This window comes from Shewanella japonica (genome assembly GCF_002075795.1).
Lineage (GTDB): Bacteria > Pseudomonadota > Gammaproteobacteria > Enterobacterales > Shewanellaceae > Shewanella > Shewanella japonica.
Window position 1 is genome coordinate 1,717,471 of the sequence record NZ_CP020472.1, and the last position, 57,671, is coordinate 1,775,141.

At 41.0% G+C, this 57,671-nt stretch carries 43 protein-coding genes and 2 pseudogenes (1 of these 45 running past the window's edge); 30 read left to right on the forward strand and 15 right to left on the reverse strand.

All coding sequences use genetic code 11. The features are described from left to right. From SJ2017_RS07370 to SJ2017_RS07415, 10 genes are all read right to left on the reverse strand, one after another. Window positions 1–284, reverse strand: the 5' end (the start) of a protein-coding gene (locus tag SJ2017_RS07370) for a glycoside hydrolase family 3 C-terminal domain-containing protein (protein ID WP_080915349.1). The gene continues 2,347 nt to the left of window position 1, outside the view; 284 of the gene's 2,631 nt are visible here — the first part of the coding sequence; the start codon lies at window positions 282–284; its stop codon lies beyond the left edge, outside the window. 97 nt (window positions 285–381) lie between these two features. Further along, the gene (locus SJ2017_RS07375) at window positions 382–1,137 is read right to left on the reverse strand and encodes a DUF6445 family protein (protein WP_244899784.1); all 756 of its coding nucleotides are present in this window, start codon (window positions 1,135–1,137) and stop codon (window positions 382–384) included. Between the two features lie 65 nt (window positions 1,138–1,202). After that, on the reverse strand, window positions 1,203–2,720 hold the full coding sequence (locus SJ2017_RS07380; protein WP_080915350.1) for a tryptophan halogenase family protein: 1,518 nt from the start codon (window positions 2,718–2,720) through the stop codon (window positions 1,203–1,205). A 119-nt stretch (window positions 2,721–2,839) separates the two neighbouring features. Further along, complete coding sequence (locus SJ2017_RS07385) at window positions 2,840–3,853, reverse strand: cupin-like domain-containing protein (protein WP_080915351.1); 1,014 nt, start codon at window positions 3,851–3,853, stop codon at window positions 2,840–2,842. Between the two features lie 41 nt (window positions 3,854–3,894). After that, window positions 3,895–4,614, reverse strand: a complete 720-nt coding sequence (locus SJ2017_RS07390; RefSeq protein ID WP_080915352.1) for a SapC family protein — start codon at window positions 4,612–4,614, stop codon at window positions 3,895–3,897. A 79-nt stretch (window positions 4,615–4,693) separates the two neighbouring features. Further along, window positions 4,694–6,283 (reverse strand): tryptophan halogenase family protein, encoded by a 1,590-nt coding sequence (locus SJ2017_RS07395; RefSeq protein WP_080915353.1) that lies wholly within the window; start codon window positions 6,281–6,283, stop codon window positions 4,694–4,696. A gap of 267 nt (window positions 6,284–6,550) precedes the next feature. Beyond that, window positions 6,551–9,550 (reverse strand): TonB-dependent receptor, encoded by a 3,000-nt coding sequence (locus SJ2017_RS07400; RefSeq protein ID WP_065109172.1) that lies wholly within the window; start codon window positions 9,548–9,550, stop codon window positions 6,551–6,553. Window positions 9,551–10,563: 1,013 nt separating this feature from the next. Then, window positions 10,564–11,568: a LacI family DNA-binding transcriptional regulator gene (locus tag SJ2017_RS07405; RefSeq protein ID WP_080915354.1), complete on the reverse strand. Its 1,005-nt coding sequence runs from the start codon at window positions 11,566–11,568 to the stop codon at window positions 10,564–10,566. 240 nt (window positions 11,569–11,808) lie between these two features. After that, a complete protein-coding gene (locus SJ2017_RS07410) occupies window positions 11,809–13,128 on the reverse strand; it encodes a glycoside-pentoside-hexuronide (GPH):cation symporter (RefSeq protein WP_080915355.1) in 1,320 nt (439 codons plus the stop codon). Between the two features lie 56 nt (window positions 13,129–13,184). Continuing rightward, window positions 13,185–14,519: a GH1 family beta-glucosidase gene (locus SJ2017_RS07415; RefSeq protein WP_080915356.1), complete on the reverse strand. Its 1,335-nt coding sequence runs from the start codon at window positions 14,517–14,519 to the stop codon at window positions 13,185–13,187. Between the two features lie 298 nt (window positions 14,520–14,817). Here SJ2017_RS07415 and SJ2017_RS07420 point away from each other — a divergent pair. The 7 genes and pseudogenes from SJ2017_RS07420 to SJ2017_RS07450 all read left to right on the forward strand — a co-directional run bounded on the left by SJ2017_RS07420 (window position 14,818) and on the right by SJ2017_RS07450 (window position 24,933). Further along, window positions 14,818–16,113: pseudogene (locus SJ2017_RS07420) on the forward strand (sugar MFS transporter). A 62-nt stretch (window positions 16,114–16,175) separates the two neighbouring features. After that, window positions 16,176–18,816, forward strand: a pseudogene (locus tag SJ2017_RS21865) (glycoside hydrolase family 3 protein). Window positions 18,817–18,950: 134 nt separating this feature from the next. Beyond that, on the forward strand, window positions 18,951–21,017 hold the full coding sequence (locus tag SJ2017_RS07430) for a glycoside hydrolase family 16 protein (RefSeq protein ID WP_080915357.1): 2,067 nt from the start codon (window positions 18,951–18,953) through the stop codon (window positions 21,015–21,017). Window positions 21,018–21,342: 325 nt separating this feature from the next. Then, window positions 21,343–22,164 (forward strand): 3'(2'),5'-bisphosphate nucleotidase CysQ, encoded by an 822-nt coding sequence (cysQ, locus tag SJ2017_RS07435; RefSeq protein WP_244899785.1) that lies wholly within the window; start codon window positions 21,343–21,345, stop codon window positions 22,162–22,164. Between the two features lie 95 nt (window positions 22,165–22,259). Next, entirely contained in the window at window positions 22,260–23,165 is a 906-nt protein-coding gene (gene mak / locus SJ2017_RS07440) for a fructokinase (RefSeq protein ID WP_055023036.1), read from the forward strand. Window positions 23,166–23,482: 317 nt separating this feature from the next. Then, window positions 23,483–24,208 (forward strand): YdcF family protein, encoded by a 726-nt coding sequence (locus SJ2017_RS07445; protein WP_338057691.1) that lies wholly within the window; start codon window positions 23,483–23,485, stop codon window positions 24,206–24,208. A gap of 35 nt (window positions 24,209–24,243) precedes the next feature. Then, window positions 24,244–24,933, forward strand: coding sequence for a DUF2982 domain-containing protein (locus SJ2017_RS07450; RefSeq protein WP_080915360.1), 690 nt, complete (start codon window positions 24,244–24,246; stop codon window positions 24,931–24,933). Between the two features lie 92 nt (window positions 24,934–25,025). On the opposite strand, the gene SJ2017_RS07455 is transcribed toward SJ2017_RS07450, so the two are convergent. The 3 genes from SJ2017_RS07455 to galE all read right to left on the reverse strand — a co-directional run bounded on the left by SJ2017_RS07455 (window position 25,026) and on the right by galE (window position 27,178). Then, window positions 25,026–25,460 carry a bactofilin family protein gene (locus tag SJ2017_RS07455; protein WP_055023033.1) on the reverse strand — a complete coding sequence of 145 codons (435 nt, stop codon included), beginning with the start codon at window positions 25,458–25,460 and terminating at the stop codon, window positions 25,026–25,028. A 170-nt stretch (window positions 25,461–25,630) separates the two neighbouring features. Next, window positions 25,631–26,128: a ferredoxin-type protein NapF gene (gene napF / locus SJ2017_RS07460; protein ID WP_080915361.1), complete on the reverse strand. Its 498-nt coding sequence runs from the start codon at window positions 26,126–26,128 to the stop codon at window positions 25,631–25,633. 36 nt (window positions 26,129–26,164) lie between these two features. After that, window positions 26,165–27,178: a UDP-glucose 4-epimerase GalE gene (gene galE / locus SJ2017_RS07465; RefSeq protein ID WP_080915362.1), complete on the reverse strand. Its 1,014-nt coding sequence runs from the start codon at window positions 27,176–27,178 to the stop codon at window positions 26,165–26,167. Between the two features lie 357 nt (window positions 27,179–27,535). Between galE and phhA the strand changes: the two genes are divergently transcribed. The 6 genes from phhA to SJ2017_RS07495 all read left to right on the forward strand — a co-directional run bounded on the left by phhA (window position 27,536) and on the right by SJ2017_RS07495 (window position 33,523). After that, window positions 27,536–28,333, forward strand: a complete 798-nt coding sequence (gene phhA / locus SJ2017_RS07470) for a phenylalanine 4-monooxygenase (RefSeq protein ID WP_080915363.1) — start codon at window positions 27,536–27,538, stop codon at window positions 28,331–28,333. A 34-nt stretch (window positions 28,334–28,367) separates the two neighbouring features. Next, entirely contained in the window at window positions 28,368–28,706 is a 339-nt protein-coding gene (locus tag SJ2017_RS07475; RefSeq protein ID WP_080915364.1) for a 4a-hydroxytetrahydrobiopterin dehydratase, read from the forward strand. A 220-nt stretch (window positions 28,707–28,926) separates the two neighbouring features. Continuing rightward, a complete protein-coding gene (tyrR, locus tag SJ2017_RS07480) occupies window positions 28,927–30,465 on the forward strand; it encodes a transcriptional regulator TyrR (RefSeq protein ID WP_080915365.1) in 1,539 nt (512 codons plus the stop codon). Window positions 30,466–30,809: 344 nt separating this feature from the next. Next, window positions 30,810–31,796, forward strand: coding sequence for a fumarylacetoacetate hydrolase family protein (locus SJ2017_RS07485; protein ID WP_065109183.1), 987 nt, complete (start codon window positions 30,810–30,812; stop codon window positions 31,794–31,796). A gap of 95 nt (window positions 31,797–31,891) precedes the next feature. After that, window positions 31,892–32,542 (forward strand): maleylacetoacetate isomerase, encoded by a 651-nt coding sequence (gene maiA, locus SJ2017_RS07490; protein WP_080915366.1) that lies wholly within the window; start codon window positions 31,892–31,894, stop codon window positions 32,540–32,542. 429 nt (window positions 32,543–32,971) lie between these two features. Then, entirely contained in the window at window positions 32,972–33,523 is a 552-nt protein-coding gene (locus SJ2017_RS07495; RefSeq protein ID WP_080915367.1) for a nucleotidyltransferase family protein, read from the forward strand. A 23-nt stretch (window positions 33,524–33,546) separates the two neighbouring features. Here the strand turns inward: SJ2017_RS07495 and SJ2017_RS07500 are convergent, their stop codons facing one another. After that, window positions 33,547–34,584: a hypothetical protein gene (locus SJ2017_RS07500; protein ID WP_244899786.1), complete on the reverse strand. Its 1,038-nt coding sequence runs from the start codon at window positions 34,582–34,584 to the stop codon at window positions 33,547–33,549. 445 nt (window positions 34,585–35,029) lie between these two features. On the opposite strand from SJ2017_RS07500, the gene ompW reads away from it, so the two are divergent. After that, window positions 35,030–35,677, forward strand: coding sequence for an outer membrane protein OmpW (gene ompW, locus SJ2017_RS07505; RefSeq protein WP_080915368.1), 648 nt, complete (start codon window positions 35,030–35,032; stop codon window positions 35,675–35,677). Window positions 35,678–35,783: 106 nt separating this feature from the next. Here ompW and SJ2017_RS07510 read toward each other — a convergent pair whose 3' ends face one another. Next, complete coding sequence (locus SJ2017_RS07510; protein WP_080917430.1) at window positions 35,784–36,524, reverse strand: SDR family NAD(P)-dependent oxidoreductase; 741 nt, start codon at window positions 36,522–36,524, stop codon at window positions 35,784–35,786. A gap of 125 nt (window positions 36,525–36,649) precedes the next feature. On the opposite strand from SJ2017_RS07510, the gene SJ2017_RS07515 reads away from it, so the two are divergent. The 16 genes from SJ2017_RS07515 to SJ2017_RS07590 all read left to right on the forward strand — a co-directional run bounded on the left by SJ2017_RS07515 (window position 36,650) and on the right by SJ2017_RS07590 (window position 57,401). Then, window positions 36,650–37,066, forward strand: coding sequence for a YbaY family lipoprotein (locus tag SJ2017_RS07515; protein ID WP_156003190.1), 417 nt, complete (start codon window positions 36,650–36,652; stop codon window positions 37,064–37,066). Between the two features lie 79 nt (window positions 37,067–37,145). After that, complete coding sequence (gene metA / locus SJ2017_RS07520) at window positions 37,146–38,090, forward strand: homoserine O-acetyltransferase MetA (RefSeq protein WP_080915369.1); 945 nt, start codon at window positions 37,146–37,148, stop codon at window positions 38,088–38,090. Between the two features lie 261 nt (window positions 38,091–38,351). Further along, window positions 38,352–40,679 (forward strand): immune inhibitor A domain-containing protein, encoded by a 2,328-nt coding sequence (locus SJ2017_RS07525; RefSeq protein WP_080915370.1) that lies wholly within the window; start codon window positions 38,352–38,354, stop codon window positions 40,677–40,679. Window positions 40,680–41,113: 434 nt separating this feature from the next. After that, window positions 41,114–43,117, forward strand: coding sequence for a tetratricopeptide repeat-containing diguanylate cyclase (locus tag SJ2017_RS07530; protein ID WP_167692899.1), 2,004 nt, complete (start codon window positions 41,114–41,116; stop codon window positions 43,115–43,117). A 422-nt stretch (window positions 43,118–43,539) separates the two neighbouring features. Further along, on the forward strand, window positions 43,540–44,733 hold the full coding sequence (locus SJ2017_RS07535) for a thiolase family protein (RefSeq protein ID WP_080915372.1): 1,194 nt from the start codon (window positions 43,540–43,542) through the stop codon (window positions 44,731–44,733). 185 nt (window positions 44,734–44,918) lie between these two features. Beyond that, a complete protein-coding gene (locus SJ2017_RS07540) occupies window positions 44,919–46,412 on the forward strand; it encodes a CoA-acylating methylmalonate-semialdehyde dehydrogenase (protein ID WP_080915373.1) in 1,494 nt (497 codons plus the stop codon). Window positions 46,413–46,651: 239 nt separating this feature from the next. Then, entirely contained in the window at window positions 46,652–47,809 is a 1,158-nt protein-coding gene (locus SJ2017_RS07545) for an acyl-CoA dehydrogenase family protein (protein ID WP_080915374.1), read from the forward strand. A gap of 68 nt (window positions 47,810–47,877) precedes the next feature. Beyond that, window positions 47,878–48,675 carry an enoyl-CoA hydratase gene (locus SJ2017_RS07550; RefSeq protein ID WP_080915375.1) on the forward strand — a complete coding sequence of 266 codons (798 nt, stop codon included), beginning with the start codon at window positions 47,878–47,880 and terminating at the stop codon, window positions 48,673–48,675. Then, entirely contained in the window at window positions 48,675–49,790 is a 1,116-nt protein-coding gene (locus SJ2017_RS07555; protein WP_080915376.1) for an enoyl-CoA hydratase/isomerase family protein, read from the forward strand. Before SJ2017_RS07550 ends, SJ2017_RS07555 begins: the two co-directional genes overlap by 1 nt. Window positions 49,791–49,802: 12 nt before the next feature. After that, window positions 49,803–50,711 (forward strand): 3-hydroxyisobutyrate dehydrogenase, encoded by a 909-nt coding sequence (gene mmsB / locus SJ2017_RS07560; protein WP_080915377.1) that lies wholly within the window; start codon window positions 49,803–49,805, stop codon window positions 50,709–50,711. Between the two features lie 36 nt (window positions 50,712–50,747). Next, window positions 50,748–51,506 carry an SDR family oxidoreductase gene (locus SJ2017_RS07565; protein WP_055023012.1) on the forward strand — a complete coding sequence of 253 codons (759 nt, stop codon included), beginning with the start codon at window positions 50,748–50,750 and terminating at the stop codon, window positions 51,504–51,506. Window positions 51,507–51,643: 137 nt separating this feature from the next. Continuing rightward, entirely contained in the window at window positions 51,644–51,874 is a 231-nt protein-coding gene (locus tag SJ2017_RS07570) for a hypothetical protein (protein WP_055023011.1), read from the forward strand. Window positions 51,875–52,187: 313 nt separating this feature from the next. Next, window positions 52,188–53,783, forward strand: coding sequence for an ABC-F family ATPase (locus SJ2017_RS07575; protein WP_080915378.1), 1,596 nt, complete (start codon window positions 52,188–52,190; stop codon window positions 53,781–53,783). A gap of 185 nt (window positions 53,784–53,968) precedes the next feature. After that, on the forward strand, window positions 53,969–55,960 hold the full coding sequence (locus SJ2017_RS07580; protein ID WP_080915379.1) for a methyl-accepting chemotaxis protein: 1,992 nt from the start codon (window positions 53,969–53,971) through the stop codon (window positions 55,958–55,960). 271 nt (window positions 55,961–56,231) lie between these two features. Continuing rightward, window positions 56,232–57,002, forward strand: a complete 771-nt coding sequence (locus SJ2017_RS07585) for a class I SAM-dependent methyltransferase (RefSeq protein ID WP_080915380.1) — start codon at window positions 56,232–56,234, stop codon at window positions 57,000–57,002. Then, window positions 57,003–57,401 (forward strand): hypothetical protein, encoded by a 399-nt coding sequence (locus tag SJ2017_RS07590; protein ID WP_055023008.1) that lies wholly within the window; start codon window positions 57,003–57,005, stop codon window positions 57,399–57,401. It abuts the gene before it with no gap. The last annotated feature ends 270 nt before the right edge of the window (window positions 57,402–57,671 follow it).

A 57,671-nucleotide genomic window follows, 5' to 3' on the forward strand; every position in this document is an offset into this window, starting at 1 on the left:
TGAAATTTACCCCCTGCATGCACTAAGGAGACTTTTTCTTCTAAAGTCAGTTGCGGCAGTAATCTTTCAATTTCAGCTTCTACTTTCGATAGTCGTGTCTGTAAACGCTGCTGCTCAGATTGGCTTAATACAGAAAGCGCATGGATCTGATTAGTGTTCATCCCATCTGATTGAGCGAAACTGCTGGAAGTACTGATAAGCATTGATGCCGAAAGGGAGACAACAAGGGCGTGTTTAATTCCTTTTGTAAGCGCTTTCATTTTGTGGCGATGTTTCATTGTCATGTCAGAGTCCTTGCTGATTATTTTTATTTAATTTGGTTATTTACTGCAGTTGGTTTCGAATTAGTGGATTCGAATAACGAGATAATTTGCTCAACGCTTATGTCACATTGATAAATATATTGGCGGTTAAGCGCCCCGAACTTGGATTACTATCTATATCCGTTTGTTGATCAACTAAGGTTGAGTGCAATAAGTTTCCAGGGTAAATGACTAATCGATGTTGTTTGTAATCGACTTGATGGTATTGCTGGTAGTATTCATTACTGTCAACGAAGTATTTCGCAGGAAAGGGCGCTAACGCCTGTAAATAGGGCTCTGCAGCGCGAAAATAATTATCCATATTCGCTTGTGTTATTCGCTCATAACCTGTTGGTTGATGCTTAAAAAAAGCCGTGGCGCCGTGTGTACTGTCATTAAGATATTGTAACAATGCAAAATAATATGGTGCTGGGGTGTCAAAATGAGGAATACGCTGCAAAGTCGTTAAACTTTCCGGTGGTCGGTTTATCAATGAAAAGTAGGTCGCTTGCGGCTTGATACGCAAGTTTTTAGGGATTTTATAGACATCGTAAATCAGCTGAAATACCTGATTTAGCACTTCAATGACGTAGTCTCTAGGGAGCTTGGCTCTAACACCTGGATAGTAAGAGCCTTTATCGAGATTAAAGTCGATTTGGTTAGCATAATTCTGTAACGCTGATAAATCGGTTGTAAAGTCATCGATAACAATCACAGGCGTTTGCAGCTCACCGATATAATGGATCTCAGGGTTCAAAGGCTTGTTGATTAACACCAATGAATCGAGATTTTTCATATCTTGCGCCCGCTGACGCTGTGATTGAGAACTTGTCATACTCTACCTTTACACTTCAATTAGTGACTTAATAACGTTCCTAGCTTACTCATTGCATTGCAGACTTACAGCATTTTTGACTTGCAGTAATGCTGCACGAAATCATAATGATCAGGCAAGTTTGCCACTTTTTGTTTTGCTTTTGCCTTTATCGATGCAAGGAAGTTTTCTAGCTCATCATCTTCCATCATGTCAACAATTGGGTGGTATTGTTTTGGAGCAAGGCCCTGTCCCATCATGACTTGAATCCAAGAGCTCTCACCAAATAACTCATTACCATGTTTATATACTTTGCCAGATGCATCAAACATATCGATTCGGTGTTGAAGTGATGCAGGTACGCTCATGTTTTTACAATAACGCCAGAATCGGCTATCAGTTCGGTCAGTGACTTTGTAATGCAAAACAATAAAGTCGCGAATATTTTCAGTTTCGGTGCGAGTTTGTTCATTAAACTCATTAATGTCTTCTTCAACGAGCCCTTGAGAAGGAAACATTTGCAATAAGCGCACAATGCCACGTTGAATTAAATGAATGCTGGTGGACTCTAGGGGTTCTAAGAACCCGGAAGATAGACCTATAGCAACACAGTTCTTATGCCAGGTTTTACGGCGGCTACCTGTGCGGAATTTGATGACACGAGGGTCTGTTAATGGTTCACCTTCGATATTGTCCATCAAGGTGGCTTTAGCTTCTTCATCGCTCATGTACTTACTGCAAAATACTAAGCCATTGCCTGTCCGACTTTGCAGTGGGATGCGCCATTGCCAGCCTGACTCTCGCGCAATTGAGCGAGTATAAGGAATCGGTTTTTCAGTGGTTTTAGTTTGCACCGCAATGGCGCTGTCGCAAGGTAACCAGTGACTCCAGTCATCAAAGCCGGTATTGAGAGTCTGCTCAATTAACAGCGCTCTAAATCCAGTGCAATCAAGGAACAAATCACCCTCGATAACGTCTCCTGATTCAAGGGTTAATCCGCGAATATTACCAGTATCATCATGCTGGAGGACTTCTTTAATTTTGCCCTCAATTCGGGTGATGCCATGTTGCTCAGCAATAGCCCTTAAGAACTTGGCGTACAAAGTGGCATCCATATGGTAGGCATGGTTGTAATCTTGATTAGGTAATACGGCAAAACGCCCCTCACGAGCCGCTAAATGCTCGGTGCAGTAATCACCAATTTGGCTGACGATACCGCGTTGTTGACCTTTGAGCCAAAAATGTTGAAATCCACATGCCCAACAGTCTTTGCCTAAAAAACCAAAGGAGTGAATATAATCTTTACCTACGTCATGCCAGTTTTCAAAAGCAATTCCGAGCTTGAAGGTCGCATTGGTCGCAGCCATGACATCTTGTTCTTTAATGCCAAGTAAACGGTGAAAGATGTGTAGCGTTGGAATCGTGGCTTCACCAACTCCAACGGTGCCTATTTGGTCTGACTCAACCAGCACCACTTCTAGGTGTTTTCCCAGTAACTTTGTTAATGCAGCTGCAGCCATCCAACCCGCAGTGCCACCACCGGCAATCACGACTTTTTTAATCGGTTTGTTTGAACTTGTTGTATTTGAAGCTTGCTTTTGCATAACAAAATGTCCTTTGAATCAACTTATACCCGAGGTAATTTTATTTTCGTTGTTGATTTTGTTCGTTAAGTTGCTGTTTGTGTAAATCAAATGGCCGCACATTAGTATCACAGAGGCGATTACCGCTTGAGCTTGTTTATTAAGTCTGCTCTTAACTTACGTGCGTTTAATTCATCCAGTGGCTTAGTTTGCATGCCCTGAGCTGACTCTGGTATGTGCGAAACGTCATCGTCATCATGGTCAAAAATATAATGATTAAAATGCGCCTTCCAAGCTTGTCGTTGCGCTTTAGGTAAAGAGCGTAAGCTGAGCATTGCCAGTGCTAGGGCGTTATTGGGTCTTCCTAGGTAAGCGGGTGTATCTCGCCACCAATGGGTAATGAGTACATTAAATGCTTCGATACCACTGACTTGATGCCACCACATGCTTGGAACATACAGTACATCGCCAGGCTCTAGCTCGGCAGTTTGAGCAGCGTTGAGGGCATGTTGGTATTTGGGGAATTTTTCAAAGTCAGGATTATCAAAATCCACCATACTGATTTCTTGGCCGCCGGGTGCAAATTCCATTGGGCCAGTATATAAATTGCCTACTTGCTCAGGAGGAAATAAGGTAAATGTTCGCTTTCCCACAACGTTACAGGCTAGATTCTGAGGAAAATCAAAATGCGCCGCAATACGAGATTGATTGCCTAACCACACACTTGTCAGAGGATGAATCTTGTCAAATGTTAGACTGTTTTCAGCAGCAAGCCCTGGCAGAAACTGATTAATTTCTGTTGATCCCATATAAATACTGGGTGGAAAGGCATCGTCTTTATGGGTAAATAGCTTATCAATGACTTGGCGTAAGTTTAGCTGCGCTGCTTGATAGTTAAAACCATTGACTTGCTCGTTATAAAAAACACGCCCTTTATGCTCTGGGGAAACATAATAGGCGGTAACTGGTGCTTCTTGATAAAATGTCAGTAAGTATTGTGCTGCGGCTTCTGCACTTTGTTGCCCTGCTTGCACAATAGGCCAATGAGCACATGCGCCTTTAAAAATCACAGGCTCATCTGTGTTATCAATCACTTCTAAAATATGACTGATTTCAGTGTTATCAATGACCCTGACTGCCTGCTTTTTTTCCATTGACTACAACCTTTTAAATAATCCTAACGAGACATTGCTATCTATTGTGCATTTTTAAAGTTGAGTAATTGTCTGATATTGGATTGTGATGCCAACGTCATATAAATTGCGTTCAAATAGCCATTTTGATGCAGCTCACCTAAAGTTTCGGCAGGTAAGCTTGCTAAGGTTTCTTCATTGATGGTGTAAAACCCTATCATTTGGTGTTTGGCGCCATTATCAAGTTCAATATCTAAAGTGAATGATTCAAGCAGTTCTAGCTTGATGAGCGTTTCAATGAACTGTTTACTGTCAATTAACCCATGGTGGATTACTTCGAGCATTTCACCGACTTCATCTAAATACGGTGTATTACCGCCGTATGGAAAAAATAGCGGCTCACCTTCAATTTCATTAATACGAGGATGATTAGGGTCAAGGTGAATCACACGTTGTACTTGCTCTACACCGTCTTCTTGAATAGTTTGTTGGCCGATTAAAAATGGCTGACGACGAACGGTAAGCGGGATATAAGATGCTTGCCATTTGCCATCTTGTAAAAACAAATTCTCTTTATGTTGAAAACCAAACATGGCAACAGAGTAAAACTGACCTGTATTACTGTCTTTTTGAAAAAAGATGGGATAGTGCGCTTGAACACTTCTGAATTCAGCTGGAAAAGTCACTGTATACCATAGGTTATCACCGTACTTTTCTGAGCGTTCGGTAATAATTTTAATATCTTTATGATCGACACTGTTGAGTAATACTGGTTTGTTCATGCTGACATCCTAATCAAATATTATTGGTTTTTGCTGTTTTTCAATTGTTCAAAAGAAAACAGTTATTGTTATTTTGTTGCTAAATATGGGGCAAGCCATATTGACGAATTTTATTGAGCAGCTCGCGATTGGTTGGCAGGATTTGCTTTAATCCCTGGGTTCGCTTGATATTTTCAGTAAACAACTGCTGAGCACGCTGTTGAAGCGTTGGTTTTAGGTGAGTTGGCACATGGGTCTCAAACGCCATTCCGTATAATACAAACTGAAAACTTGCAGCGGGAAATAACACGTCAGTGTGCTGAATATCATGCTTATTGGGCGTTTGGGTTCGCCATAGAGCTATCTGCTGTTGCAATGATTCTGGTATGGTCGATGACTCTCGATGATCATGCCAATAATCACTATCGCTGCGCTGACTTAATACATAATGTAACTTTAAAAATTCAATAATTTGTTGCCAATGCTGAGAAAATCGTTGATTGACTCTAGTGGCAACAATATCCATAACTTGTCTATTGGCAGGTAGTTGCTGCGCTAAGGTATTGGCGCTCCATTCAACTAATGCTAATGCAGAGGCTTCTAGCGGCTCAATAAAGCCCGATGCCATACCAATTGCCATACAATTGTTTTTCCAGCAAATTTTTCGGTGACCTGGTGCTATTGATAGTTTTCTAATATCAAGGTTATCGAGGTCAACATTGACACTGGGTCTTAAGTAGTCAATCAATTGCTGTTCAGCTTGCGCTTGGTCAGCATGGCTAGACGAATACACATGGCCCACACCACGTCTTGTCGGCAAGCCAATATCCCATATCCAACCATTGGTTTGCGCGGTTGAATGAGTGCATGAAGCAATCTCAGTATCATCAGTTGGGTAAGGGACTTGAATCGCTAACGCTGAATCGTTAAATAACACTGATTTTTGACATACAAACGGTACGTGCATTTGCTCACCGAGTAACAAAGATTTTACCCCTGTACAGTCAACAAAGAAGTCTGCTGTCTGCTCGCCTGAATGTTGAGTGACTAATGAACGAATATCGCCATTCTCAGCTTTTTGAATATCGCTGACATGGTCTTGAATATGAGTCACACCGAGCTTTTCGGTACAGTGTTGTTGCAGCAACTGACTAAATTTACCCGCATTGAGATGGTAACCGTAGTTGTTTTGAAACTGGTATTCACCGGTAGTAATTTGTTTAGGTGCCAAGCCCTGCATACTCAGTTGATTTTGTTGTCCAACAGCGTCAGCAAAACTGACTTGTTGACGGTGAGGCAGCCAAAAAGGGCATAAATCAATTTCGTTAGTGCCAATTGGCAAACTGAATGGATGAAGGTAATGATCTCGGGGTTGCTTGGTTAGATCAGCGTCTGGGCTATGGGTCCAATTGATAAAACGAGAGCCTTGTTTAAAGCTTGCATCGCAGCTGATTAAGAACTCAGTTTCACTGATACCGATTTTTTTCAGCGTCGTGCGCATTGAAGGCCAAGTGCCTTCACCAACACCAATAGTGGCAACATCTGGTGATTCAATTAACGTAATGTTGAGCTTAGGGGAGGGCGATAATTTGCCATTGTCAGCGTTATGTTCAGCAGCCAAAATGCCAGCGGTAATCCATCCCGCAGTGCCGCCGCCAACAATAATGATGTCTCTTATCGCGTGTTCCATAATCTGCCTATTATTGTTTTGTTTTATCGTTAAGGCTGTATTGAAATGTTTGTTACTAAGATTAATGTGATTTTGAGTTTATTTAGCATTGAATATTTTTCAATCACTTACAAGGGGTATAGCGTAATAATTTGTATTAATAAAAATCAAAATGAAATTTAAAAAAGGTGCAACGTCCTTGTTGCTAACGGATGTAGCTTAAAAAAGAGGTGACCATAATAGTCACCTCAAACGACCTTAGTTTACATTTTGCAAAAGGTGCACACGTTAGAATGTATAACGAGCGCCAAGACTGTATCGAGCTCCTGTTTGTGTGTAGTTAAGTACTTGAGTACTTGAACGACCATGAGTTCGAGTATTCTCTTCAGTAATGTTTAACCCTTCGAAGAATACTGTTAAGCCTTCAACTGCGGCGATGTCGTAACCAATATTGAAGTCAACTTGCGAGTATTCTTCAGTGTAAGATGGGTTAGCACCTGTACCGTCACCAGTTGAGTTCAAGAACTCATCACGCCAGTTCCAAGCAAGACGAGCTGAGAAACCGTAGTTTTCATAGATAGCAACAACGTTAGCTGTATCACTGATGTTAGTTAATACGTTTTGCGGCTCATCACCTGGACGGTTTAAGTTGAAGTTGTCATAAGAATCACCCGCGTTCACTAACGTGTAGTTAGCTTGCATACCGAAACCAGACTCTCCAAAGAAGTGCTGTACCGCAAACTCCCAACCATCAATAACTGAGCTGTCGCTGCTGTTAGACGGTGTGGTAATCACGAAGTTTAAATCAGGGTCACCAGGGTTACCTGTAATTTCGATATTACCGTTATCAGGGTTTAACGTAACGTTTGGATCTGTTGCGCCGTAGTTATCATAAATCCACTGGCGTTGCTCAATTGCGGTTGTTGCACCTGCAGCAATGGCTTCTTGAACGTAAACACCATTTGATGGATCCGGAATGTTGTAGATATTTGAATTAACAGGGTTACTGTCAATGAAGTTTGTTACGTCTTTACGGAAGTAACCAACAGAAACATAACTGCCTTCAGCGTAATACCACTCACCAGAGAAATCATAGTTAGTTGATTCAAGCGGTAATAAACTTGGGTTACCACTTTCACCACTACCACCACCACGGTTAGCGAGTGTGCCTACAGACGTACCACCTTGAATAGAGGTATAATCTGGACGACCAATGGTTTCACTGTAAGCTGCACGTAAATAGATATCTTCTACCACTTCAATGTTGAAGTTAAAGCTTGGTAGTAAGTAATCGTATGAACCTGTTTGAGTACCAAATACGCGGTTATCAGCCGTTGTACTTTCTAGAGCAATCTCAGTTTCCGCAATCCAAGTAGCTTGATCGTACGATGATACTGCAGACTTAGATTCAACATCGGTTTTCTCGTAACGCAAACCTAAGTGAACATCGAATGGCATATCACCAAGCTCGCCTTCGTAGTTATATTGTACGTAAGCAGATTGAGATTCTTCTTGAGTGAAACGGTCAGTATCGCTAGCGTAATCAGTCGATGGGCAGAAACCATTACCACAATCACCAATCGCTGTTGAGCCGTATAATTCAGCTGCACGTGCTCTTACTGCTTCAAAGTCCCATAAGAAGATAACGTCTTGTGGGTCAATAGAGGCAGAACCTTGATAATCAGAGAAGTCACCTTGTGAACCATCAAATTTATCTTGAACACTATCTGCAGGGAACCATGAAGGGTCAAAGTCGCCTTCAGCACCTACACCACCCCAGTCATTACGTTGAACGTTAACTGATTGAGAGTGGTTATTGACGTCAGTTGCAGCGATACCGAAATCAATACTACCCGCTTCTTCAAATACGTAAGTACCATTAATTTGTAATTGTTCAATTTCAGATTTATTGCGTGCATTACCAAATACTGAACCGGTCACGCGCATATCTTCAGGACGAACAGCATTACCGCCACCCACAGCTAGAACGGGTACATCACCAGTAAAGTCAGTCGCTGCACTTGTACGAATAAATGCTGCTGTACTTAAGTTACTGTTACTACCATTTTTGTTGTTTGGTGAGCGTTCAGCTTCTGAAGTATGGTAATCCAATGATAAGAATAAATTATCAGTAGCATCCCACTCTAAGTTAAAGCCTAATGAGCCACTTTCATCTCGGGTACCGTAATCACCAGCTGCCATTGATAAATCGGCGCCGCCATCAGGGTAAGTTTCAGAGTAAACAAGTGGAGAAGATACTGGGCCGTCAGACCAAGTACTTTCTTGTGTTGGTACGAAGTTAAACCATGCGGAAACATCATGAGATTGGGTATCAATATCATTTTGCATGTAGGTGTAATCTAAAGTTGCACGTAATGAATCAATTGGCTCATATTGCAGTACTAATTGACCATTTGTACGGGTACGTTGTTGCTCTTCAAAACGGTAAACCGTGGTTTGAGGAACTGCATATACGTCATCTTCGCCTGGGCGGTTGATTTGGTTATCATCTTTTGGAACACCACCCCATTCAGCGTTATCGCCGCCCCAATCTTGGTCAACAATACCAGGGAAACTACGCCAGCCTGTACCTACTTGAGCTTGCTGATTACCACTTTCACGTTCTTGGTAGCTTGCAGAAATAGAGATACCAAATTTGCCATCAGCAAAGGTATTTGAATATAAACCTGATAATTCAGGTGTTACAGAGCCTTCATCTGTTGATGTGTCATCAACGGCTTTAACACCAAATGTGGCTTTAAGACCTGGAGAGCTTAAAGGGCGATGAGTTAGAACATTAATGGTTGCACCGATACCACCCGTTGAGTTTTTCGCTTGGCTGGTTTTTTCAACTTCAACAGCGCTAATTGCTTCAGAAGCAATATTGGCGAAGTCGAATGAGCGCGAACCTGTGGTTACTGGCATTTGACGATTGTTCAGCATAACCAAGTTTTGGTCTGCACCGAAACCACGAACAGACACTCGGCTACCTTCACCATTTTGTCTGTCGATAGATACACCAGTAATACGTTGCAGAGATTCTGCTAAGTTACTATCCGGGAATTTACCAATATCTTCCGCGTTAATCGCATCAACGATACCGTCAGAGCTTCTTTTTAAATCCATTGATTTAATTAAGCTTCCACGAATACCAGTGACCTGAAGCACCTCGATGTTTTCATCTGCAGCGACTTCGTCTGCTGCAAATGCAGGCATCATGGTGCTTGCACTCAGTACTACCGACAAACTAGTGGCAATTCTGGTCTTTTTGAATGTTCTAGATTTCATCTAAGTCTCCCCTCGACTAGATCTCAGGCTACTACTCTCTGATTTTTTTATTCGGATTACGCATTCACGTAATGTGTTTTATTCATCATTTGTAAACGCTTTTAAAAGCCTTTATGTAAAAGTTAATGTAAGCGCTTACATAAAACTAGATTAATTTGTTAACAGCGTCAACAATAATTACGACAAAAAGTCACAACTTGTTAACCTTGTTTTTATAAATGGATAAAGTGATATTTTTTAGTTTATTGTTTTAATTGGTTTAATTTTGTTTTTTGTGCTTTTTTTTGTAGAAATAAAAAAGAAATATTTTTGTGATAGCGCTTACATTTTTATTGTGAATTTTAAGGTAGGGAGTTTGGTTTGTTGCAAATTTAAAATCATCATTTTTAAATCAAGACAATATACTGATTTAACTGGTTCCGATTTAAGGTTTCTTTGCCCGTTATTTGGTGCGATTACTCATGTTTCAGCTGGCTACTTAGGCACCTAAAAAGAGACGTTAGCCTCTAGGCAACGCTGAAGCACTTTTGAGCTTCAATTAATCAGTCAGTTCGTTCTTGAGTACTAAGCCTGATAAGTGAATAACCGAAATTAACACGATTGAAAAACAAAAGTGCCAGGGCATATTACTTGAACAGAGTACCTAGACAGAGCACCTAGATAGAGTAATCTGTGCAGGGTGCAGAGTGCAGAGTGCAGAGTGCAGAGTGCAGAGTGCAGAGTGCAGAGTGCAGAGTGTATAACGGTAAAGCGAGTAGAAGGTTATCGGGAATAAAGCGGTAGCGAGTAAACGATAAAGGAGGGTGATATTAACACCTTGTGGATATCATGATAGGCGATATGCAAGTTTTGCTTGTACTCATTACTACGGAAACTCTAACTGTTTAAAGGAATAGGCAGAGAGGATATTGGCATAGTATTAAGGTTATCGGGGCAATATAAAGCGTATAGATAAACAGTATATGAGGGAATAGCGAGTTAGACTACTCCCTTAACGTCTTCAATTTCGAAGGTTACTTGTGTGGTGATGTCGCAGAGTCTCTCACTATCAGTTGCGGGATGAAGGTGTTTTCGACTATCGCTTTAGGGTCATTATATACATGCTTAAGCACCCAAAAAGCAGCCATTTTACCCATTTCATGGATGGGGTTGTTCACTGTGGTGAGCTTTGGTGAAATATATTGTGGAAAAGGAATATTATCGTAGCCAACAAAAGAGAGTTCTTCAGGGATTTTCATGCCTTTTTCTAAGCAAACTGCAATCGCTCCTGAAGCCATCTGATCACTGGCACATACCACTGCTGTGAAAGGCTTATCGATGGTGAATAAATGATTCATCGCATCACTGCCGCCAAATTCACGGAAGTTACCTTCATAAAATAATGTCTTATCAAAGTCGACATTGAACTCTTTTAACGCTCGTTTATGTCCGAGTAAACGGTCTTGAGCATCTAGCTTATATAACGGGCCTGAAACGTAAGCAAGATCAGTATGACCTTGACTCAAAATATGCTTGGTTGCTAAATATCCGCCCAGTTCATTATCTAAATAAACACAACAATCACTGATTTCTTCAATATAGCGGTTAATGAGAACAATGGGAGTGTTGCCTTTATGTAGATTTATCAAGTATTCATCATCGACAGCTTCAACGTCTAGAATCAACGCATCACAGCCACGGCTCATTAAAAACTCGACACCGTCTTTTTCCTGTGATTCAACACTATGGTCAGCGGCAATAATAACGTGCTTATTGCCAGCTCGAAGCGCGGTTTCAATCTCGGTCATCATAGGGCCATAGTATGGACCATCAAGTTGAGAGACTAAGACTCCAACACTGTTTGAGCGACTAGACGCTAGTGATTGAGCGATGGTATTAGGTCGATAACCTAACTGATCCATTGCGCTTAATACTTTCTGGCGTGTTTTTTCACTGACCTTAGTATTGTTATTCATCACTCTTGATACCGTTGCCAGCGAAACACCTGCTAACACTGATACATCATATATAGTCGCCATATATCCCTATTTAATACTTGTTTTGCTAGTCAAAATCGAAAAACGCCGATAAGACTAGCATGAACCTTTTAGCATAATCATCAAAAAAACAGATAAATTGACGAATGTAACTCAATCATCAGGCCAATTTGACAGCATTTTCTTTTGATAGTGTAAATTGTATCAAGGCTGTTTGTTGTTAACTATATACAATTCTGAGTAAATTTATACTAACAGCTTTATCTATTAACCCATTGATAGTTATTCTGTAATCGCAGCATGAACCTGGCTTACGGCTTTGTTATCTAAGGTATACCATTTCATTACGATGGCTACGATGATAGAGCCGACAGCAGGGTAAAGGGTAAATGACATCAAAATACCGTGTTGTGTCGCTTCTGTTTGCTCTACATCTGCTTGATAGCCATAAAAAGCCAGTAACCAACCAGCAGCTGCGCCACCAATTGCAACACCAAGCTTAATAAAGAAAATGATTGAAGAATAAATCATGCCAGTAATTCTAACGCCTGTTTTGTATTGGCCGTAATCGACAACATCCGCCATTTTAGCCCATAGCAATGGGGTGCCCATATTGAAGGTGAAGCCCCAAATAATGAACAGCGCAAATGCCATTTCCACTTGTTCACCCGATACAAAGTAGGCTGCTATACATAACGCAGCAGCAATAATTTGAATGGTAATATAAGCTTTTACTTTACAGACTCGTTTGGCTAAAGGCTCAGCTAAGATACAGCCAAAAATATTACCTATCATTCCAAGCGTGATAAATAAGGTAATGGAGTCAGGCATATTCAAATAATACTTAACGTAATAAATCGCTAAACTGGTTTTTAATACCATTCCTGATAATAACCAAATCGCAGCGATTGAAAGAATGCGCCACTGATCGTTTTGCCAGAGTAATTTAAAGTCTTTTTTGAAGCTGAGGTTTTGATCTTTAGGAGGATGTAAGCGCTCTTTGGTTCCTAAGAAGCACAAGATAAACATCACTACGCCCAAGGCACTCATTGCCGCAATCGTAAGCTGATAACCTTTAGCTTGATCACCTTGTCCGAAATATTCAACTAAAGGTAAGGTTAATGCCGACACCATTAATCCACCAATCATGGCAAACACAAAGCGATAAGACTGGACGGAAACACGTTCTTTTGGATCTGCGGTTAATACGCCACCTAATGCACAATAAGGAATATTAATGGCGGTATAAACCATCATCAGGGCGGTGTAGGTAACAAAGGCATAGATCATCTTGCCTTCTTCCGCTAAATCTGGCGTGGTGAAGGCCATAACACTGATAATACCGAAGGGCAGAGCAAACCAAATAAGGTAGGGGCGGAACTTACCCCATTTTGTTTCGGTTCTATCGGTTAATGCGCCCATTAGCGGATCGGTTATTGCGTCGATAAATCGTACTGCAAGGAACATGGTGCCGACAAATGCCGGCGAAATTCCAAAAATATCAGTATAAAAAAAGGTTAAAAATAACATCACGGTTTGAAACACGATGTTACTGGCGGTATCACCTAATCCATAGGCTATTTTCTCTTTAACGCTAATCATTGAAAACCTCTTTCGGGTTATTATTCTTTTTAAGTAGGGTTTTGAGTATTTATCGATTAATCAATGCGTTGATTAATAAAGTCACGGTAAGCTAAGCCACTGCGCTTTATGGTGCGTTTTTGTATTTGGTAATCAACATACACTATTCCGAAGCGTTTTAAATAGCCTTCCGCCCATTCAAAGTTGTCCATTAAGCTCCAAGCAAAATAGCCATCAACTTTCACGCCTTGCTCTATAGCATTATTTACAGCGTTTAAATGGGCTTGATAATATTCCAGGCGGTCAATATCGTTAACGGCGTTATCTTCAATGTGATCGTCAATTGCCGCGCCATTTTCAGTGATATAAATAGGAGGTAATGAGTAGGTATTATTGAGACTGGTTAATAAGTCAGTGAAGGCTTCTGGATAAATTTCCCACCCAATATCTGTTTTAGGGGCATCCTTCATATCTATTTGGACAAATTGATTGTCGCTACATGCTTGATAAACGGCGCGGGTATAAAAGTTAATGCCTAAAAAGTCGATTGGCTGACTAATGATTGCCATATCGCCTGGTTCAATGTCGGGTTTATCACCAGTATCAAAATCGTTAATGATTGCTGGATACTCACCATCCATAATGGGTTTGATATACCACTGGTTAAAGTAGTCATCTGCAATCTGTGTCGCTTTTTTATCTTCTGCGCTTTGGGTCAGTGGATAGCAAGGCGTAAAGTTAAGCACAATACCATTAAGAGATTGGGGACTATTTTTTTGAATCACTTGCATAGCCAATCCATGTGCAAGTAATAAATGGTGCGCAGATTTACGGCCAAAAGCTTTGGTAGCAAGCCCTGGTGCATGAATACCAATTTCATAACCTAGATATGAACTACAAAAAGGTTCATTTAAGGTGGCGTAGGAATACACTCTATCACCTAAGGCTTTAGTAATTTTGTCCGCGTAGTCTTGAAAAAGGTATGCCGTATTTCGATTAAGCCAGCCACCTTCATCTTCAATATGTTGAGGTAGATCCCAGTGATATAGGGTGACGTACACTTTAATATTACGACGGTTTAATTCATCCATTAAGTTGATATAAAAGTTAACCCCATCTTGATTTAAGCTGCCATCTTGGTTAATCACTCTTCCCCACGAAAGTGATAAACGATAAGCATCGACACCTAAAGATTCGATTAAATTGACATCTTCTTTCCAAAGCGCAACGTGCTCGCAGGCTTGCTTACCGTCTGAACCATCTCGAATTTTATCTGGAGTCGCACAAAAGGTATCCCAAATACAAGGCAAGCGAGAATCTGCTGCTCCTTCAATTTGGAAAGAGGCAGTTGCCACTCCAAACGTAAATGATTTTGAGTGCATTTTAGAATTTTCGGGTAGAGAAATTTTCATATTTATTATTCACTTAATATGTTTCAGGCGTATTTGTGTCAACGAAACTACAGCGTCTTTTACTCAGGGTAATACCTAAGTGTTTTTACAATGATTACTTACAAAAAGCGTTGACTTTCGTTATCGATATGTTAAAAATGAAAGCGCTTACATCGAGATTAGTGATTAATTAACAAAAGGTCAATAATTGATTTAGATAAATCTTGAAACAGCCTATCTGCGTACTACTAAAGGTGTACAGCTACAGTGCTTAGATAGTCATCGACCATAAATAGATAATAATTAAAGAGGGAATGACATGGCCAGTGCACCATTAAATGCAGAGTCTGCAGAAATGGGAAGTGTTCATCAAAGCGGTAACTTTAAGTTTGCGTTGATGGCATTAACCTCATTATTTTTTATGTGGGGATTTTTGACCTGCTTAAATGACATCTTAATTCCATATTTAAAAAGTATGTTTGAATTAAGTTACACCCAAGCCATGTTAGTGCAGTTTTGCTTCTTCGGTGCTTACTTTATTGTTTCCGTACCTGCTGGGGCTTTAGTTGGCAAAATAGGCTATCAAAAAGGCATTGTGACAGGGCTTGCGATTGCCTGCGTTGGCTGCTTGATGTTTTATCCATCAGCTAGCTATGCCTCTTATTGGATGTTTTTAAGCGCGTTTTTTGTATTGGCTGCTGGTATTACAATTTTACAAGTTGCAGCGAACCCTTATGTCAGTGCGTTAGGCCCAGCTGAAACCGCTTCTTCTAGACTGACGATGACCCAAGCATTCAATGCGCTTGGTACCACTGTCGCGCCATTTTTTGGCAGTTACCTCATTCTTAGCAATATGAGTCACAGTGATGATTCAGCTGCTGTTGAAAGTGCAACCATTGAAGCCGTTCATCAAGCAAGTACTGTGCAAGTTCCTTATTTAATGTTAGCTGGTGCATTGTGTGTGCTGGCGATAATTTTCTTTGTTTTAAAGCTACCTGTACTTGGTATCAGTGAACAAAACACCCAACAGTCTTCTTCTGATACTGGCAGCGCTTGGAAGTTTCCACACCTTGTTTTAGGTGCAGTAGGTATTTTTGTTTATGTGGGCGCTGAAGTGGGTATTGGTAGCTTTCTGATTAACTTTTTAACTCAACCTGATATTGGTGGCTTTACTGAAGCGTAAGCGGCTAAATACATTGCGTATTACTTTGGTGGTGCCATGGTCGGACGCTTCATTGGCGCATTAGTCATGCAAAAAATTGCGGCGGGTAAAGTACTGGCCTTTAATGCAATTTGCGCCGTGCTATTAGTGGCCGTTGCGATGCTTGCTGAGGGCACGACCGCGATGTGGGCTCTGCTGTTGGTTGGATTATGTAATTCAATCATGTTCCCGACGATTTTCAGTTTAGCACTGACCGATTTAAAGCAACACACCAGTCAAGGCTCAGGCGTACTGTGTTTAGCCATTGTGGGTGGGGCTATTGTGCCGCTACTACAAGGCATGCTAGCTGACTCATTTGGTATTCAAATGGCGTTTATTTTACCGTTAGTTTGTTATGCCTTTATTGCCCATTATGGCCTTATTGGCAGTAAAGCAAAGCGTCCACAAGCGTAATACCACAAGTTTTTTATTAATTAATTTTCTGCGAAGGCAGATTGGATAGAAAAGGCAATATTATGGATAAGGCAACTAACGTATTCGCAAATAAGCAAATAACCTTGCCAGTCACTCTGCTAGCTGTCGTGATGGGTTTATCGGCATGTGGCGAAGATGAAACAAAGAAATCAGTACCAAAGGTAAGTGATGATAAACCTGCACCTGTAGCTGAAACGTCACAAACTGCGTCCAATAAGATTGTTTCTGGGACTATTTCAGGCGACATTTCTATTTGGCCAGAGTTAGCGATTCCATTCACAAAAGACGCTGCGCTTGAGAAGCGAATTTCTGATTTGATGGCGACAATGACACTTGAGCAGAAAGTTGCGCAGATGATCCAACCTGAGATCCGTGATATTACCGTTGAAGATATGCGTACTTATGGATTTGGCTCTTACCTTAATGGTGGTGGCGCCTATCCTAATAATGATAAACATGCCACGCCTGCAGATTGGATTAAACTCGCCGAAGATATGTACCAAGCATCTATAGATGACAGTATTGATGGCAATGCAATTCCAACTATGTGGGGCACAGATGCCGTTCACGGTCATAATAACGTTATTGGCGCTACGCTTTTTCCTCATAACATTGGTTTAGGTGCGGCGAATAATCCAGACTTAATTCGTGAAATAGCCGCCATTACCGCTAAAGAGGTTATGGTAACAGGTATTGATTGGGTATTTGCCCCCACGGTTGCTGTTGTACGTGATGATCGCTGGGGACGTACATACGAAGGCTATTCTGAAGATCCACAAATAGTTAAAGCCTACTCTCATGCTATCGTCGAAGGTCTTCAAGGCAAGGTCGGAGATGACTTTTTATCTGATCAACATGTTATTTCCACAGTGAAGCATTTCTTAGGAGATGGTGGGACTGAAAAAGGGATAGACCAAGGACAAAACCTAGATTCTGAGCAAGTGCTATTTGATATTCATGCTCAAGGTTATGTGGGCGGATTGACTGCTGGCGCTCAAACCGTCATGGCGTCGTTTAATAGCTGGCAAGGCAAGAAAATTCATGGCGAAAAATACCTACTGAATGATGTACTTAAAGACAAAATGGGCTTTGATGGCTTTGTTGTAGGGGGATTGGAATGGTCATGGACAAGTCGATGGCTGTACTAATGAGTCATGTGCGCAAGCGGCAAATGCTGGGTTAGATGTGTACATGGTACCTACAAGTGCATGGAAACCATTATATGAGAATACGATTGCCCAAGTGAGAAATGGTGAAATCCCTCAAGCAAGAATAGATGATGCAGTTAGCCGTATACTCAGAGTGAAAATTCGTGCTGGCTTGTTCGAAAAACCCAGTCCTGCTAACCGTGAAATTTCAGGTAAAACTGAACTTATTGGTGCTAAGGCACATCGTGATGTCGCCAGACAAGCAGTACGCGAATCGTTAGTTTTACTGAAAAACAATAATAATGTGTTACCACTTTCTCCCAAAATGAACGTTTTAGTCGCTGGTGATGGCGCAGATAATATTGGTAAGCAATCTGGCGGGTGGAGTATCACTTGGCAAGGCACCGATAATCTAAATGAAGACTTTCCGGGTGCAACCTCTATTTATGCTGGTATTGCTAAAGATGTGACAGCGGCTGGTGGCCAAGTAACACTTAATGTTGATGGTCAGTTTGAAGCAAACAATAAACCAGATGTTGCTATTGTCGTATTCGGTGAAGAACCTTATGCAGAAGGTAATGGTGACATTGATAACCTTGAATATCAACGTGGTGATAAACGTGATTTAGCATTACTTCGTTCACTTAAGTCTCAAGGTATTCCTGTTGTGTCTATCTTTATCAGTGGTCGTCCTATGTGGGTGAATCCTGAGCTAAATGCATCGGATGCATTTGTTGCAGCTTGGCTTCCAGGTACTGAAGGTGATGGTATTTCACAAGTGCTATTTCGTGATAAAGACGGCAAAGTAAATCATGACTTTACCGGTAAACTTTCATTTTCGTGGCCAACTCGACCTCAGCAAACAGAAGTTAATGTCCATGATGAAAATTATCAGCCTTTATTCGCTTATGGCTATGGCCTGAAGTATGGCGAGAAGAGTGACGTGTCTAATGCGCTTTCAGAAGATAATTTTGCAGCAGAGGAGAAGTTAACTTCATTAGCATTGTTTGAACGTGCAGTAAAAGCGCCTTGGCGATTAATGATTGGTACTGAATCATCGTCCGATACTGTCAGTAGCAGCATTCAAAGTAATGATGTTGTGACGATCAGAACTTTTGATAAAGTTGTTCAAGAAGATGCTCGTTTAGTTAGTTTTAATGGTACAGGCCTTGGGTTTGTTGGATTAATCAGTAACTTCCCTCGTGACTTACGAGCATACTCAAACACCGATTCAGCGCTGTCAGTGTTAATTAAAACCACCAATAAAGTTGAGCAGCCTGTGATGTTAGGGGTTGCATGTGACCGTGATTGCCGCGCAGATGTGGATATTGCTAATGCTTTAAATACAGCTGTAGGTGAGTGGCAAACCATCAGTGTTGATTTGAAGTGCTTTGCAAATAAAGGCGTCAATTTCGGTAACATCAATACACCTTTCTATTTGGCAACCAATGGGAGCGCTGAGATTAACTTTAGCGACTTATTGATTGTGCCTAATGCGGCAGAAACAGCCACAATAACCTGCCCAGACGCCTAATATAATTTTTGTTTTGCCGGCTAGCATAATGCTAGCTGGCAAGTTATTCCTGCACTGTTGTGAACTTGCAATTAATTTTGTAGGGGATTTTGCTGGATTTTTTTCGTGTTTTTTGAGTATTCCTTGGGGGGAAAATGAAAAAAAGAGCATCAGTTTTAACTATCACAAGTGTGAGTCTCGCTGCAGCTATGTTATTAGGATGCGGCTCTGACAGTGCCACAGATGTTGTTGAAGACATGGCACCTGTCGATAACAGCGAAGAACAAGAAAACCTATGGAATTTGGTATGGAGCGATGAGTTTGATGGTACCACTATCGATTTAGACAAGTGGAACCTCGCATATAATTGTTATGGCGGAGGCAATGAGGAGCGGCAATGTTATACCCAGCGTCCCGAAAATAGCCAAGTTGCTGATGGAAAGTTAGTGATTACTGCACAGCGAGAAGATTTTAGTGGTCCTGCTGTTGCATTGGGCGATCCTAATTATGATGAAAACGATACGTCAAAACAGCAAGCGTACACATCAGCACGATTAGATTCGACGAACAAAGGTGACTGGAAATATGGCCGTTTTGAAATCCGTGCCAAAATGCCGCAAGGGCAAGGTACATGGCCAGCGATTTGGATGTTGCCAACAGATTGGGTTTATGGCCCATGGGCTGGTTCCGGCGAAATCGATATTATGGAAGCGGTTAACCTTAAAGTGGTGACTGAAGGCTCTGATCCCGAAGCTAAAATTCATGGCACCTTGCATTACGGTAAAGCCTGGCCTGGCAATGTGTACTCTGGCGCTGAATATAGCTTACCTGATGGGGCTAACCCAGCTGACGATTTTCATGTTTATGCCATTGAGTGGGAGAAGGATGAAATTCGTTGGTATGTTGATGACGTCCACTTTGCAACTCAACGTTCAACAGGTTGGTACAGTCAATACGTCGATAGTGATGGTAATCTCGCTAATGCAGCGGAAGATGCTCCTTATAATCAACCATTTCATATGATTTTAAATCTAGCAGTTGGTGGAACTTGGGCGGGTAATGTCAATAACACTGGGGTTGATGAAAGTGTTTTCCCGCAAGTATTAGAAGTGGACTACGTTAGAGTTTATGAGTGCAGTGTGTCACCCGAAACTGGGGCTGGTTGTGCCAGCGTAGGTGACAATGCTGAGATTGTTGAAGGGCATGTTGCCCCTGAAATCACTGTGCCATCAACAGATATAGGTGCGGGGCCAGAATTCATACTATATGACGAAGGACTCGCTGAGGGGTTAAGTCTTGATAGCTACAATCCTGATAATGCGGTGACATTACAAACGCTAACTGTTGAGGGAAAGGGGGAAGTGCTTCAGCTAGATAAAGTTGGCGCGACAGGTAATGCTTATTTTAGTTATCCACCTACTGCTGATTTGTCACATTGGTCAGCAAACGGCACTTTAGTTTTTGACTTAAATCTATTAAGCACAGACAACGACGTTGAGTTATTGGTCAAAATTGATAGTGGTTGGCCGAATGTTAGTGATGTGAGTGTTAGCTTACCTGAATTGAATACTTGGACAGAAATCCGTATACCTATTGCGGAACTTGTTGCCAGTGGTAATCGGTTTTCTCCAGGAAGTTTCGTTGATTTAGCATCAGTATCAAATCCCTTTGTCATTGAACCATTAGGCAATATGAGCTTACAAATCGATAATGTCCGTTATGAATATCAAGTATCAACGGCTAATGAGCTTATTATTTATGATGATGAAGTAAAAGCTCCTTTTACTATTGGTCATTATGCGGCATCAGGCAGCGTTGCAATTGAGCAACTAGACGTCGGTGCTGACCATGGCATTGTCAACCAGTTTAGTTTCAATACCGATGAGGCTGTGGTGTATTTTCAAAGTACAGGCTTGCAGCAAGATGTCAGTAGCTTTGCTGCGGTCGAATTTGATCTTAACGTCATAACAGACCCTCGCGAAGTACGCGATTTTAATATTAAAGTCGATTGTGGCCATCCATGTAGTTCAGGAGATTTTGCCATCCCAGCGCCTGAAGTTGGCGCATGGACACATTACCGTATTGCGTTAGCTGATCTCGTCGCCAATACAGGTTCAAGCTTGGTATTAACGCAAGTGGATGCGCCGTTAGTTATTTTCCCTGCATGGGGCAATCAAAATGGTGTTGTAATGCAGGTGGATAACGTGCAGCTGGTTAAATAAATGGGACAATACTTTTAAGATAACAAGTGTTAGTTACAGTAGCGTCACTGGATAACTCCAGCCTTTTAGCCACCATTTTGTGGCTAAAAGGATAATAACATTCAGGTTTGAATACGAATGCAGCCGAGGGTTAGAGGCTTTCAAGCTTATCCGACTTGGCTTACTATCAAACCTGTTATTACAAATGAGTAACAATAGCGGTATTAGCAAGGCTAATGATTAATGTCTAAGACAAGCTAAATAGTTATAAATATTTAGCTTGTTCAATGGCATAATGTGTTGATTATTTACGACTTAATCGTCGATATTTTCCAAGGAGTTACCTTTGAGTAGCCAGAGAATAGATCAACCTTTTGATATAACAGAAAATCAGTTACAGCAAGTTATCAGCATCGCTATAGACGCTGGTAATGCCATTATGCAGGTGTATTCATCTTCAGACTTGCAAGTCGTCACTAAACAGGATGACAGCCCAGTCACGGCTGCTGATATTGCAAGTCATAATGTCATTGTCGCTGGACTTGAAAGTCAGTTTGCAGGTATTCCAATCATGAGTGAGGAAGCTGCAGATATTCCGTGGGAAGAACGTCAATTATGGAACACCTATTGGCTCATAGATCCACTGGATGGAACGAAAGAATTTATAAAACGAAATGGTGAATTTACTGTCAATATTGCGCTAATACATCATGGTAAAGCCATCGCTGGAGTGGTGTACGCGCCAGTCCTAGAAACTTGTTATTCAGGTATTTGCCATCAAGGTGCTTGGCTAGAACAAGGTGATAAGCGAGTTAAGCTCGATATCAGCCAACGTCCTATTAGTGAAAACCCAATTGTTGTTGGTAGTCGCTCGCACATTAGCCCTGACGTAGCAGCGTATGTCGCTAATATTGGTGAGCATGAGATGCAAAGTGTCGGCAGCTCGCTTAAATTTTGTTTAGTGGCAGAGGGTAAAGCTGATGTGTACCCAAGAATGGGGCTAACAAGTGAATGGGATACCGCGGCGGCGCAAGCAGTATTAGAAAGTGCAGGTGGACAAGTGTTACGCCACCCAGATTTAGCACCGTTAGATTACAACCAAAAAGAAGATATTTTAAACCCGTATTTTATTGCGGCATCACCGAAATGGTTTGAGCGACAGTCCTGACTTCGTCATACATGACAGCTCATTATCACTCGTTGGGTTAATGCCGTGAATCTACGTGTTAAATGATAGATTATAATTAAATGGAGAGTGAAGCTATGATGCGCATGGGTGTTGACCTTGGCGGGACAAAAATCGAGTTAGTAGCGTTAGCGGATGATGGCAGCGAGCTGTTTCGTAAACGTGTTCCTACCCCAAAAAATTATCCTGGAACCTTAGATGCGATAATTGGACTCGTTTCTGAAGCTGAAGCTGAAACTCAGCAAACAGGCTCAGTTGGTGTAGGGATCCCTGGCGTTGTTTCACCTTTTACAGGATTAGTTAAAAACTCAAATTCTACTTGGATTAATGGACATCCATTAGATAAAGATTTGAGCGCCCGTCTTGATAGAGAAGTACGAGTTGCCAATGATGCTAACTGCTTTGCTGTATCTGAGTCAGTAGATGGCGCCGCAGCAGGAAAAGGCGTGGTTTTTGGCGTGATTATTGGAACGGGTTGTGGCGGTGGTTTATCTATTAATGGCAAAGTCCACGGCGGGGGTAATGGTATCGGCGGTGAATGGGGGCATAACCCATTACCTTGGATGACGCCTGATGAGTTCAACTCAACATCGTGTTTTTGTGGCAATAAAGATTGTATTGAAACCTTTATTTCTGGGACTGGCTGGGTAAGAGATTTTCGCCGAGCTGGAGGTGAGGCTGACAGTGGAATACAAATTTCACAGATGATGGCTGAAGGGCATCCCTTGGCTACTCAAGCTTTTGTTCGTTATATCGACCGTTTAGCACGCTCTCTTGCCCACTTAATCAATATGATTGACCCTGACGTTATTGTATTAGGTGGCGGGGTATCGAACATTGATGCCATTTACAAAGAGTTGCCTAAGGTGTTGCCTAAATATGTCGTCGGCCGTGAATGCGACACGATAGTGGTCAAAAACCAGTTTGGTGCGTCATCAGGTGTACGTGGCGCAGCGTGGCTATGGGGTAAAGATAGCCATTAATGAGAGTTTTTGATTTGTTTCTGTATTGATTATTTAGGTCATTACACTTCAAATTCAGAGCATACAAAAAACACTAGCGACGCTTATCATAGCGTCGCTTTTTTATGCTTAAAGCAATTTTATGTTCATCATATTGGTGACGATATGATGTTGGTGAAATGTGGAGCGTGACTGGATAACATATAGGTATTAGTAATCTATTCCTTAACAAGCTAATATATTGCTGCGAATAATCTTTGGGTATCTTAATGTTTTGGCTTAAAAAAATACTTTCACAATTAGTCATGCCTGTACCATTTACACTTTTGTGTTTGCTCATGGCTCTACTCATTTGGCGTTACTGCAGTAAACATAAAAAAGTTATTGGACAGCTGTGTCTATTTTTAGGCTTTTCAACCTTATTGGTCTTCAGTAACTCATATGTATCTGCTGCGCTATCCCATAGTTTAGAGTCAAGGTACTCAGTGAACGAAATTCCGCTGTCTTTTGCTTATGATGAAAATGAAAATTATCAATGCTATGTGATGGTGTTAGGCTCAGGCCATACTGAAAATAACGAGATCAGTGCTGTACAGCAGTTATCATCGACCGCACTTGCAAGGTTGATGGAAGGCCTACGACAGCTAGATATCGCAGACAGGCCATGTACCTTAGTCGTCAGTGGTTGGAGCGGCGGAATTACCCCAACGCCCCATGCGATGATCATGAAACGTGCAGCCATTGAACTTGGGGTGCCAGCTGAAAGCATTACCATTTTTCCAACAGCGTTAGATACCATAGAAGAAGCACAAGCAATGAAGCAGCTGGTAGGAAAAACACCATTTATACTGGTTACCTCAGCGACGCATATGCCAAGATCGATAAAAATATTTAGCCAAGAAAACCTATTTCCAGTAGCTGCGCCAACGAACTTTATCAGTTCTACAGGCTATTGGTGGCGGTTTAGCGCTGAAAACTTGTTTATTTCTCAACGGTCGATTCATGAATATGTCGGGATGGAATGGCTAAAAATAAAACGGTTTTTGATTGAAACCTTTGAATAACAACCTTTAATCCTTACAAGCTAAACGTTGGCAACATGACTCAAGAAAACACATTATTAATCAGTCCATTTGGTAAGCGTAATGGTATAACCTTAACCGTGTTCGGTTCGCTAGCGTTATTTATCAGCCTAGTGTTATTTATCACTGCAAAACACCTATTTGGGATCGGCATTGTGTTATTTGGTTTTGGCAGTGTGAGTTTAATTTTAGGTATCGCTAAAATTAACCAACCTAGTGCCAGTTTTAAGTTAACACAGGCAGGAGTCGAATATTTCCATCGACGCGGTACTGTCCATATCGGGTGGAACAATATCCAGCGAATTGATGTATCAAGAGTGACTCAAAACCTTGAATTAATCGAATTGCCCTACATTGGCTTTAAGCTCAAAAAAATAAACCCCATTCTAGATAATATTTCCCCACGATTGGCGACAGGTCTGTTAACTGAGCAGCGCCCGTTATTGATGACGGCAGCGACACAAGATGAAGACTTACAAAGTTTAGAAACCTACCTAGGCGCTGAGTTTACTCCTTTGGTCGTTAATGGGGATCGTTACAGAGGCGTGTTAGCAATGTTTGGCCATCGCTGTCAGACACTTGAAAGTCATCTCGGGTTTCATTTATATATTTCTGTAGATAGCCTTGATAGGGCACCAATGGCGTTTGTGGCTTTACTAAGGGAGTGGCAGCAAGAGTTTGGTGGAGAAGGAGAAGAAGTAACGTAAACTTTGTTATTGTCTCGTGGGTGATGGTTCAAACATCACTTGAAACAACAACAAAGCTTATTAATACAGTTATCAACACATTTCGGTGAAAACTAAGCTGTCACGGCTGCAGAAAGTTGTGGGTTATCAGTTTTTTCTTCTGATGAATCACTGATCACTTTTTCATTTGAGATTAACTGATGTTCAGCGCTTTCGTCATAAGCTTTGCGGTATCCGATAAACTGACCATTATCTAAGATTTCCATACGCTTACTGTAAACTTCACCATCAAACGTACCTGTATTGGTGATTGATAATTTATCGCACGTAATATTACCTGTCATCAAGCCTGACACTGACGCTTCAACACAAATCACGCCACCAGTCACTACACCTGTTGATTCTACTGTTACGTTACCTGTTGCACGAATTTCACCGTTGATTTTGCCTGCAATCAAGACGTCCCCAACAACTTTGATATTACCCGTGACTTCACAGTCGTTTGCGATAAAACTGAGGTTGTTTGCCGGACTTTTTTTACTAAACATGTAGACTCTCTTTTCGCATAATTAGGCCGCAATAAAACTGATAAGCGCGGCGAAAATGACTTTGTTATAGATATTTAACATTTAATATAGCGACAATTAAATGCAAAAAAAACAATTAAATTTTGACTGTTAGGACTTTTTTTTGACGGCGGTCACTCAATTAGCCTCAATTACTCGGCTTTAGCGTGAGGTTCTGTCACGGTAATTGACTGTGCAGGACAAGGAGATACGCATGCGCCGCAGCCAGTACAAGCATCAATATCAATAATGGGTTTAGGGATTTGACCGACTGCCATCTTAAACGTAATAGCTCTAGGATCGCATGCATCTTTGCAACTTTGACACCACACACCTTTGTAGGTCAGGCATGAATCATTGATTGACGCTTTAATTGTCCATGGTAAAGCTTGAGATACATCGAAAATCTTTTCTTCGCAGACGGTTGCACACTGCTGACAAAAAGTGCATTCATCTTCAGAAAATTTAATTTCTGGAAAGCCGCCATCTCCTTTAATAAGCACTTTGGTTTCGCAAGCATCGATACAGGCATTACAACGAGTGCATTCGTCAGTAAACTCGATAGAATCTATCACCCATGGTGGACGTTGAGCATTGTCTTTTCTGCGTCTGAATAGGTTTCTACGGCTATGATTAATGGATTGGCTCATGATTTATTTCCAGCCTTACAATGATTCATTTCGTGTTTATTCTCGATAACCTTTAGGGTTTTTTGATTGCCATCGCCAGCTACTTTTAACCATTGACTCAAGGGTATGAGTGGGCTGCCAATCAAGTTCTTTGTGCGCCAAACTCGCATCAGCGAAATAGGCGGCTAAATCTCCTGTACGGCGATCGGTAAAGCGATAAGGTATTGTCTTACCACTGGCTTGTTCAAATGCCGTAATTAACTCGATGACGCTATAACCTCTACCTGTACCGAGGTTGTAAGTCACAATGCCAGGATTTTCAGACAGTTTATTTAAAGCCTTGATGTGGCCTGTTGCGAGATCTTCGACATGAATATAATCTCGAACACCAGTGCCATCAGGAGTGAGGTAATCATTTCCAAAAACGTGTAATTCTTTGATATTCCCAATCGCGACTTGGCAAATAAATGGCATCAAATTGTTGGGTATATCACTAGGATCTTCGCCTATTAACCCACTTTTATGGGCACCAACAGGGTTAAAATATCGTAATACAGCAATATTCCATTGGTTATCTGCAGCGTATAAGTCAGCCAATAGCTGCTCAACCATAAGTTTAGATTGCCCATAAGGGTTGGTAGCACCTGTGGCAAAATCCTCTCGAATTGGCAGACTTTCAGGTAGGCCGTAAACAGTGGCTGATGAGCTAAAGACTAATTTTTTTACATTATGCTCAGCCATGACTTGGCAAAGTATGATGGAACCTGTGACGTTGGTTTCATAATATTGTAACGGGTTAATGACAGACTCGCCTACCGCTTTTAAGCCAGCAAAATGAATCACTGAGTCGATAACATGATCGGTAAAGATTTTGTGTAACAGGGCTTTATTGAGCACGCTACCTTGATAAAAAGTGCAATCTTTCCCTGTAATTTGGCGGATTCTGTCGAGCGCATTAACGTTGGCATTCGATAAATTATCAACAATGATCACCTGCTGATTGGCATCTAACAGTTCTACGACAGTATGAGAGCCGATATAGCCAACACCGCCAGTCACTAGAATTGCCATGGTTTGTCCTTAACACTGTGGAGTAAAAGTAATTGCTCATACTATTGTACTTAACTTAGCGTGATGAATATAACTTTTGTTACTGATATCCATTCGAATAATCAGTAAATAGCAGCATTATTCTAAGATGCGCTACAAAAAAGTCTGCAACATTGCTGGCCTTTAACTCATTCGTCAAACTATAACTACATTTTAAGTCTCTGTTTTAAAATTACTATTCTTTATCAATATTGACTTTGTAGCGAATGGTTTACGTTTTTAGCTAGCAAACTGCCAATCAATAAAGTGTGAGCCTGTTAACAAATATGAAACCTTAGCTCACTATGAAGGCAGAGAAGTTTACGTAAAGTGACACTTATGAGCAAAGCAACAAATTACACAGCTAAAATCCCCGATAGTCAGGGTTATATTCAGTACACTGATGAAGAACATGATGTCTGGCATGAGTTATATCAGCGTCAGATGGTTAACATGCCAGGACGTGCATGTGATGCATATATGCAAGGCCTTAAGGCGCTCAATATGCCGACCAACAGGGTGCCGCAATTACAAGAAATCGATAAAGTGCTAACCGAAACGACTGGTTGGAAAACCGCGGGCGTGCCGGCTTTAATTTCTTTTGGAAAATTTTTTGAATTGCTAGCGAGTAAACAGTTCCCCGTCGCCACGTTTATTCGTACCAAAGAAGAGTTTGATTACTTACAAGAACCGGATATTTTTCATGAAATTTTTGGCCATTGTCCGTTATTGACGAACCCTGCATTTGCGCGCTTTTCACATATTTATGGTCAGCTAGGTTTGGCTGCATCAAAAGAAGAGCGGGTATATTTAGCTAGACTGTATTGGTTTACTGTGGAATTTGGTTTAGTCAAAAGTGCTGACGGCGGTCTTAATATTTATGGTGGGGGGATTTTAAGTTCTCCTGGCGAGACCTTATATGCGTTAAGTGATGAACCTGAACGTAAGCCATTTGATTTGATAGAAGTGCTCAGGACGCCTTACCGAATCGATATTATGCAACCTATTTACTATGTGATTGACAGCGTCGACTATTTGGATGAAATCGCTCAAATGGACATTATGGCTGCAGTGACAAAAGCACGTCAGTTGGGGTTACTTGAACCTAAATTTTCCCCAAAGACGATTGCAAGTTAATACGAATAAAAGAACAAAAAACTCAGGAGTAGTTATGTCTGATTTATCAGAATTAAAATGTGAAGCTTGCCAAATTGATGCCCCAAAAGTGACCGAGCAAGAAATGGTCGAGTTCGGTCAAATGATTCCAGAATGGACCGTAGAGAATCGTGACGGAATTAATCAGTTAGAGCGTGTGTATAAGTTCAAGAACTTCAAGTTGGCGATGGTTTTTACCAATAAATTAGCTGAACTTGCTGAAGAAGAGTTTCATCACCCTGGTATTTTAACGGAATGGGGCAAAGTGACAGTGACTTGGTGGTCACACTCAATTAAAGGACTTCATAAAAATGATTTTATCATGGCGGCGAAAACCGACCAGTTGATAGACTAGTCAGCTTCATCATTAATTTCAGCAGGTTACGTTAACGTAACCTGCTGGAATACGTCATCTGTTACAATTCCGCTGTAAACAACACTTGCCACAAGCCGCATAACCTTTTAACGTATCGCTCACAAATAAAGAAGGATGACAATTTTCATTCAATATTGAATGGTTTTTGCCTTGAATCCTCGTATATTGCTGCAAAATGACTGATAGGGAATAGTTGTATATGCGTTTGGAAGTGAGTTGTTTAGATCGCATTGGCCTTGCGAAAGATATTCTTGAAGTATTAGAGACTTATGGCATTAATTTGATTGCAATTGATGCTAGTAACAAAGGTTTTCTCTATTTACAATTCGCTGAAATTGGGTTTGAAACCTTAAGCGAATTAATGCCACTTATTAGAAAAGTAGAAAGTGTTCATGATGTACGAACCGTATCGTTTATGCCTTCTGAGCAAGAGCGTTATGCATTAAAAACTTTGTTAAAAACGTTACCCGATTCGGTATTTTCTATTAATTCCAAAGGGCGTATTCGTATCGTCAATGAATCTGCATTGTTGACCTTGAATATGCAAGAGCATGAAGTTATTGATGAATCACTAAATCACTGGGTTCAAGGCTTTAACTTTTCTCGTTGGTTAACAGAAGCACCTGTCTTAGCTCAAGCTACCCGAGTACAAATTGGTAGTAACGAGTATCTAGCTGAAATGCTCCCGATTTATTTACCAGATGAAAACAATGCCAGTATCTTAGCTGGTGCTGTTGTATCACTTAAATCGCCTGCCAGAGTAGGTAAACAGTTTAATGCACTTCAAAATCAAACAACGGGTTTTGATAATGTTCTTGCTGTTAGCGATAAGATGAAAGATGTCCTAAAGCAAGCTAAACGTATGGCACAACTTGATGCGCCTTTATTGATCACTGGTGAAACGGGAACGGGTAAAGAGTTAATGGCTAAAGCAAGCCATGATGCCAGTATGCGCCGTGAACATCCGTTTATTCCAATTAACTGTGCAGCTTTGCCTGATAGTGTGGCTGAGGAAGAGTTATTTGGCTTTGTCGCTAACGGACAAGTTATCAAGCGTGGTTTATTTGAAGAAGCGAAAGGCGGCACCGTCTTTTTAGATGAAATCGCCGAAATGTCAAAAGCGGCGCAAGTTAAGTTATTGCGCCTTTTACAAGATGGCACCTTCAGACGAATTGGTGGCGATGAAGAAGTCCGTGCTGATGTACGTATTATTTGCTCCACTCAGAAAAACCTAGCAGAGCTTTGTCAGTCTGGAGAGTTCAGAGAAGATCTATATTACCGAATTCATGTACTCAGTTATCACATGCCGTCGCTGCGCGAGCGAAAGGTTGATGTTATCCCATTAACTGAAATGTTCTTAGAGCATTACAGTCAGCAGCTATCAAGCCCACTTCGCCGTATTTCAGCATCTTGTCGTGATTACCTGTTTACCTATGCGTGGCCTGGTAATGTTCGTCAGCTTAAAAACGCTATTTTTAGAGCGGTTTCAATGTGGGATGGATCAGCTGAATTAACTGTTGAACAGCTTAAACTGCCGTCTTACGCTGAAGGGTTTGGTTATTTTGATGAAGAGTTTGAGGGTAGCCTTGATCAAGCAATGAAAGAATATGAAGCGTCATTGTTAAGGCGTTTATATCCTGCTTATCCAAGTACCCGACAATTAGCCAAAAAGTTAGGTGTTTCTCATACGGCGATTGCAAACAAACTTAGAGATTACAAAATCACTAAAAAGCGTTAGCCGTGAACTTAAGGTTCATTAGGTAAAACTGACTGTAACGATATAATGCCAGCAAAATGCTGGCATTATGGTATTTTTCAGGCATATATTGCTGATATTGCCACTATCTTGCACTGTGTATTAAAAGCTTTACAAAATCACCGCCAACTAACCAAAGTGTGATTTATCTCACGCTATATTAATTTGGCTGAGCTTAATGTATTCCTAGCGTTATAACGCTATTTTCGTTGATATTAACCCGCAATCTGTTCGACAAATGCTTCATTAGCGTCTTAGGTACAGATTGCCAGAAATAACAATTTAAAATCTAGTATCAACTTTATTTGTTCCCTTTAGGAGTCAAAATGAAACTTGCAAGTTACAACAACGGCCGCCGTGATGGCCAACTTATGTTGGTGAGTAAAGATTTATCAAAAGCCGTTGCCGTTCCTGCTATTGCCAATACCATGCAGCAACTATTGGATGCATGGGATTTACTTAATCCTCAATTGCAAGAGCTGTATGAAGCGTTAAATGCTGGTCAAATGGATAATGCTATCGATTTTGATGAGTCACGTTGTCTGTCACCTTTACCACGTGCGTACCAGTGGGCAGATGGTAGTGCTTATGTGAATCACGTTGAGTTAGTTCGTAAGGCTCGTGGTGCTGAAATGCCTGAGTCTTTTTGGACAGATCCATTAGTTTACCAAGGTGGCTCTGATTGCTTTATCGCACCTAAAGCGGATATTGAAATGGCAAGCGAAGAGTTTGGCATTGATTTCGAATCTGAAATTGCCGTTGTTACGGATGATGTTGCAATGGGTGTTGATACCGATAATGCAGCTAAACATATTAAATTACTGATGCTAGTGAATGATGTGTCACTGCGTAATTTAATTCCTGGTGAGTTGGCTAAAGGATTTGGTTTTTTCCAATCTAAGCCTTCTAGTGCATTTTCTCCTGTTGCGATTACCCCAGATGAGTTAGGTGATAAGTGGCAAGACAGTAAAGTTCACTTACCATTAGTCACACATTTAAACGGCGACCTATTTGGCCAACCCAATGCTGGCGTTGATATGACGTTCAACTTCAGCCAACTGGTTTCTCATGTGGCTAAAACCCGTCCATTATGCGCTGGTGCTGTGATTGGTTCAGGCACGATATCAAATTATGATCGCAGTGCAGGTTCTAGCTGTTTAGCTGAGAAACGTATGTTAGAAATCATTGCAGATGGCAAAGCTTCAACTCCATTCATGCATTTCGGTGATACTGTCAGAATCGAAATGTTTGATGAAGAAAACAACAGTATCTTTGGCTCAATAGACCAAAAAGTGGTTGAGTACAAAGGCTAGTCGTTACGGTTTAATACCCTAAAGCAATAGCGCTATGCGTTATTGCTTTTTTTATGCTCATTAGGCTGTTAGCTCAATGATGATAAGGAGATAAAATGAAACTATATGGATACTGGCGCTCAAGTGCCGCCTATCGAGTACGCATTGCACTCAATTTAAAGCAACTGGTGGCAGAACAGGTTTCAGTGCATTTAGTTAACAATGGCGGGGAGCAGCATAGCGAGATGTTTGCAGCGTTAAACCCTCAGCAATTAGTTCCCGCTTTTGTCGACTCTAACGATGACGGGGAATTTTGCCTTACTCAATCAATGGCAATTATTGAATATTTAGAAGAGCAGTATCCTCAAAGCCCACTATTGCCAAAAACGCCAAAGGATAGGGCGATTGTTCGTGCGATGGCGCAATCTATTGCTTGCGAAATTCACCCATTAGATAATTTGCGTGTGTTGCAATTTTTAGTGAAAGAGATGGGTGTAGATGAAGAAGCTAAAATGAAGTGGTATCACCATTGGATCCACATTGGCTTTAAAGCATTAGAATCACAAATGAAGACTTATTCTGGCAAATATTGTTTCGGTGATACTCCGACGTTAGTGGATTTATGTTTAATCCCGCAGGTTTATAATGCTAAACGATTCAATGTTGATTTAACTGATTACCCGAACATTTTAAGAGTTTGGACGTATTGTAATCAACAACCTGCTTTTGCTGATGCCGCTCCAGAACAGCAGGCTGATGCTACTTAAACCTTGGTGACTCTTTCGCTACATAGCCAGTTAATGTTGAGCGTGTTCTACAATCACATGCTCTGACCATTTGACTGGCTGTTGCTCCTTTCAGTGCGTTATTCGTGTTTAAACTTGCTTTATATTATCCAATTTTATTGCCTATCAACTTGAAATGGCGCGTAGTTTATTAATAGCTTTGTGACATAAAATCAGTTAACTTAGCCCACCAATATTAGCATGTGTTAATGTTGTTTTTGTCAATATTGTCGTTTAGTAAGTTTTGTCGAAAGAGTAGCGTTATTTATCGATCAAAATGTAAATTATTAAAGTTCTTCATTTATTAAGCCGATAAAGTGGTAGCTTTTGATTTACCGTTTTTAAATCTGCAAATTAGCATCGGTACACTGTGGTTAATTTGAATAGTACAAATAACACTCGGAATAGCTCATGGATTTTGAATCTCAAATAAAACAGTGGATTACAAACGACCCAATGCGCATGAAAGCATTGGATCTGACTGCGCAAATGTTTAAAGAGCTTGAGGTTGATGATTGGTATATTGCTGCAGGTTTTGTTCGTAATTTAGTGTGGGATAAATTGCATGGCGCTGCGGAATCAGTATTAGATGATATTGACGTGATTTATTACTGCAATGAAGAAACCAGTGTTTATCGTGACAAGTTAATCGAACTTGCTTTAGCGGAAATGGCTTCATTCCCTTGGTCCGTTAAAAACCAAGCAAGAATGCACATAAAAAACCAGCATCTTGCATATACTTCTGCTAAAGATGCGATGTCTTATTGGCCTGAACTGCAAACAGCGATTGGAGTGAAGCTCGATGAGCGTGGTGATATTGTCGTTGAGTCAGTGTTCGGTTTGCCATGTCTATTTAACTTGACTGTAAATTACAATCCCAAAGCTGATGAGTCAGTGTTTATGGAGCGAGTTGCCAGCAAGCCTTGGTTTAATGAGTACCAGAATTTGTCGTTAGAGCTTTAATTCGTTTAGTTAGCATTGCTAATTCAAACATTTTGAAATAACACTTCGATGGTGACAGTCAAAACGGCTTGATTCAAGCGCTCGCTGTCTTCATCTTCACTCCATGTGTATTCAGGCGTAATGCCAAAAAATAACCATTCTCTCAAATAACTTTGTCTATATGTGAGCCCAATACTGGCTTTATCAATATAATGGTAGGGCTTATTGACGCCATTTATTTTTGCTTGATAGCTAATGGCTTGTGTCTCACTAATATATTGATAAAGCTGTAAACCAGTGCCTATTTTCCAGCCGTTACCTTTATTCTCATATTGTGCTGCACTATGCCAACGGAGCAAAAATTGAGGGTTAAAAGCATGTTCAAAATCTAACTCTGTAGATTCACCTGTTACGCTTTTTTCCTGGTATAACTTTTGTGTAAATCGCCAAAGGCTGTTGTCCGAAATCGGTAAAGTGTAACGGTAGCGCGCTTCAATTTTGGGTTTAAAACTGGCTTTGATATTGAAACTACTTCTTTCTTTTGTATACCAGTCATATCGTAAGCCGACATCAACATCTCTTTCTTCATCAGGACGTTTAATAAAAGAGAAAGGATCATCTTCGCCCGTGGAGTCAAAAATAAGCTTTAATTTCTTGCTCATCCCCGGCAAGTTTAAACGCGCATTTAAGTTAGCTCGATACTTAAACCCCTCCTTTTCAAAATAAGAGAAGTCGTTATACCAGCGAATGATGGTGCCTGCTCGTCCATCATCCTCTATACGATCATCGACAAAAAAGCTGTCAAACCAGATAGCGGGTTCGCAAAACTTGGTATTCAAATAAGCGAATGTTTTATCTAACGGTAGTTCTGATTGTGAGCGGCTATAGCATGGAGAGTCTTCAGTAGCGCTTTGCTCACTGTTGGCTTTTGTAGCGTTTGGTTTAATTTTTTGAACAGCTTCTACGGTTGCGTCGCTTGCCGTTTCTGATTTGCTTTCAGCTTGCTTCGGTGTTTGCTCAAAAACCGTACTCGCTTGAGTAGAGTTAATATTGGCAAACAACAATAGCCAGCTAATTATCATAAAAATCTGTTTTGATTGGCGCGACAAAGCGATGTGATTCCAAAAAGAAAGTCGATAAATTTGATTGTATCACTTATGTAACGAATTTCTGATGGTTAACATCTTAGTGGCATAAAACAAATCTTACACCAATTAGATAGATGAAATTGTTGTCAATATGTGAATTATTTATTTTGCCTGAATATTTATGCGATACCTAGGGTTGAGTGAAATTTGTTCGTTTTTAATGCGATATGTTGGATTTATAGCTGTATATTAAATGCGTGTTATCTAAATCTGCTAGGTAAATGTGATCTCAGTCATTAATGTTGCTTACCTAGTTTGGTATAGGTGTTTTTATTGATTTGGATCAATATTGTTAATCAAATACTCTGGCAGTGTAGCGGCAATTGTTAACAGTGTTTGCACAAAGCACTAATTATGTTGCGCACATGGAGTTGTCACAATGAATAAAAAAATAGCCTTAAGTATTGTCGCAGCCAGTTTATTATCTACTGGCATTTCTTCTTCTGTTTTTGCTCACCAAGCGGGTGACTTTATAGTACGTGTCGGTGCTGCTGCGGTTGTACCTAATGAATCTAGCCCAGTTATTGCTGGTATATCTGAGTTTAGTGTTGATGACAATACTCAAGTTGGCCTTAACTTCAGTTACATGTTGACTGACAATTGGGCGGTTGAGTTATTGGCGGCAACTCCTTTTAGCCACGATATCTCACTAGATGGAGTAGGTAAGATTGCTGAGACAAAACATTTACCACCTACCTTAGTTGCTCAGTATTACTTCGGTGATGCTAATTCTTCTTTACGTCCTTATATTGGTGTCGGTGTCAACTTTACCAACTTTTATGACAATGAAATCACCAATAAAACAGACCTTGATTTAAACAGTTTAAGTTTGAGTAATTCTTGGGGACTGGCAGCGCAAGTGGGTATTGATTATCAAGTTAACAATAACTGGTTAGTTAATGCTTCAGTTTGGTATGCAGATATTTCAACAGATGTTAATTTTAACGCAGGTGATACGGCTTACCCAGAAACCACTGTCGATATTAACCCTTGGGTTTACATGGTAAGTGTTGGCTATTCTTTTTAAGCGTTCATTCAAGAACTCAGTTTACTAGCCGATTTTAGGGCGTTAGATGATAAAACAGGAGCTTATTAGCTCCTGTTTTTGGTTTAAGGTTTTACAAATTATAAAGCTACTTCTTCTTTTTCGTTTTCCAGTGGCGGGTGTTGTAAATAAATTCTGGCAACATCATGGTTAACCAAGCAACTAAACGCCAGCGTTTGGTGACATATACTTTACGTTTACCTTTTTTCATTGCAGCAATGATTTGATCTGCCACTTTAGCAAGAGGCGGGAGCCACAACTTACTTTGCTGCATCGCAGCTTTATCTAATAAGCCTAATTGAATATCTGTAATGGTGATGGGTAATTTCAGGCGCTGAGCATGCATACTCAAGCCTTCAAGGTAGTTCTGTGCATACGCCTTAGATGCATGGTAAGCAACGCTTGGTCCACCTCTCAGTCCGGCAATTGAGTTAATAGCGGCAATTTGGCCATACCCTTGCTCTCGCATGAGTCGGAAAGTGGTATTACAAATAGCAGTAAAACCAGTGACATTGACGTCAATAATATCTTGCTCAAGTTGCCATGGCAGCGTCTCGTTGTAACCATTTAGCCCTGTGTTTATTAAGACCAAATGTGCGCCATCGATTCGTTGCCACTCTTGTTCTAATTGGCGAATTATCTCAACAGGCTGCTCAATATTTAACGGTAAAACGTTAACTTCAGTCTCAAGTTGTGAAGCAAACTCTTTTAATGAGTCTGGATCTTGGACAAAAAGTGTCAAAGCAACTTTTTCTGCGGCCAATTTACGGGCGATTTCTTTACTAAGATGTGAGCTAGCGCCCACTATTATTGCGTTTGCTTGTGTCATGCGCTTTAAGGCTTCGAAATGATGACCTATGATAAAAACAACTGCTTTCGATAACAAGCAAGAATATTATTCAATATAAGACGTATAGACTTCTAGAAGTCTTTATGTATGATAAGGAGACTGAAATGAGCAAGGCAATGATGCGATTATTTAATGGAGTGCTTGTCGCGGTAGTGGTGTTTTTAGGATTAGGTGCATGTGCTTCGCACAATGATCTTGTCAGTGTATCAGGTGAGATCATGTATCGAGAGCGTATCGCGTTACCTGATAACGCAGTTATTAAAGTGCAACTTAAAGATGTGTCTTTGCAAGATACGAAAGCGATTGTTATGGCTGAAATGACTTCAGATGAAGTGACGACGCCCCATGCATTTACATTTGAACTTGCTCGCGATCAATTTCAGCAGGGACATACCTACGCCATAGGTGCCCGTATTGAGGTGGAAGGTAAGCTTTGGTTTATCAATACTCAATCTTATGTAGTTGATATTAATAGTAATGAGGCTATTAATCTTATCGTAAATAAAGTCGGTAATGAGTGATAAATGTCGGACGCAACACGGTTGTGTGTTGTTGATGTTTTCCAAGTACCGAATCTTATAGTGTTAAAAAGGTGCTTTGATGCCGGTTAGAATCCCAGATAATTTACCCGCTGCAGAAATCTTAGAATCAGAGAATATTTTCGTTATGTCCGAAACACGGGCTGCGAATCAAGATATTCGTCCAATGCGTGTGCTGATTTTAAATTTGATGCCTAATAAAATTGAGACAGAAACTCAGTTGTTACGTTTATTAGGAAATACGCCTTTGCAAGTGGATGTGGATTTATTACGTATCCATGATAAAGCTTCAAAACACACCTCAATTGATCATATGAACACTTTTTATCGTGATTTCGAAGCGGTAAAAACACGCAATTATGATGGTCTAATTATCACTGGTGCGCCACTAGGGCAATTAGACTTTGAAGATGTTGTGTATTGGGAACACATAAAAGAAATTATCGATTGGTCTCAGCAGCATGTCACATCGGTATTGTTTTTATGCTGGGCTGCCCATGCGGGTTTATTTCACTTATATGATTTACATCGAAAATTGCTAGAGAAGAAACGTTCTGGTGTGTTTAACCACAGTCGCTGTAATAAACCACATCCGTTATTACGTGGTTTCGATGATGAATTTTTTGCGCCTCATTCACGTTTCGCTGAAATGGATATTAATGATATTAAGCAGCATCCTGATTTAGAAGTATTGGCTGAATCAAAAGAAGCTGGAGCTTATATCGTGTTAAGTCGAAATAATCGAAACTTGTTTGTAATGGGTCATCCAGAATATCAAAAATCGACGTTAAACGACGAATACCTGCGTGATATTGAGCAAGGTCTAAAACCAAGTGTTCCCACTCATTATTATCGTGACGATAACCCTAAAAATGACGCCGTTGCCAAATGGCATAGTCATGGCAGTTTGTTAGTCAGTAATTGGCTTAATTATTATGTTTATCAGTTAACGCCGTATGATTTATCTGACATGAGTGCAATGACGCCATGGGAAACCGGTCGTTAGTGTCTCAATATTAAGTCATTCGTTTAATTAAAGGCGCCATTTAGTATGACTAAGTGGCGCTTTTAGTCTCACCTTATTGCCTGGAAAATACCCAAAATAATTAGTTGTTTAGCACAAGTTAATACTTGGGATTGAAATCAAGCCCAACCAGTGTCGTGTCGTTGTTTCTTCGGTTAGGATTTTTGAATACTTAGTTAACGTAGCTGAGTCTTGCTGAGTATTACTTTTCAAACGGATCTGAAATTTAATGAGGGTATTCAATTGAATAACAAGAAACTACTCCCGCTAGCGTTTGCTATTGCTGGGTTATCTGGAGCCTTGCAAGCCGCACCGCATGCTCCCACGCCACAAACGGGCGCTTTCGATTTAGTGATTGCCGATGAGCAGAAGTTAATAGAAATGCTCAAGAAATCAGGAAAAATCTCACAAAGTGCTAGCTTAAAAGAAGCTGAAACAGCGTTAAAAACCTACCTTAAAAAACGTCAATCAGAAGCGGTACTAAATGCCGCAGCGCTCGATGCTGCTGTAGTCAGTCAGTATCCTATGACTAATGAAATTAAAGGTAAGGCTAAACATCATAAACGGCATGAAGCGTCAAAAGGACAGCTAACAGCCAATGCGATGCGAAGCCGTCCTGCGAATGTTCAAGAAGAAGTATATGAAGGTGAAACACGAGAAGCACGTGTTTTAGCGATTTTGATGGAGTTCCCTGACTTTGTGCATAATTCTATCTTACCTGATGAAGCAGGTATGTATTATGAGGATTACAACCCAGACCATTATCGTCAAATCCTTTTTGGTGACGATGGTTGGGTTGCGCCGAATGGTCATCATGCTAATTCGTTTAGACAATTTTATGAGAAACAGTCAGGTGACAGTTATACCGTCACTGGCGATGTTGCTGGTTGGTATATGGCAGAAATGCCTGCGGCATTCTATGGCAACAATGTTGATGGTGATGCGAGAAGCTTAATTCGAGAAGCTTTAACTGCAGCCTCACAAGATCCCACTGTGGACTTAAATCAATTTGATATTGAAGACAGGTATGATCTTGATGGTGATGGTAATTACTGGGAACCAGATGGATTGGTTGATCATGTGATGGTATTCCATTCAGCAGTGGGGGAAGAAGCTGGTGGTGGTCAAGTAGGTGAAGATGCTATTTGGTCACATCGTTGGAATTTGGGGGGAGTATTTGGGATCCCTGATTCTTCAAGCTCAGCGCCTTATTGGGGCGGACTAATGGGGGCTTTTGATTATACCATCGCTCCGATTGACAGTGCTGTTGGAGTCATTAGCCATGAATATGGTCATGATTTAGGGTTACCTGATGAATATGACACTCAATATACTGGCCAAGGTGAGCCGGTATCTATGTGGTCTATTATGTCATCTGGTAGTTGGGCGGGTGAAATCGGCGGCACAGAGCCCGTTGGTTTTAGTCCATTCGCAAAAGAGTATTTACAAGCAAGCCTTGGTGGCAATTGGCAACACGGTGCTGTGGTGAATTTTGATGATATTCCTCGTCGAGGTGTCGTTGGTCTATTAGATCAAGCATCCAGTAAAGGCACTAATCATGATGTGATTAGGGTGAGTCTGCCAAACAAGCAACAGGTTATTACTGTACCAACCAGTGGGGAATATGCGTATTTCAGTGGTTCTGGAGATAATCTAGAAAACCTGATGGCCGTTTCTGTCGATTTAACTGATGCAACCACTGCAGCAGTGCAGTTTAAAACATGGTATGACATCGAGCTTGATTGGGATTATGGCTATGTGATTGCTGTTGGTAGCTTTGGTCAGATGATGCTTGAAGGCAATATCACCAGTAACACAAATCCGAATGATACTAATTTGGGTAACGGTATAACAGGTAATTCAGCGGGCTGGATTGATGCTGAATTTGATCTCACTTCGCTTGCTGGTGAGGCATTTGATTTATACGTAATGTATAAAACCGATGGCGCGGTATCCAACCCAGGTATGTACGTTGATGATTTAAACATTGTGGTCGATGAAACGATTGTTGCGACAGCGAATGCTGATGTGATGCCAGAAGTCATGATGCTAAATGGATTTGATGTATCGACGGGCGTTTCTGAAACTGAGCACTATTATTTAGTTGAGTGGCGTACTCATCATGGTGTCGACAGTGGTTTAGCGCATATCAATGTTGCTGGACAGCCAATGACCTATGAAAAGGGCATGCTCATTTGGTACGTGGATAATCAATATTCAGATAACTGGGTTGGTGTTCACCCTGGTGACGGTTTCTTAGGTGTTGTGGATGCTGATCAAAATACCTTGTCTTGGAGCAATGGTAATATTGCAACGACACGCTACCAAATCCACGATGCGACATTTAGAATCGATAGACCTGAAAAGATGTTTATCGATTTGTCTGAAGATTATGGCATCACTATGTATGACAACCGTACTCGTGCCCAACGTACTTTTAGAGATTCTCGTGATTACTCTGGCGGCGACTTACTTGATGCTGGACGTAATATTCCTGAATACGGGTTAACAATTCGCTTATTAAATCAAAGTGAAGATCGTAGTGTTGGTGCGGTAATGATCCAAAAGTAGTGCATTTTTGCATAAACAGCTTGAAATAAAGCTTGCTGTTAATTGCAGATGATTCACCAATAGCGAAGTTAATGAATGGCCTTAATAAGCCACTTTACTTTTGCAAAAAGCGCTGAGATTCAGCGCTTTTTTTATTTTTCATATTTATTTTTATACGCGAGTTATCAGTTAAAAATATCAATAGTCCTGATATTTTGCCGATAAATTATGGCAACTAAGCTAGATACAGGTTAATTATCTAATCGCATTAGCGTTAGCATCGATTCAAGCATAAGCCTGCGGTCTTCGCTACATTGTCATATCGAAGCAACTCACTTATGCTGATACAATCTGTTAACCCTTGTGACAGTTAAATCTTGTTTTGCTGACCTTGATGTATCTCAAAGCTTAAATGGTAAGCAGGGGCATAGCGAAATCAGATGTTGAGGCGCCCATTGATTGAATTTCACCTTTGTTATTACCGAGTGCTATCGATAAGCCGATTCATTGCGTTGGCAGGCTTTATCAGTCTGGTTACTCCAGTTTATGCCAATGACAATGTAGAGCGAGCGATACAGTCAAATGATGCTCATCACGTCATGACATTAGATTCAGTTAAACAAGCGCTGGATAAGTTTTCTGCGCCAGAGGAAAAGCTTGAGTATTTACAACAAGCTCAGCAACACCATTCGTGGAACCCAATTGATAATGCCCATATATTCAATTTAATTGCGATTGAACAAGAGGCATTAGACAAATTAGATGATGCCGTTGAATCATATTCTTTAGCGATTCAATCTGCTGAGCAAGTTGCCACTTCAGATATTTTAGTTATCAGTTATATTGAGCGTTCATTCATTAAATATTTACAGGTTAATGATAAAGAGCGCTATTGCCCTGATAGAGAATATGCATTGGAATTAGCACGCGCTATTGACTCTCCTATCGTGTTGTCCAAAGCACTCACGCAAAGCGCATTTTGCTACACTGACACACAAGTGTTTGAGCAAGGATTACAGCGCCTTGAAGAAGCTTTGTTGATTGCCAAGAAGCACCATTTCCCTCCGAACAAGCAAGCGATGATTTATAACTCAACTGGCGCGATTTACCGCTCTAATGGATTACATAAATACGCTTATGAATACTTCAATGAAGCCTATCGGTTATGGAGTGAAGTTGACGATATTCAAGACATGTTCAATATGCTGCACAACTTGGTTGGTGAGGCGATAAAAATGTCAGACTGGGAAGCGGCTGAAATTCATGTTGTAGGCCTGTTTGATTTAGCCAAGCGGCATCCTGAATTTAACGACTTCTTATTTTTCGCTTATTTTAATGCGGGTCGGCTAAGTTATTATAATAATGATCATGAGTTGGCAATTGAGCGATTACAAAACGCTAAACAGTTAAGCTCAACCACTAATGAACAATATTTTATTGGCTTAATGTATGCCTATCTCGCTTTAGCTCACATGCAGCAAGAGCAGCCAGAGTTGGCTTATGAAGCTGCTGATGTATTTATAAATTCTGACACATTTGCGGCGAGCTCTTCTTTTCTCAAAACGTCAATAATGGCGCTTAAACAGTTTTCCGAACAAGAGTACTTAGCCAGCTTTAACTTGTTGATGTCGAGCTTAAATCATGAACGTTTGACCTATGCCTCCATCATGGACAAAGACGTTATCTACTCGTCGCTAGAGCACAATTCAAAAGTCGCTGAATATGAAATCCAAATCCTGGAAAATCAGCTTGCGATTAATTTACTGAAGTTAAAGTCAGAAACAGATAAGCAGCAAATATCTCAATTAACCTTAATCGTTACCAGTTTGATTATTGTGGTTTTACTTGTTGCAACGGCTTTTTTAATTCAGTCTCGCCGCTTATTTAAACGCCGTTCGCAAACAGATTATCTTACAGGGATATCAAATCGACGTTACACCATGGAGCAGGGGAATAGGTTATTTAGTCTTGCCCTAAAACGAGCTGAGCCATTAGCAGTGATCATTTTTGATATTGATAAATTTAAAATGATTAATGACACATACGGTCATCATATCGGGGACTTAACAATTAAAGCTGCGGCACGAAAAGCAAGAAATTGGGTCAAAAAAACGGATGTATTAGGCCGAATTGGTGGAGAAGAGTTTTTATTGATATTGCCTAATACCAATATAGACCAAGCAGTTGAAGTGGCTGAGCGACTCCGTAACAGTATCGAGCAGCAAACATTTACTTTTGATCATGTCGAAGTGAAATTTACCATCAGCTTAGGGGTTACTGTAAGTCAGCTAAGCGAAGTTGATGGTGTTGTCATAGAGCATAGCGAGCAAGATGAATTAGCAGAGCAAGATCTTGGAACTGAAGAAAGCCTAGATTCACTATCTAAGATGATAAAAAGAGCGGATGCTGGTATGTATAAAGCGAAACAAAATGGCCGTAATCAAACCTTTTCGATGTGATATTTTCCTATTGATCCAATGCGTGTTGATTTGATGGCTTTCCACTATACGGGCATTAGCAACTCAATTAACCTTGATGCTCCTTAAAACCTGCACGTCACCACTGTTATTTCTTTCCCATCTATTTCTTTCCCATCTATTTCTTCCCATCATAATCTGCAGCGATTCATTCCCCGTATGAGCTAACTCACTTTTTGACAACAATAAACTTGGCAGTCCTAGTTATAAATCCCCTTAATTATTAATGGCATATCGTTTTTGTAAATTTTCAATGACAGCCGTGTTGAAATCTTAATATGAATTTGACGATTTTTTCTTGCTTTACGTTAGCGTAAACGTCACAGTGTGATAATTGAACTAGATCACATTTTACTGTGTATTAATCTCGGCCAGAATATTTGCCGGTTTACAGCGGAGAAGTTATGAGCACCACACATTCATCACCACAAGATATCGTTATCGTTGCTGCTAAGCGCACCCCAATGGGTGGCTTTCAAGGCGCATTATCAGCAGTGACATCTCCAACATTAGCCGCCAATGCGATTAAAGGGTTAGTCAGTCACACTCAGATTGATACTCATTTAATTGATGAAGTCTTAATGGGTTGTGTATTGCCTGCAGGTTTAGGACAGGCGCCAGCTCGTCAAGCGACATTAGGAGCTGAATTACCTTTAAGTGTTGGTGCAACGACCATCAATAAAGTCTGCGGTTCAGGTATGAAGACCGTGATGATGGCGCACGACTTAATCAAAGCGGGTAGTGCTGAAGTTGTTGTTGCTGGTGGTATGGAAAGTATGACCCAAGCGCCTTATTTATTAGATAAGGCGCGTAGTGGAATGCGTATGGGTCATGGCAAAGTTTTGGACCATATGTTCCTCGATGGCCTTGAAGATGCTTACACTGGCGGTGCAATGGGGACTTTTGCCCAAAAAACTGCTGATGATTTTGGCTTAACTCGTGAAAACATGGACCAATTCGCACTGAACTCTTTAGAAAAGGCTAACGCAGCGATTCAGTCTGGAGCGTTTAAAGATGAAATCGTGCCAGTGACGATTTCAAGTCGTCGAGGTGATGTCACAGTGGATACGGATGAGCAGCCAGGCAATGCGCGTCCTGAAAAAATCCCTTCACTACGTCCAGCATTTGCTAAAGACGGCACAATTACAGCCGCTAACTCAAGCTCTATTTCAGATGGTGCTGCGGCCTTAATGTTAATGAGCCGAGAAAAAGCGGAGTCATTAGGCCTCACTATTATGGCGACAATTAAAGGCCATACCACTCATTCTCAAGAACCTTCAATGTTTACCACTGCACCAGTCGGTGCAATGAACAAGCTATTCGATAAAGTTAATTGGTCTAAAGCTGATGTGGATTTATTCGAAATTAACGAAGCATTCGGCATGGTGACTATGTTAGCTATTAGTGAATTACAACTTGACGAATCTAAAGTCAATATCAATGGCGGCGCTTGCGCATTAGGCCATCCTATTGGGTGCTCTGGGGCACGTGTACTTGTGACGTTAATTCATTCGCTAAAAGCCAAGGGCTTATCTAAAGGTGTGGCGTCATTATGTATTGGTGGTGGTGAAGCAACGGCAATGGCAATTGAAGTTTAACTATCTTGCTATAACCGTTTAAGTGTAACAATCGATTAGAAAATAATTCAACAAGACTCAAGTGCTGCACGAGCTAGGCAATTATTCGTAACACTAATAAGTAACAGTAATTAGTCAAAAATAACAAGCCGGCAGTACTTCACTTTCACAGAGCTTTGGGGCTCTACAGGGATTTAGGAAGCAAGATGACAGTTCAAGTGAAACATTATATCAACGGTGAATTTACCGAAGGCATGGGAACTCAACAGATTTCGGTGACCAATCCTGCAAATAACTTACCGATTGCCAATATTAATGCCGCCACGGTAGAGGAAGTTAATCGAGCGATTCATAGTGCTAAAGAAGCATTTAAAACATGGAAAGAAGTGCCGGTCTCTGAACGTGCCAGAGTGATGTTGCGTTATCAACATTTGCTAAAAGAGCATCATGACGAGATCGCAACCATACTAGCCCAAGAAACAGGTAAAACCTTTGAAGATGCTAAAGGTGATGTTTGGCGTGGCATCGAAGTCGCTGAGCACGCATGTAACATCGCCTCAATGTTAATGGGCGAAACGGTTGAAAATGTGGCAAGAAATATCGATACCTATAGTTACACGCAACCATTAGGTGTTTGTGCCGGTATTACCCCATTTAACTTCCCAGCGATGATCCCATTATGGATGTTCCCGCTGGCCATTGCGTGTGGTAATACCTTTATCTTAAAACCTTCAGAGCAAGATCCAATGACGCCACAACGCTTGGTTGAGCTATTTGTTGAAGCGGGTGCGCCAAAAGGGGTACTGCAGTTGATCCATGGCGATAAAACGGCAGTTGATGTGTTGCTCAATGATAAAGAAATTAAAGCGATTTCATTTGTCGGTTCTGTCGGTGTAGGACAATACATCTATAAAACGGGTACCGATAACTTAAAACGTGTTCAAGCCTTTGCTGGTGCGAAAAACCATTGTGTGATTATGCCTGATGCGAACAAGCAGCAAGTGATTAATAACATGGTAGGCGCCTCTGTTGGTGCGGCGGGTCAACGTTGTATGGCGATTTCTGTTGCTGTATTTGTCGGCGCTGCCAAAGAGTGGATCCCTGAGCTTAAAGAAGCACTAGCAAAAGTACGCCCAGGATTATGGAATGATGAAAATGCGGCTTATGGTCCAGTCATTAGCCCTGCTGCTAAAGCGCGTGTGCTAAAACTGATTGCTCAAGGTAAAGAAGAAGGCGCTGAGTGTTTACTCGATGGCAGTGACTTTACTGTTGAAGGATATGAGTCTGGTAACTGGATTGGCCCAACCATGTTCAGCAATGTCACCACAGACATGAGCATCTACAAAGAAGAAATCTTTGGCCCTGTACTCTGTTGTATGGAAGCTGAAAGCCTTGATGAAGCGATTGACGTTGTTAATAACAGCCCTTATGGCAACGGCACTTCTATCTTTACAGCATCAGGCGGTGCTGCACGTAAATATCAACATCATATTGATGTTGGCCAAGTGGGAATTAATGTCCCAATTCCTGTGCCATTACCATTTTTCTCATTTACGGGATGGAAAGGCAGTTTCTATGGCGACCAACACGCCTATGGTAAGCAAGCGGTTCGTTTTTACACTGAAACCAAAACCATTACCTCTCGCTGGTTTGATGATGAAGTCGTCAGTGGCCCAAATATGAGTATTAATCTTAAGTAATTTATAAAGGCCTTCTGATGGGAGAAGGCCTTTTATCGACGTTGTAATAAGGCCGCATTTTGGCCTGCCGAGACATGCCATTCAGCAGGAAGCTGAATAACTAAACAGCATACTACGCCTAAGTATCTGCAAACAGAGCAATATAGCTCACACAAATCTATTGCAGAACTTTAGCTTAAGTGACCACTGATAGTGGCAATTCAAATGACCATAGAGTCATAGTAAAAAAGGATTCAAACATGAATTTTAATTTCAACGAAGACCAACGCCAGTTCGCCGATCTCGCTCGTCAATTTGCTGCTGAAGAACTCACACCATTTGCAGCAAAATGGGATGAAGAGCATTATTTTCCAAAAGATGTCATTAAAAAAGCGGGTGAATTAGGTTTTTGCTCATTGTACTCGCCAGAGTCAGAAGGTGGCATGGGGTTATCTCGCCTTGATGCTTCAATTATCTTCGAAGAATTATCCCAAGGTTGCACTGCAACAACCGCCATGTTGACCATTCATAATATGGCCACATGGATGGTAACAACTTGGGGAACCGAAACCTTACGTCAGCAATGGTCTGAAGGTTTGACGACAGGACAATTATTAGCATCTTATTGCCTAACAGAACCAGGTGCAGGTAGTGATGCCGCTTCTTTGCAAACCAAAGCGATTAAAGATGGCGATGATTACATCATTAATGGTTCGAAAATGTTTATTTCTGGCGCCGGTGAGACTGAGCTATTAGTTGTTATGTGCCGTACCGGTGACGCTGGTGCTAAAGGCATCTCAGCGATTGCGATTCCAGCTGATGCACCAGGCATCACATACGGCAAAGCAGAAGAAAAAATGGGCTGGAACGCACAGCCAACTCGATTAATCAGTTTTGAAAATGTACGTGTGCCACAAGCCAACTTGTTAGGCGATGAAGGACAAGGGTTTACCTTTGCCATGAAGGGCCTTGATGGTGGTCGCATTAATATTGCGACTTGTTCAGTTGGCACTGCGCAAGCGGCATTAGAACGCGCGACAGAATACATGAATGAGCGTAAGCAATTTGGTAAACCCATTGCCGCTTTTCAAGGATTACAATTTAAACTAGCGGATATGGCGACTGAGCTTGTTGCTGCAAGACAAATGGTACGTTTAGCCGCATTTAAACTTGATAACAATGACCCTGAAGCAACGGCTTATTGTGCTATGGGCAAACGTTTTGCCACCGATATTGGTTTTCAAGTGTGTGATAGTGCGTTGCAAATCCACGGTGGTTACGGATATATCCGTGAGTACCCATTGGAGCGACACTTTAGGGATGTTCGTGTTCATCAAATATTGGAAGGCACCAATGAAATCATGCGTTTGATCATTGCTCGCCGTTTATTAGATGAGAATTCACACGCAATTTTATAAGTTGCCAGCTTGCTCCGTTTCGATAACGGAGCATTAACGCGCATGCACTATTGTTAAAGGATTAAATCATGACGACGACAACTGCCCAAACAGGGCCCGCTATCGTAGAAACCATTGATGGTCATACCGCCATTTTGACCTTAAATAACCCGCCAGCAAACACCTGGACATCAGCCAGTTTGATGTTGCTTAAAGATATCGTATTACGCCTAAATCAAGACAATAATATTTATGCGCTGGTGATTACAGGTCAAGGAGAGAAGTTTTTCTCAGCAGGTGCTGATTTAAAATTATTTGCCGACGGCGATAAAGGCAATGCTGCGACAATGGCCAAGTGTTTTGGAGAAGCATTTGAAACATTAAGCGCCTTTCGTGGCGTTTCTATTGCGGCTATCAATGGCTATGCCATGGGTGGCGGGCTAGAAGTGGCATTAGCGTGCGATTTACGTATTGCCGAGTCGCAAGCACAAATGGCCTTACCTGAAGCCACAGTCGGCTTGTTACCTTGTGCGGGCGGCACACAAAACTTAACGGCTTTGGTCGGGGAAGGTTGGGCAAAAAGAATGATTCTATGCGGCGAGAGAATCGATGCAGCTAAAGCCCAAACGATTGGTTTAGTAGAAGAAGTGGTTGAACAAGGTCAATCATTAGCTGCTGCGATATCGCTTGCGGCAAAAGTGGCTCGTCAATCACCGAGCAGCGTGAAAGTATGTAAAACATTAATTCAAGCTGGAAGAGCCATGCCTCGCACCCAAGCTTTACCCTTAGAGCGTGAGTTGTTTGTAGGATTATTTGATACCGAAGATCAGGCTGAAGGCGTCAATGCCTTTTTGGATAAACGCACTGCAAATTGGAAGAATAACTAATGAATCAAGATGTGATTTTTCAAACATTAGGAACACTATCAGGCAAGTCGATTGGTGTGGTTACGCTTAATATTGAAAAAGCGTTAAATTCACTGAATCTTGGTATGGTTCAAGCAATGACTAAGCAGTTATTAGCTTGGCAGCAAGACAATGATATTGCTTTTGTTGTACTCGATGGCGCTGGTGAGAAAGCTTTTTGTGCTGGTGGTGATGTCAGAGCTATCTATCATGCTTCTAGGGCTAACCCTCAATCAATGACTCAAGAAGCGTGTGACTTTTTTAGCGAAGAATACCAACTTGACTACCTATTACATCAGTACGGAAAGCCTGTATTAGTGTGGGGAGATGGAATTGTGATGGGCGGCGGCTTAGGACTTATGGCTGGCGGCAGCCACCGAGTGTTAACTGAGCGAAGCCGTATTGCAATGCCCGAAATTACCATTGGTTTATATCCAGATGTTGGCGGTAGTTACTTCCTTAATAGAATGCCTGGTAAAACAGGATTATTCTTGGGATTAACGGCTTACAACATGACCGCTGCTGATGCCCATTACGTCGGATTAGGCAATCACTTTTTAAGTAGTGATGATAAAGAACCCTTGTTTGATGCTATAGCTGAAGTAAGTTGGAGTGATGATGTTGCTTTAAATCACTTACAACTAAGTGATTTACTTAATTCAATGCAGGAAAACGCGACGGCGAGTATGGGCGATAGTCTGCTAGCACAATATCAAGTTGAAATTGATCAACTTATGAGCGGTGAAATCGAAGAAGTGCATCATCAAATTTCAAGTTTAGATACTGAACTTGATTGGCTAAAGCGCGCACAAAAAACGGCATTAGCAGGTAGCCCGTTAAGTTGGTTTTTAATTTTTGCTCAAGCCAGTATCGGTAAAGATAAAACCTTAGCTGAGTGCTTTAAATGGGAATTAGGCATCAGTGTTAATTGCTGTTCTTACGGTGATTTTTGTGAAGGGATACGAGCACTGTTAATCGATAAAGATCGAAATCCACAATGGCGTTTTCCTCACGCAAGTGATGTGACACCAGAGGCGGTGACGCAGCTATTAACGTCACCTTGGAATAATGACAATCACCCATTAAAAGACATGTAAAAGGACATTATTATGGCAACTGTGGCATTTATTGGACTCGGTAATATGGGTGGCCCTATGGCTGTAAACTTAATTAAAGCAGGCATGACCGTGACTGTTTTTGATTTGGTTCCTGCAGCGGTAGATGCACTCACATCTCAAGGTGCGCTTAGTGCCAAAACTGCCTGTGGCGCTGCGGCTTCGGCAGACTTTGTGATAACTATGTTGCCTGCTGGAAAGCATGTCCATAGTTTGTATATTGGCGATGCTGACAATAAAGGATTGTTGGATGTTGTAGCAGAAGGCGCAGTGTTAATTGATTGTTCTACCATTGATGCTGGCACTGCGCAAACAGTGGGGGCACACGCGAAAGCAAAAGGCATTGAGTTTATGGATGCGCCTGTATCTGGTGGCACAGCTGGCGCCGCAGCGGGCACATTAACCTTTATTTGTGGTGGCTCAGATAACGCGTATCAAAAAGCACAAACGGTATTAACTGTGATGGGGGCAAACATATTCCACGCAGGAGCAACGGGTGCAGGTCAAATAGCTAAAATTTGTAATAACATGCTGTTATCGGTATTGATGGTCGGTACGAGTGAATCTTTGCAATTGGGTATTGATAATGGTTTAGACCCTAAAGTGTTATCTGATATCATGAAAGTCAGTAGCGGTGGTAACTGGACTTTAGAGAAATATAATCCTTGTCCAGATGTCATGGACAATGTGCCATCATCAAATGATTACCAAGGCGGATTTATGGTTGATTTGATGGTGAAAGATTTAGGCTTGTCTCAGCAAGCATCATTGGCGTCAAATTCTAGTACGCCGATGGGAGCATTAGCACGTAGTTTATATGTAAACCATGCAAGGCAAGGTAATGGCCGCCGCGATTTTTCAAGTATATTTGAGCAGTTTGCTCAAGCGGATAAGAAATCATAACGATTGATTTTAATAAATTAAGAAAGGATCCAGTTAATGGAAATTAAAGATAAAGTTGTTGTCATTACTGGCGGAGCAGGTGGATTAGGGCTAGCGATGGCGCAAGAGTTTGCCTCTCAAGGCGCAAGACTTGCACTTATCGATGTTGATCAAGAAAAATTAGAGCGTGCTTGTGCTGATTTAGGAGCGACAACAGAAGTACAAGGTTATGCCTTAGACATTACTGATGAAGAAGACGTCGTGGCAGGTTTTAACTATATCCTTGAAGATTTTGGTCAAGTGAACGTATTAGTTAACAATGCAGGTATTCTTCGTGATGGGATGATGATTAAAGCAAAAGAAGGCCTTGTGACTGACCGTATGTCTTTTGAGCAATTTCAATCGGTCATCAATGTCAACTTAACAGGGACTTTCTTGTGTGGGCGTGAAGCGGCTGCAGCGATGATTCATTCAAAGCAAGCAGGGGTAATTATTAATATCTCTAGTATTGCTAAGGCAGGTAATATTGGTCAGTCAAATTATTCTGCATCTAAAGCTGGTGTTGCAGCAATGAGTGTTGGTTGGTCTAAAGAACTTGCGCGTTATAACATCAGAAGCGCCGCAGTTGCGCCAGGTGTAATAGCAACAGAAATGACCGCTGGTATGAAACCAGAAGCCTTGGAGCGTCTTGAAAAAATGGTGCCAGTTGGGCGTTTAGGTCAAGCACAAGAAGTGGCTGCAACAGTTAAGTTTATTGTTGAAAATGATTATGTAAATGGCCGCGTTTTTGAAATTGATGGCGGTTTAAGCATGTAATTGCTACTGATTCAGACTAAAGCCAACCCGTTAATGGTTGGCTTTTTTATTGCTGCGATTATTGTTACCATCTTGGCGAGTGTTATTGACAACTCTTTTTTCAGGGTATTTCACAGAATAATTAAAGGGATTGCGAAATGGATAGGCTAGAAAAAGCAATGAAGCTAACCATGCTCACAGTGGGAATTGCTGGTATTGCCGTGATTTATTTTGGCTTCTTTTATCTGCAATACAATGCTGAATTAGGCATGACAATGCCGTGGTATTTTTTGATCTCTCCTTGGGTGTGTGTTTATTTTGGACTAAGTGAACAACAACAAAGCGCCACTATTGCCTGGTTTACTCGAAAATTCACCGCAAAGAAATAGTCTGTTATTCCCTTCATTCTTCAGTTACTGACTGGTTCTGACCTTCAATATTCCCCATCTGTCTTTTTTGACTTAATAAATTCATGGAATTTCGCCTGATTTATGGCGCCTTGTGGCTAAGTTAAGTTGAAAAAATAAGCTGAAATGCTATAGTACGCCGCCTATTTAATATGGCCATGCTTAACTAATTAAGGGTGGCTAGAAACCAGTGCTAACTGAGCAATAACCGCTATACTCGTTGAACGTTATAGCCGTTACATAATTCGGCACTGGTTTTTTGTTTTTATCATAACTTGAATTTTGGAATCTCATTTTGATTACTACAGCTAACATCACCATGCAGTTTGGTTCAAAGCCTCTGTTTGAAAATATCTCAGTTAAATTCGGTGGCGGTAACCGCTACGGTCTTATCGGAGCCAATGGTTGTGGTAAATCCACCTTCATGAAAATCCTAACTGGTGACCTTGAGCCGTCAAGCGGCAATGTGTCAATTGATCCAGGCGAGCGCATGGGTAAGTTGAACCAGGATCAGTTTGCATATGAAGCTTATTCAGTGGTTGATACTGTGATCATGGGTCATAAAGAGCTATGGGAAGTTAAGCAAGAGCGTGATCGTATCTACTCTTTACCAGAAATGAGTGAAGAAGACGGCATCAAAGTGGCTGAACTTGAAATGCAGTTTGCCGAAATGGACGGTTACACTGCTGAATCTCGTGCTGGTGACTTACTGATGGGCGTCGGTATTGGTGTTGACCAACACTTTGGCTTAATGAGTGAAATTGCACCAGGTTTCAAATTACGTGTGCTACTTGCACAAGCCTTGCTCTCAGACCCAGATGTATTATTACTTGATGAACCAACCAACAACTTGGACATCGATACCATTCGCTGGTTACAAGAAATGCTAAACCAACGTAATAGCACCATGGTGATTATTTCGCATGATAGATATTTCTTGAACTCTGTATGTACCCATATGGCAGATATCGATTACGGTGAACTACGTGTTTACCCTGGTAACTACGATGAATACATGATGGCAGCGCAGCAAGCTCGTGAGCGTCTGCAGTCAGATAATGCCAAGAAGAAAGCACAAATTGCAGAGCTTCAAGGCTTCGTTGCTCGTTTCTCGGCTAACGCATCTAAAGCAAAGCAAGCTACATCGCGTGCTAAGCAGATCGATAAGATTAAAATTGAAGAAGTTAAAGCGTCTAGCCGTGTTAATCCGTTTATTCGTTTCGAACAAGAGAAGAAATTGTTCCGTAATGCATTAGTGGTTGAGCAGTTAGCTAAAGGCTTTGACGAAACGCCGTTATTCTCTGGTTTTGACATGATGGCTGAAGTTGGCGAGCGAATTGCTATTTTGGGTGAAAATGGCGTGGGTAAAACCACCTTGTTACGTACCTTAGTCCATGATTTACCACAAGATGCGGGTACGATTCAATGGTCAGAAAATTCAAACATTGGTTATTATGCACAGGATCACGAAGCTGATTTTGCTAATGATATGACCTTGTTTGATTGGATGAGCCAATGGCGTAAGCCAGAAGATGACGACCAAACAGTACGTGGTATTTTAGGACGTATGTTATTTGGTTCTGACGATATTAAAAAGTCAGTAAAAGTCTTATCTGGTGGTGAAAAAGGTCGCATGTATTTTGGTAAGCTTATTATGCAAAAGCCAAATATCTTGCTGCTTGATGAACCAACTAACCACATGGATATGGAATCAATTGAGTCATTAAACAACGCGTTAGAAATGTATGAAGGTACGTTGTTGTTTGTATCTCATGACCGTGCGTTTGTATCATCTCTTGCTACTCGTATTCTTGAAGTGACGCCACAAGGCATTAATGACTTCAAAGGAACTTATGATGAGTTCTTAGCAAGTAAAGGCGTTGAAGGTTAAGCTAAAGCTTTTATTTAAATAGCCGATAAACCTGTAATACTCATATAGAGTTTTACAGGTTTTTTTTTGCGCGAACGATATTCTCATACTAATTTGAAAAGAAATTAAGTCGCCTTAGTTACATCAAAGCATGTAATTTATTGCGATAAATTGCATGGAGCACTTACTCTAAGGGTAAAGATACAATGAAATGGATTACCGATCTAAAAACGCTACATAAACTGCTATTGCTAATTGTCCCGCCTCTGCTGATTTGTTTGATTTATGGTGGCATGTTTGTTCACAATAAATATGAAACTAAATCAGAATTAAATACGGTACTTTCGTTAACTGAGCTTGCTGTAATTAATAGTGCATTAGTCCATGAGTTACAAAAAGAGCGTGGCATGAGTGCCGGCTATATTGGTTCACAAGGACAATCATTTGCCGATGCGCTACCTCAGCAGCGTGGGATGTCTGATAGACAAATAAGTCGTTTTAATAGCATTCCAAATGTTGATGATTTTCCTGTTCAGATTAGTGCTACCTTGAGACAAATTAGCAACCAGTTGCAGCAATTGCAGTCAATGAGACGTTCTGTTGATTCATTGACGGTTACGGTTGCTGATGAAGTGAAGTATTACACAGGTTTAAATACGGCATTGTTATCGGTTGTTGATGAAACGGCAATGCAAAGCACTGACAGTGAATTATCACTCAAGTTGGCATCATTTGGTGCGTTTTTACAGTTAAAAGAACGTGCAGGTATTGAGCGTGCTGTACTTAGCACAACCTTCGGCCAACAAGGGTTTAAAGATGGCGTTTTTAGCCGGTTTGTCACTTTAGTGTCTGAACAAAATACTTATGGTGAACGCTTTAAGGCGTTAGCGACTCCAGATTGGATATCGCAATTTGAACAAGTTTCACGATCTCGAGAAGAGTCAGCGGTGCAGCAATTACGTGATATCGCTTATTCTCAAGACGTCACTCATATCAGCGCCCAAAATCCGGAAACTTGGTTTAGTACTTCTACAGCAAGAATTAACGTGCTAACTGACTTTGAACATTTCTTAGCTGATGATTTGATTAAGTTAACTAAACTAAGATTGGATTCAGCCAACCAAATGATGTGGACATCATTACTCGCATTAACAATATCGATAATATTGCTAGCATGGTTGAGTTTATCAGTGTCTAATTACTTGAATAAGAGCTTGAGTCACTTATTTGAGAAAGTCACCCATGCGGGTAACCATTTTGATTTAAGCACGCGGATTGAGCACAAATCTGCAGATGAATTCGGCCAATTGTCAGCCGCCTTTAATGCCATGATGACTGACTTTGAAACGATAATTGCTCAAGTTAGACAAAGTGCTTCGCAAGTGGTGAGTGTGGTTGAGCAAGTTAATGGTCATACTCAGACCATGAAGCAAGATGTTGAACTTGGCTACCAAGAGGCAGAGCAAGTGGCTTCGGCTATGACTGAGATGAGTGCAACAGTCACTCAAATTGCGGCTAATGCGGTGCAAGCATCAGATGCATCTACGTCTGCCAATAAAGAGGCACATATTGGTAATAAGGGTGTTTCACAAACGACGGTATCGATAAAACATCTTGCCAGCGAAATCAATGAAGCCTCAAATGCGATCGAGACATTAGATCAAGATGTACAATCTATTGCGACTATTTTGGATGTCATTAGCGCGATTTCAGAGCAAACTAACTTACTGGCACTTAACGCGGCCATTGAAGCGGCAAGAGCGGGAGAGCAAGGACGAGGCTTTGCTGTTGTGGCTGATGAAGTCAGAACCTTAGCGCAACGAACACAATCATCAACGGATGATATCAAGCGGATGACTGATAGGCTTAAATCAGGTGCTCAGTTAGCCGTTAAAACTATGCAACGTGGCATGGTCAGTGCTGATGAAAGCGTTATTGAAGTTGAAAATGCGGGCAAAGAGTTGAAACAAATTGTGGCGGATGTTGATGTTATTGACAGTATGAATCAACAAATTGCTTCAGCAACTCATGAACAAGCAGCTGTTGCCGAAGAAGTGAATCAAAATGCGATGAAAATCAGTGAGATTTATAATCAAACTCAAGAAATTGCTAATGCGTTAAGTCAGCTCAATGAAACCTTACTTGAAGATGCTGCAGCGATGTCAGAACAAGTTCAGAAATTTACTCTAACCCAGTAATAATCGCATTGAGTATTGTTTAAATTAAGAAAAATTGACGTAACAAAGGCCGGCACTTGTTGTCGGCTTTTTTTATTTACACCATTTTATGTAAACAAATTCAGAAAAAGCTAATGTATTCTAGATTTTGATAATAAAAGGCATTAAGGTTGCTGAAATTAAGGCAAGTGCTTACATATACACTCAAAATGTACTATAGAAGAAGGTGCAATACGCTATAAAGGAATCGGTTTAATACGGTATTGGGCATTTAAAAACGGATTAAGTTTAAATGGATTATTTAACGACAAACAAACAGGCTTGGAATGAAAGAGCAAAAGTGCACTTTGACTCATCGTTTTATGATGTTCCAAGCTTTCTTGCTGGCGAAACCTCACTGACTGAAATTGAGCTCGCAGAACTCAATGATGTTGCGGATAAGTCGTTATTACATCTTCAGTGTCATTTTGGGTTAGATACGCTGTCATGGGCAAGAAGAGGGGCTAAAGTGACTGGTGTTGATTTATCAAATACTGCCATTGATAAAGCGAATGAGCTGGCTAAACAATGCCAAATAAGCGCTGATTTTGTTTGCTCAGATGTTTATAGCTATTCAGCTGATAGTCAGCATAGTTTTGATATTGTCTTCACCTCGTTTGGTGCTATTTGTTGGCTGCCTTGTTTGACCCAGTGGGCAAAAGTGATAGCAGATAATTTAACATCCGGTGGCACCTTTTATATGGCTGAATTTCATCCTGTACAGGATGTGTTAGAGGGGTATCCGTATTTTCATCAATCCAAGCCAGATATTGTCACTGAAGGCAGTTATACAGATGTAGAAGATGATACACCGCAGACGATGGTGACTTGGGCACATTCATTGGGAGAAGTGATTAACGCTTTGATTCAAGCTGGTATTCGCATTGATAGCGTCAATGAATATCCTTATAGCCCTTATAATTGCTTTGAAAACTTAATTGAGCAGCAACCAAACCAGTTTCACTCTATTGTAAAAGGCCAATCAATTCCTTTGGTGTTTTCTATAAAAGGAACAAAAACGTAAATGTTATTTTCAACCGATCAAAAGTTAGACATTGGTAATCGTTGGTTAGGCATTTTTACTAAAGTCTCTTTAGGGATTTGTGCAGCTGTTGCACTAATGTATTGGTCATATTTTTATGTCAGCCCGAGTGTGACAGTTAAGAATAGCTCTGAATTTGTTATTGATTCAGCAGTCATTCAATTGCCACATAGTCGTCTCGATTTTGGTGAGATAAACATTGGTGAGCAAAATCGAATCTACTATGACTTAGCTCAACTTGATGGTGATTATCAGTATCAGCTAGTGCTTAATAGTGGTGAAACCCTTGATGGACGATGTGGCTATGTGACTAATCTTGAGGTCAATAAACGTGCAGTGCTGACTCTTAATGATAACGGGAAAATCCGTTGTGATTTTTAGTATATTATTAATATTGTCACCTCGTTAAGCTTAACCACAATTTTGAATCTGTTCATTCAAAAGCTAATTTATATCTCACTCTTATGTCGACAAACACTTTGAACACGCGCTGAAATACGGGCTCTCCCACGTATTAGCGAATCAAGCTGAAGCTATGGCTGTCCGTCATTATCCTTTCTAAACGAACAAATAACAGTTTGATACATATGTTAAGGTTGTGGTGAGCCGTCTGGGTGGTTGTTAATTGATCGGACTTGCTGTTAGTGGCAT

Bases quoted from the DNA above. Each gene is read 5' to 3' on its own strand.
- napF (WP_080915361.1), bottom strand. From the start codon at position 26,128: ATGAGCCAATCCATTAATCATAGCCGTAGAAACCTATTCAGACGCAGA.
- mmsB (WP_080915377.1), top strand. From the start codon at position 49,803: ATGGCAACTGTGGCATTTATTGGACTCGGTAATATGGGTGGCCCTATG.
- SJ2017_RS07550 (WP_080915375.1), top strand. From the start codon at position 47,878: ATGACGACGACAACTGCCCAAACAGGGCCCGCTATCGTAGAAACCATT.
- SJ2017_RS07580 (WP_080915379.1), top strand. From the start codon at position 53,969: ATGAAATGGATTACCGATCTAAAAACGCTACATAAACTGCTATTGCTA.
- phhA (WP_080915363.1), top strand. From the start codon at position 27,536: ATGAGCAAAGCAACAAATTACACAGCTAAAATCCCCGATAGTCAGGGT.
- SJ2017_RS07585 (WP_080915380.1), top strand. From the start codon at position 56,232: ATGGATTATTTAACGACAAACAAACAGGCTTGGAATGAAAGAGCAAAA.
- galE (WP_080915362.1), bottom strand. From the start codon at position 27,178: ATGGCAATTCTAGTGACTGGCGGTGTTGGCTATATCGGCTCTCATACT.
- SJ2017_RS07385 (WP_080915351.1), bottom strand. From the start codon at position 3,853: ATGGAAAAAAAGCAGGCAGTCAGGGTCATTGATAACACTGAAATCAGT.
- SJ2017_RS07555 (WP_080915376.1), top strand. From the start codon at position 48,675: ATGAATCAAGATGTGATTTTTCAAACATTAGGAACACTATCAGGCAAG.
- metA (WP_080915369.1), top strand. From the start codon at position 37,146: ATGCCGGTTAGAATCCCAGATAATTTACCCGCTGCAGAAATCTTAGAA.
- SJ2017_RS07395 (WP_080915353.1), bottom strand. From the start codon at position 6,283: ATGGAACACGCGATAAGAGACATCATTATTGTTGGCGGCGGCACTGCG.
- SJ2017_RS07380 (WP_080915350.1), bottom strand. From the start codon at position 2,720: ATGCAAAAGCAAGCTTCAAATACAACAAGTTCAAACAAACCGATTAAA.
- mak (WP_055023036.1), top strand. From the start codon at position 22,260: ATGATGCGCATGGGTGTTGACCTTGGCGGGACAAAAATCGAGTTAGTA.
- SJ2017_RS07545 (WP_080915374.1), top strand. From the start codon at position 46,652: ATGAATTTTAATTTCAACGAAGACCAACGCCAGTTCGCCGATCTCGCT.
- SJ2017_RS07445 (WP_338057691.1), top strand. From the start codon at position 23,483: ATGGCTCTACTCATTTGGCGTTACTGCAGTAAACATAAAAAAGTTATT.
- SJ2017_RS07455 (WP_055023033.1), bottom strand. From the start codon at position 25,460: ATGTTTAGTAAAAAAAGTCCGGCAAACAACCTCAGTTTTATCGCAAAC.
- SJ2017_RS07500 (WP_244899786.1), bottom strand. From the start codon at position 34,584: ATGATAATTAGCTGGCTATTGTTGTTTGCCAATATTAACTCTACTCAA.
- SJ2017_RS07430 (WP_080915357.1), top strand. From the start codon at position 18,951: ATGAAAAAAAGAGCATCAGTTTTAACTATCACAAGTGTGAGTCTCGCT.
- tyrR (WP_080915365.1), top strand. From the start codon at position 28,927: ATGCGTTTGGAAGTGAGTTGTTTAGATCGCATTGGCCTTGCGAAAGAT.
- SJ2017_RS07510 (WP_080917430.1), bottom strand. From the start codon at position 36,524: ATGACACAAGCAAACGCAATAATAGTGGGCGCTAGCTCACATCTTAGT.
- SJ2017_RS07565 (WP_055023012.1), top strand. From the start codon at position 50,748: ATGGAAATTAAAGATAAAGTTGTTGTCATTACTGGCGGAGCAGGTGGA.
- maiA (WP_080915366.1), top strand. From the start codon at position 31,892: ATGAAACTATATGGATACTGGCGCTCAAGTGCCGCCTATCGAGTACGC.
- SJ2017_RS07390 (WP_080915352.1), bottom strand. From the start codon at position 4,614: ATGAACAAACCAGTATTACTCAACAGTGTCGATCATAAAGATATTAAA.
- SJ2017_RS07405 (WP_080915354.1), bottom strand. From the start codon at position 11,568: ATGGCGACTATATATGATGTATCAGTGTTAGCAGGTGTTTCGCTGGCA.
- SJ2017_RS07540 (WP_080915373.1), top strand. From the start codon at position 44,919: ATGACAGTTCAAGTGAAACATTATATCAACGGTGAATTTACCGAAGGC.
- SJ2017_RS07415 (WP_080915356.1), bottom strand. From the start codon at position 14,519: ATGAAAATTTCTCTACCCGAAAATTCTAAAATGCACTCAAAATCATTT.
- SJ2017_RS07400 (WP_065109172.1), bottom strand. From the start codon at position 9,550: ATGAAATCTAGAACATTCAAAAAGACCAGAATTGCCACTAGTTTGTCG.
- SJ2017_RS07375 (WP_244899784.1), bottom strand. From the start codon at position 1,137: ATGACAAGTTCTCAATCACAGCGTCAGCGGGCGCAAGATATGAAAAAT.
- ompW (WP_080915368.1), top strand. From the start codon at position 35,030: ATGAATAAAAAAATAGCCTTAAGTATTGTCGCAGCCAGTTTATTATCT.
- SJ2017_RS07515 (WP_156003190.1), top strand. From the start codon at position 36,650: ATGAGCAAGGCAATGATGCGATTATTTAATGGAGTGCTTGTCGCGGTA.
- SJ2017_RS07590 (WP_055023008.1), top strand. From the start codon at position 57,003: ATGTTATTTTCAACCGATCAAAAGTTAGACATTGGTAATCGTTGGTTA.
- SJ2017_RS07535 (WP_080915372.1), top strand. From the start codon at position 43,540: ATGAGCACCACACATTCATCACCACAAGATATCGTTATCGTTGCTGCT.
- SJ2017_RS07495 (WP_080915367.1), top strand. From the start codon at position 32,972: ATGGATTTTGAATCTCAAATAAAACAGTGGATTACAAACGACCCAATG.
- SJ2017_RS07410 (WP_080915355.1), bottom strand. From the start codon at position 13,128: ATGATTAGCGTTAAAGAGAAAATAGCCTATGGATTAGGTGATACCGCC.
- SJ2017_RS07570 (WP_055023011.1), top strand. From the start codon at position 51,644: ATGGATAGGCTAGAAAAAGCAATGAAGCTAACCATGCTCACAGTGGGA.
- SJ2017_RS07475 (WP_080915364.1), top strand. From the start codon at position 28,368: ATGTCTGATTTATCAGAATTAAAATGTGAAGCTTGCCAAATTGATGCC.
- SJ2017_RS07485 (WP_065109183.1), top strand. From the start codon at position 30,810: ATGAAACTTGCAAGTTACAACAACGGCCGCCGTGATGGCCAACTTATG.
- SJ2017_RS07450 (WP_080915360.1), top strand. From the start codon at position 24,244: ATGACTCAAGAAAACACATTATTAATCAGTCCATTTGGTAAGCGTAAT.